57 protein-coding genes and 1 other annotated feature (2 of these 58 only partly in view) are annotated in these 57671 nt (G+C 42.4%); of the genes, 15 read left to right on the top strand and 42 right to left on the bottom strand.

The features are described 5' to 3' along the window. Positions 1-835, top strand: partial view of a cell wall-binding repeat-containing protein gene (locus PFZ69_RS09355; RefSeq protein WP_270180812.1) — the final stretch only. It extends 953 nt beyond the left edge of the window; the window shows 835 of its 1788 coding nt (coding positions 954-1788); the start codon falls outside the window, past its left edge; it ends in the stop codon at positions 833-835. A gap of 42 nt (positions 836-877) precedes the next feature. Here the strand turns inward: PFZ69_RS09355 and PFZ69_RS09350 are convergent, their stop codons facing one another. The 7 genes from PFZ69_RS09350 to PFZ69_RS09320 all read right to left on the bottom strand — a co-directional run bounded on the left by PFZ69_RS09350 (position 878) and on the right by PFZ69_RS09320 (position 7837). Beyond that, complete coding sequence (locus PFZ69_RS09350; RefSeq protein WP_270180811.1) at positions 878-2158, bottom strand: MDR family MFS transporter; 1281 nt, start codon at positions 2156-2158, stop codon at positions 878-880. A 14-nt stretch (positions 2159-2172) separates the two neighbouring features. Beyond that, entirely contained in the window at positions 2173-2760 is a 588-nt protein-coding gene (locus tag PFZ69_RS09345) for a TetR/AcrR family transcriptional regulator (RefSeq protein ID WP_270180810.1), read from the bottom strand. A gap of 86 nt (positions 2761-2846) precedes the next feature. Next, positions 2847-3794, bottom strand: a complete 948-nt coding sequence (locus PFZ69_RS09340; RefSeq protein WP_270180809.1) for a PDR/VanB family oxidoreductase — start codon at positions 3792-3794, stop codon at positions 2847-2849. Between the two features lie 12 nt (positions 3795-3806). Continuing rightward, positions 3807-4250: a hypothetical protein gene (locus tag PFZ69_RS09335; RefSeq protein ID WP_270180808.1), complete on the bottom strand. Its 444-nt coding sequence runs from the start codon at positions 4248-4250 to the stop codon at positions 3807-3809. Then, positions 4247-5191: a heme-dependent oxidative N-demethylase family protein gene (locus PFZ69_RS09330; protein ID WP_270180807.1), complete on the bottom strand. Its 945-nt coding sequence runs from the start codon at positions 5189-5191 to the stop codon at positions 4247-4249. The genes PFZ69_RS09335 and PFZ69_RS09330 overlap by 4 nt, the downstream gene beginning before the upstream one ends. A gap of 94 nt (positions 5192-5285) precedes the next feature. Further along, a complete protein-coding gene (locus tag PFZ69_RS09325; protein ID WP_270180806.1) occupies positions 5286-6263 on the bottom strand; it encodes an NAD(P)-dependent alcohol dehydrogenase in 978 nt (325 codons plus the stop codon). 149 nt (positions 6264-6412) lie between these two features. Further along, positions 6413-7837: an aldehyde dehydrogenase family protein gene (locus PFZ69_RS09320; RefSeq protein ID WP_270180805.1), complete on the bottom strand. Its 1425-nt coding sequence runs from the start codon at positions 7835-7837 to the stop codon at positions 6413-6415. Between the two features lie 201 nt (positions 7838-8038). Between PFZ69_RS09320 and PFZ69_RS09315 the strand changes: the two genes are divergently transcribed. Continuing rightward, the gene (locus tag PFZ69_RS09315; protein WP_270180804.1) at positions 8039-8761 is read left to right on the top strand and encodes a 3-ketoacyl-ACP reductase; all 723 of its coding nucleotides are present in this window, start codon (positions 8039-8041) and stop codon (positions 8759-8761) included. A gap of 44 nt (positions 8762-8805) precedes the next feature. Here PFZ69_RS09315 and PFZ69_RS09310 read toward each other — a convergent pair whose 3' ends face one another. Both PFZ69_RS09310 and PFZ69_RS09305 read right to left on the bottom strand, forming a co-directional pair. Next, positions 8806-10218 carry an LVIVD repeat-containing protein gene (locus PFZ69_RS09310; RefSeq protein ID WP_270180803.1) on the bottom strand — a complete coding sequence of 471 codons (1413 nt, stop codon included), beginning with the start codon at positions 10216-10218 and terminating at the stop codon, positions 8806-8808. 219 nt (positions 10219-10437) lie between these two features. Next, positions 10438-12846 (bottom strand): M14 family zinc carboxypeptidase, encoded by a 2409-nt coding sequence (locus PFZ69_RS09305; protein WP_270180802.1) that lies wholly within the window; start codon positions 12844-12846, stop codon positions 10438-10440. A gap of 390 nt (positions 12847-13236) precedes the next feature. On the opposite strand from PFZ69_RS09305, the gene PFZ69_RS09300 reads away from it, so the two are divergent. Continuing rightward, positions 13237-14265, top strand: a complete 1029-nt coding sequence (locus PFZ69_RS09300; RefSeq protein ID WP_270180801.1) for a phosphatidylglycerol lysyltransferase domain-containing protein — start codon at positions 13237-13239, stop codon at positions 14263-14265. A 37-nt stretch (positions 14266-14302) separates the two neighbouring features. Here the strand turns inward: PFZ69_RS09300 and PFZ69_RS09295 are convergent, their stop codons facing one another. The 11 genes from PFZ69_RS09295 to PFZ69_RS09245 form a co-directional block, all read right to left on the bottom strand. Further along, positions 14303-15556, bottom strand: coding sequence for an MFS transporter (locus PFZ69_RS09295; RefSeq protein ID WP_270180800.1), 1254 nt, complete (start codon positions 15554-15556; stop codon positions 14303-14305). A 12-nt stretch (positions 15557-15568) separates the two neighbouring features. Then, positions 15569-15994, bottom strand: coding sequence for a DUF1801 domain-containing protein (locus PFZ69_RS09290; RefSeq protein WP_270180799.1), 426 nt, complete (start codon positions 15992-15994; stop codon positions 15569-15571). 18 nt (positions 15995-16012) lie between these two features. Next, the gene (locus tag PFZ69_RS09285) at positions 16013-17014 is read right to left on the bottom strand and encodes an NAD-dependent epimerase/dehydratase family protein (RefSeq protein WP_270180798.1); all 1002 of its coding nucleotides are present in this window, start codon (positions 17012-17014) and stop codon (positions 16013-16015) included. Between the two features lie 161 nt (positions 17015-17175). Further along, the gene (locus tag PFZ69_RS09280) at positions 17176-20052 is read right to left on the bottom strand and encodes an ATP-binding protein (protein ID WP_270180797.1); all 2877 of its coding nucleotides are present in this window, start codon (positions 20050-20052) and stop codon (positions 17176-17178) included. Continuing rightward, on the bottom strand, positions 20045-20410 hold the full coding sequence (locus PFZ69_RS09275) for a response regulator (protein ID WP_270180796.1): 366 nt from the start codon (positions 20408-20410) through the stop codon (positions 20045-20047). The genes PFZ69_RS09280 and PFZ69_RS09275 overlap by 8 nt, the downstream gene beginning before the upstream one ends. A gap of 59 nt (positions 20411-20469) precedes the next feature. Continuing rightward, positions 20470-23751 carry a hypothetical protein gene (locus tag PFZ69_RS09270; RefSeq protein WP_270180795.1) on the bottom strand — a complete coding sequence of 1094 codons (3282 nt, stop codon included), beginning with the start codon at positions 23749-23751 and terminating at the stop codon, positions 20470-20472. Then, positions 23752-25167 carry a glycosyltransferase family 2 protein gene (locus PFZ69_RS09265; RefSeq protein WP_270180794.1) on the bottom strand — a complete coding sequence of 472 codons (1416 nt, stop codon included), beginning with the start codon at positions 25165-25167 and terminating at the stop codon, positions 23752-23754. Beyond that, entirely contained in the window at positions 25154-26200 is a 1047-nt protein-coding gene (locus PFZ69_RS09260) for a HEAT repeat domain-containing protein (protein WP_270180793.1), read from the bottom strand. The genes PFZ69_RS09265 and PFZ69_RS09260 overlap by 14 nt, the downstream gene beginning before the upstream one ends. Before the next feature lie 16 nt (positions 26201-26216). After that, positions 26217-27800 carry a diguanylate cyclase gene (locus PFZ69_RS09255; RefSeq protein ID WP_270180792.1) on the bottom strand — a complete coding sequence of 528 codons (1584 nt, stop codon included), beginning with the start codon at positions 27798-27800 and terminating at the stop codon, positions 26217-26219. A 176-nt stretch (positions 27801-27976) separates the two neighbouring features. Next, positions 27977-28810 (bottom strand): aldo/keto reductase, encoded by an 834-nt coding sequence (locus PFZ69_RS09250; RefSeq protein WP_442865138.1) that lies wholly within the window; start codon positions 28808-28810, stop codon positions 27977-27979. Between the two features lie 199 nt (positions 28811-29009). Further along, positions 29010-29432: a flavoprotein gene (locus PFZ69_RS09245; RefSeq protein ID WP_270180791.1), complete on the bottom strand. Its 423-nt coding sequence runs from the start codon at positions 29430-29432 to the stop codon at positions 29010-29012. A 127-nt stretch (positions 29433-29559) separates the two neighbouring features. Here PFZ69_RS09245 and PFZ69_RS09240 point away from each other — a divergent pair, with 127 nt between their 5' ends. Further along, complete coding sequence (locus PFZ69_RS09240) at positions 29560-31134, top strand: peptide chain release factor 3 (protein WP_270180790.1); 1575 nt, start codon at positions 29560-29562, stop codon at positions 31132-31134. 52 nt (positions 31135-31186) lie between these two features. Here the strand turns inward: PFZ69_RS09240 and PFZ69_RS09235 are convergent, their stop codons facing one another. The 8 genes from PFZ69_RS09235 to PFZ69_RS09200 form a co-directional block, all read right to left on the bottom strand. Continuing rightward, on the bottom strand, positions 31187-33169 hold the full coding sequence (locus PFZ69_RS09235) for a penicillin-binding transpeptidase domain-containing protein (protein ID WP_270180789.1): 1983 nt from the start codon (positions 33167-33169) through the stop codon (positions 31187-31189). Between the two features lie 77 nt (positions 33170-33246). Then, on the bottom strand, positions 33247-33942 hold the full coding sequence (gene bioD / locus PFZ69_RS09230) for a dethiobiotin synthase (protein ID WP_270180788.1): 696 nt from the start codon (positions 33940-33942) through the stop codon (positions 33247-33249). Then, positions 33943-35076 (bottom strand): 8-amino-7-oxononanoate synthase, encoded by a 1134-nt coding sequence (gene bioF / locus PFZ69_RS09225; RefSeq protein WP_270182006.1) that lies wholly within the window; start codon positions 35074-35076, stop codon positions 33943-33945. Positions 35077-35098: 22 nt separating this feature from the next. Further along, positions 35099-36463 carry an adenosylmethionine--8-amino-7-oxononanoate transaminase gene (gene bioA / locus PFZ69_RS09220; protein ID WP_270180787.1) on the bottom strand — a complete coding sequence of 455 codons (1365 nt, stop codon included), beginning with the start codon at positions 36461-36463 and terminating at the stop codon, positions 35099-35101. Positions 36464-36466: 3 nt separating this feature from the next. Next, on the bottom strand, positions 36467-37228 hold the full coding sequence (locus tag PFZ69_RS09215) for a 6-carboxyhexanoate--CoA ligase (protein ID WP_270180786.1): 762 nt from the start codon (positions 37226-37228) through the stop codon (positions 36467-36469). Then, positions 37218-37721, bottom strand: coding sequence for a hypothetical protein (locus tag PFZ69_RS09210; RefSeq protein ID WP_270180785.1), 504 nt, complete (start codon positions 37719-37721; stop codon positions 37218-37220). Before PFZ69_RS09210 ends, PFZ69_RS09215 begins: the two co-directional genes overlap by 11 nt. Before the next feature lie 179 nt (positions 37722-37900). Further along, the gene (locus tag PFZ69_RS09205; RefSeq protein ID WP_270180784.1) at positions 37901-38923 is read right to left on the bottom strand and encodes a serine hydrolase domain-containing protein; all 1023 of its coding nucleotides are present in this window, start codon (positions 38921-38923) and stop codon (positions 37901-37903) included. Positions 38924-39007: 84 nt separating this feature from the next. Continuing rightward, positions 39008-39478, bottom strand: coding sequence for a DinB family protein (locus tag PFZ69_RS09200; RefSeq protein WP_270180783.1), 471 nt, complete (start codon positions 39476-39478; stop codon positions 39008-39010). A 181-nt stretch (positions 39479-39659) separates the two neighbouring features. On the opposite strand from PFZ69_RS09200, the gene PFZ69_RS09195 reads away from it, so the two are divergent. Then, entirely contained in the window at positions 39660-40145 is a 486-nt protein-coding gene (locus tag PFZ69_RS09195) for a site-2 protease family protein (protein ID WP_270180782.1), read from the top strand. A 41-nt stretch (positions 40146-40186) separates the two neighbouring features. Here PFZ69_RS09195 and bioB read toward each other — a convergent pair whose 3' ends face one another. Further along, a complete protein-coding gene (gene bioB, locus PFZ69_RS09190) occupies positions 40187-41188 on the bottom strand; it encodes a biotin synthase BioB (RefSeq protein WP_270180781.1) in 1002 nt (333 codons plus the stop codon). A gap of 208 nt (positions 41189-41396) precedes the next feature. On the opposite strand from bioB, the gene PFZ69_RS09185 reads away from it, so the two are divergent. Beyond that, the gene (locus tag PFZ69_RS09185) at positions 41397-42011 is read left to right on the top strand and encodes a class D sortase (RefSeq protein WP_270180780.1); all 615 of its coding nucleotides are present in this window, start codon (positions 41397-41399) and stop codon (positions 42009-42011) included. A gap of 28 nt (positions 42012-42039) precedes the next feature. On the opposite strand, the gene PFZ69_RS09180 is transcribed toward PFZ69_RS09185, so the two are convergent. Together PFZ69_RS09180 and PFZ69_RS09175 are read right to left on the bottom strand one after the other, a co-directional pair. Next, complete coding sequence (locus PFZ69_RS09180) at positions 42040-42369, bottom strand: VOC family protein (protein ID WP_270180779.1); 330 nt, start codon at positions 42367-42369, stop codon at positions 42040-42042. 74 nt (positions 42370-42443) lie between these two features. Next, positions 42444-43436, bottom strand: a complete 993-nt coding sequence (locus PFZ69_RS09175) for a tryptophan--tRNA ligase (protein ID WP_270180778.1) — start codon at positions 43434-43436, stop codon at positions 42444-42446. A gap of 47 nt (positions 43437-43483) precedes the next feature. Further along, positions 43484-43732: a binding site (T-box leader), on the bottom strand. Positions 43733-44171: 439 nt separating this feature from the next. Between PFZ69_RS09175 and PFZ69_RS09170 the strand changes: the two genes are divergently transcribed. After that, positions 44172-45227, top strand: coding sequence for a fatty acid desaturase family protein (locus PFZ69_RS09170; RefSeq protein WP_270180777.1), 1056 nt, complete (start codon positions 44172-44174; stop codon positions 45225-45227). Positions 45228-45361: 134 nt separating this feature from the next. Here the strand turns inward: PFZ69_RS09170 and PFZ69_RS09165 are convergent, their stop codons facing one another. From PFZ69_RS09165 to PFZ69_RS09155, 3 genes are all read right to left on the bottom strand, one after another. After that, positions 45362-45457: a YjcZ family sporulation protein gene (locus PFZ69_RS09165; protein ID WP_142329528.1), complete on the bottom strand. Its 96-nt coding sequence runs from the start codon at positions 45455-45457 to the stop codon at positions 45362-45364. A gap of 101 nt (positions 45458-45558) precedes the next feature. Beyond that, a complete protein-coding gene (locus tag PFZ69_RS09160; protein WP_270180776.1) occupies positions 45559-45849 on the bottom strand; it encodes a peroxidase in 291 nt (96 codons plus the stop codon). Then, a complete protein-coding gene (locus PFZ69_RS09155) occupies positions 45850-46089 on the bottom strand; it encodes a carboxymuconolactone decarboxylase family protein (protein ID WP_270180775.1) in 240 nt (79 codons plus the stop codon). It lies immediately after the preceding gene. Positions 46090-46225: 136 nt separating this feature from the next. Between PFZ69_RS09155 and PFZ69_RS09150 the strand changes: the two genes are divergently transcribed. The 3 genes from PFZ69_RS09150 to arsC are packed head-to-tail and all read left to right on the top strand — an operon-like array spanning position 46226 to position 48329. Continuing rightward, positions 46226-46570 (top strand): ArsR/SmtB family transcription factor, encoded by a 345-nt coding sequence (locus PFZ69_RS09150; protein ID WP_270180774.1) that lies wholly within the window; start codon positions 46226-46228, stop codon positions 46568-46570. A gap of 13 nt (positions 46571-46583) precedes the next feature. Then, a complete protein-coding gene (locus tag PFZ69_RS09145; protein ID WP_270180773.1) occupies positions 46584-47879 on the top strand; it encodes an arsenic transporter in 1296 nt (431 codons plus the stop codon). Between the two features lie 27 nt (positions 47880-47906). Beyond that, on the top strand, positions 47907-48329 hold the full coding sequence (arsC, locus tag PFZ69_RS09140; protein ID WP_270180772.1) for an arsenate reductase (thioredoxin): 423 nt from the start codon (positions 47907-47909) through the stop codon (positions 48327-48329). Positions 48330-48375: 46 nt separating this feature from the next. Here arsC and PFZ69_RS09135 read toward each other — a convergent pair whose 3' ends face one another. The 3 genes from PFZ69_RS09135 to PFZ69_RS09125 are packed head-to-tail and all read right to left on the bottom strand — an operon-like array spanning position 48376 to position 50709. Further along, positions 48376-48843: a thioesterase family protein gene (locus tag PFZ69_RS09135; protein ID WP_270180771.1), complete on the bottom strand. Its 468-nt coding sequence runs from the start codon at positions 48841-48843 to the stop codon at positions 48376-48378. A gap of 11 nt (positions 48844-48854) precedes the next feature. Next, entirely contained in the window at positions 48855-49817 is a 963-nt protein-coding gene (locus PFZ69_RS09130; protein WP_270180770.1) for a 3-hydroxyacyl-CoA dehydrogenase NAD-binding domain-containing protein, read from the bottom strand. Position 49818: 1 nt separating this feature from the next. Beyond that, entirely contained in the window at positions 49819-50709 is an 891-nt protein-coding gene (locus tag PFZ69_RS09125; RefSeq protein WP_270180769.1) for a 3-keto-5-aminohexanoate cleavage protein, read from the bottom strand. Between the two features lie 363 nt (positions 50710-51072). On the opposite strand from PFZ69_RS09125, the gene PFZ69_RS09120 reads away from it, so the two are divergent. Beyond that, complete coding sequence (locus PFZ69_RS09120) at positions 51073-52617, top strand: BCCT family transporter (RefSeq protein ID WP_270180768.1); 1545 nt, start codon at positions 51073-51075, stop codon at positions 52615-52617. A gap of 96 nt (positions 52618-52713) precedes the next feature. After that, the gene (locus PFZ69_RS09115) at positions 52714-53265 is read left to right on the top strand and encodes a TetR/AcrR family transcriptional regulator (RefSeq protein ID WP_270180767.1); all 552 of its coding nucleotides are present in this window, start codon (positions 52714-52716) and stop codon (positions 53263-53265) included. 56 nt (positions 53266-53321) lie between these two features. On the opposite strand, the gene PFZ69_RS09110 is transcribed toward PFZ69_RS09115, so the two are convergent. The 3 genes from PFZ69_RS09110 to PFZ69_RS09100 form a co-directional block, all read right to left on the bottom strand. Next, on the bottom strand, positions 53322-53609 hold the full coding sequence (locus PFZ69_RS09110) for a putative quinol monooxygenase (RefSeq protein WP_270180766.1): 288 nt from the start codon (positions 53607-53609) through the stop codon (positions 53322-53324). A 69-nt stretch (positions 53610-53678) separates the two neighbouring features. After that, positions 53679-53975: a hypothetical protein gene (locus PFZ69_RS09105; RefSeq protein ID WP_270180765.1), complete on the bottom strand. Its 297-nt coding sequence runs from the start codon at positions 53973-53975 to the stop codon at positions 53679-53681. A 71-nt stretch (positions 53976-54046) separates the two neighbouring features. Continuing rightward, positions 54047-54757: a class I SAM-dependent methyltransferase gene (locus tag PFZ69_RS09100; RefSeq protein WP_270180764.1), complete on the bottom strand. Its 711-nt coding sequence runs from the start codon at positions 54755-54757 to the stop codon at positions 54047-54049. A gap of 125 nt (positions 54758-54882) precedes the next feature. Between PFZ69_RS09100 and PFZ69_RS09095 the strand changes: the two genes are divergently transcribed. Next, the gene (locus PFZ69_RS09095) at positions 54883-55185 is read left to right on the top strand and encodes an MTH1187 family thiamine-binding protein (RefSeq protein WP_270180763.1); all 303 of its coding nucleotides are present in this window, start codon (positions 54883-54885) and stop codon (positions 55183-55185) included. Positions 55186-55217: 32 nt separating this feature from the next. On the opposite strand, the gene PFZ69_RS09090 is transcribed toward PFZ69_RS09095, so the two are convergent. Beyond that, entirely contained in the window at positions 55218-56336 is a 1119-nt protein-coding gene (locus PFZ69_RS09090) for a M14 family metallopeptidase (protein ID WP_270180762.1), read from the bottom strand. A gap of 105 nt (positions 56337-56441) precedes the next feature. Further along, positions 56442-56609, bottom strand: coding sequence for a hypothetical protein (locus PFZ69_RS09085; RefSeq protein WP_270180761.1), 168 nt, complete (start codon positions 56607-56609; stop codon positions 56442-56444). A gap of 284 nt (positions 56610-56893) precedes the next feature. On the opposite strand from PFZ69_RS09085, the gene spx reads away from it, so the two are divergent. Together spx and PFZ69_RS09075 are read left to right on the top strand one after the other, a co-directional pair. Next, positions 56894-57286: a transcriptional regulator Spx gene (gene spx, locus PFZ69_RS09080; protein ID WP_270180760.1), complete on the top strand. Its 393-nt coding sequence runs from the start codon at positions 56894-56896 to the stop codon at positions 57284-57286. A 103-nt stretch (positions 57287-57389) separates the two neighbouring features. Continuing rightward, positions 57390-57671, top strand: partial view of a universal stress protein gene (locus PFZ69_RS09075; RefSeq protein ID WP_270180759.1) — the 5' portion only. Its footprint extends 135 nt past the window's final position; 282 of the gene's 417 nt are visible here — the first part of the coding sequence; it begins with the start codon at positions 57390-57392; its stop codon lies beyond the right edge, outside the window.

The following is a 57671-nucleotide window of genomic DNA, read 5'->3' as shown; positions in this document are numbered from 1 at the left end:
GAAAGACGGAGCTGACACGATCATTATCGCTCAAGGGAATGACTTTCCAGATGCGTTAGCTGGTGCTCCGCTTGCTGCTTATCATGATGCTCCTATTTTATTAGTACCTAAAGGTAGAGAAATTCAACCTTCGACATTGGAAACAATTAAGAAGCTCCATCCTACTAATGCTATTCTATTAGGTGGAAGTAAAATTGTATCTGATAAAGTAGAATCTACTTTACGCGACTTACATATAGACGTTGAGCGAGTCGCAGGTGCTGACCGTTTTGAAACTGCTAAGAAAATCGCTGACCTGCTGCCTGAAACAGATAAAGCGATACTTGCCTACGGTTTCAATTTCCCTGACGCGTTAGCAGTAGCACCATATGCAGCAAATGACCTCACACCAATTTTATTAACAGGACGTCCAAGTGCATCTACGCTTCCAAAAGCAACAGAAGATGCGATTCAGAATAAACAAGATCTCCTTCTTGTTGGAGGTAAAGGCGTAATTTCAGAAGAAATTGAGAATAACCTTGGTCAAACTACAAATCGATTAGCTGGTAAAAACCGCTATTCCACAAGTAAAGCAATTATCGATCACTTCCAAGAAGATGAAGTCGAGCGCGGCTATGTTGCAACAGGGAGAAATTTTGCCGATGCGTTAACAGGTTCGATGCTAGCTGCTAAAAGCCAAGCCCCTCTTATCTTAGCTGATCAGAAGTTCGAAACTGATGCTAAGAGTATCATAGAATTGATAAACCTCCGTTATTTAACTTACTTAGGAGGAGCAAAAGTTAATAGCACGCATTACGAATTATTAGACGAATTGAACCCCATTTATCAACAATAAAAATGTTCAAAGAGCGACTTCGATGAAGTCGCTCTTTCTTAGCTACTGTATTGCAGCCTTTTCTTTGCTTTCATAAGCTTTCTCTACCTTCTTCTCCTCGATCCTTTTATCCACCTTCAAAAACAACAGCATCCCTACCCCGCCGAAAAGAACGTACTTCAACCCCATCATCCAAGGAGGCACAAACCCACCGATTATAATATCGACCGCTGCGACAAGCATCGCGATGTAGAATACCATTTGATGAATTGCGAGATAAGAACTCCTCGCATGATCTGGCGCTAAGTCTCCTAACATCGCCTGGCGAACAGGGATGTACATGAGCTCGCCAATTGTGACGACCACCATGACAGCGATCAACACCCACGGCAGTTGAAACATCGTGAAGAGTGCATAGCCGATCGAATAAATCGAGAGGCCGACCATAAGCACCGTCCTGTTGCTCCATCTCTTTACAAGCCACGTGATTAAGCCAGCTGCAAACACAACTAGAAACGTATTCTCTGAGCGTAAGATCCCAAGCATCAAGACGCCGTCTACATCGACATTCCACTCTCTGAAGGAAATAAGAGATTGAGAGGTTATTTCATCTGCAAAATGAATCGCAAGGAAATTCGTCAGCTGTTCTTCTAATGAAAGAACGAGAATGCCAGCGATAAAAAACATCATGAATACACGATCACGGAAGACGATTTTATAATTGTTTAAGATCGAACCTTTATTTGTTGTTTCAGCTTTAGATGAGTCGATGATGTAGGATTCTGTGATGAAGAGTTGTGTGATTAGAGCTGAGAGGAATGAAACAATCGCAATCACAAGGAACAGGTGAAACAAATAGTCATAGAAAAAGATCGCACCGATTATACCAGCGATACCTGAGGACATATTTCCTATCCAATAGAGAAGTGTAAACACATAGCGGCGATTTTCTGAATTCGTGACATCGAGTACCATCGCTTGTGAGACCGGTCCGAGCACTCCTCCGAAAAACATGGAAAAAATGAACACAGCATACGTCAAATAGGGTGCATCAAGCCATGGAGAGTTTAGAAATGCGATGATAAAAAACGCGATACCCGTACCAAGTTCAGAACCGACCATCAGTCGTTTTCGACCGATGCGATCGGAGAAGTATCCCCCGATCATCCCACCTGCTACTCCAATGAAAACGAGGCTTACAAGCATGAAGCCCGTGACGGTCTGACCTACTTTTTGAGCGAAATAAACCGTCAAGAATGGCATGACCATCATAGTCGCGAACGTGGTGAAAAACTGGGTGACGATACGAATTTTGATATTGTAATGAAGATTCTTAAATGACAATTCCGTTCACCTCCTCACTGTTTAGGGCCAAATAGCAAGAGTGCATGTTTGATGTACATATCCCACCGGTTTCTTTCTTCGTAGCTATCGATTCGCGTCAACCGAACACCGTTTAGAAAAGCAAGATACGTATCCGCGACATCATCTGGATGAAGTTCAATGAGCTCGCCTACTTCCTGCCCCTTCAAAATAAGTGGACGTAGTGCATCTCTTAATTCTAATGAAAACCGATCTAATTCGATGAACAGATCATGAAACCGGTCAGGCTGTCCGATCACGTACTGAATCATTCGCGAATATGTCGCCTGCTGAGCGAAGAATTGAAAGTGAGCGGAGATGAGTTCTTTCAATTGTGCCACCGGTTCTTCTGTTGGCTCTGGTGAAGCTAACATCACTCGTTTGATCTCATCTAACGGTTCAAGCACCGCCGCTTTAAAGAGTTCGTCTTTGTTCTCAAAGTATGTAAAAACGGTTCCAAAACTAACCCCAGCTTCTTTTGCGATGTCCTTTATCGTTGCCTTCGAATAGCCGCTCTGAGAAAACATCTGGATCGCAGCTTCTAAAATACGTGCACGCTTTTCTTCCGATTTTGGTAAGGCCATAACATTCCCCTCTTTCATTCCACTACTTTTAACTGATTGATTAATCAATCATTATTATACCGAACAAAAATACACATGTAAACAATTTACATGGAATTCGTTTCCACAACGTTAATCGCGATCTCCCCAACTCCTCTAGAGACGCACGATAGCATCTTATTCTCCTTTTCTTTCTCCGTTAAAAAAGTATCGCTGTGGATGACTTCCCCTCCACATACAGTAACTTCGCATGATCCACATATCCCCATTCTACAGGCATAAGAAACCGGATATCCTTCGTCTAGAAGCCTCTCTAACAAACTTTCATTTTCTTTCACAAGAAGCTCATCTCCTCCATTAACCGTCACGCGAAACGGCTTAGGATTTCTAATCTTAGCTGCAGGTCTAAATCGCTCTTCATGCACAACGCGAGATGGAAAACGGAGCTCTCTAGTTGTATCCACTACCATTTCCATAAAGGTTTCAGGACCACACACATATACATGAGTCCCAATCTTCCTGTTTTCTAACGCCTCTCTTACCTGCTTCTTTTTTTCCTCACGAGAACCACTGTAAAAGAAAACTTGTTCAGTGTACTTCAAAAGTTCCTCATAAAATGGACAACTTTCAACATTTTTCACCGCATAGTGAAGCTCAAACGTTTTCCCCAGTGTGGATAAGTAAGGCATCATTGATAGAAAAGGGGTGATGCCAATTCCTGCAGCGAAAAAGATAACGTGCTGTGCTTCTAGATGAACAGGAAAGTAATTGTCAGGCCCTGAAACTAGAACGCTATCACCTACTTCAAGGTGTTCATGAAGATAATGAGAACCACCGTTAGCACTTACTTTTTTTACAGCGATCTGATAGTCATTTGTCATTTCCAGAGGATTATTGATGAGAGAATACTGACGATCGCCCATCGGGAGATGCAGCGTGAGATGAGCACCAGCACCAAACGGATCCACGGCTGTTTCAGAAGAAAGTGTGAATGCTTTTATCTGAGGTGTTACTTGTTTGATTTGCTCCACTTTTACTTGATACCGATCCTTCATTTTCTTCATCCTTTAATCGTCAGATTCTATGAATACAGGATAAGCGAGATGTGCTCTATGATACGATGAATAATGCTCTGAAGGTTCAAGCTGATTCCGACAGTTTTCACAAACAAACCTCTCATGAGTCACTAGACTCGTAATGTGATGACACTGCGAACAAAAAGCCCTCATCTGTTGTTGTGTTTCTATGTATATATCATTCCTTGCATAGCCTAACGAAACCGCCACTCGCTCCGTTTCTAGCGCTCCTTCCCCGCAAAGGATGAGCGCGCTCCCTATAGGCTGTTCAGATAACAACGCTTCTACTGTCCCATCACCAAGCTGACTGATTACCTTAAGCTGAACAAATCTATCTCTATTTTGTAATTCTCGCTGCTTGCACTTTGCTCTTTCCCTATGAACATGATCTGAAATAATCAACACATGACGATACGTTTTCAGCGCTTTCTTCATCGTTCAATCTTCCTTCTTTTCAAAGCCTTCTCAAGGAACCCCAACAACTCAGGCTTATACAGAGAAATGCCTTTATAGTCAGCGAGTTCCTGTGGAAGTGTCTTTACGTTCGTATAAAACTTCTTCAGCCAATCATCGTTCGCCACTAATTCGTTTAGTGGAAGCAGGTACGTATGAATTGAAAACAAGATATCGTTTGTTACTGGTAATCGAAATAATCGCTGTACCTCGACACGTAAATTCACCAATTCACCTGCATTTTCTTTCGTTACGTGATATCGAAGCTTTCCCCAATCGGAATACGTTTCAAGCGGCGTATCGAGTTTATGTGAAATGGTAATGGACCAATTCTTACGTTCCCATGCTGTGTTTGGACGTATTCTCGTGATGAACCGTTCTACTTTTTCTATGAATTCCGCTATCGCTGGAACTGGCGTATGAATCGTCTTAAACTCCATTCCAAGCACGAACGTTAACGACCAATTCGAAGGAAAGCATAGCTGTCCAGCTTCTAAAAACAATCCATCATGCCTATCACCCATCACGATAAGATCCTCCTGCACGTGGCGACCTACTAGATCCAGGGGCTCGAAGTCTATTGAAGAATGATCTCGATAAACAAACGTTTCTTCCTCTTGAAGCAAGTGATTAGTAAATACGTATGTGTTCCCTCTCCGTTTAAAGGAAAAGTGCTCAGGTTCGTACGTAGCTAATTCTCTGAAAACGAGCAAAAGGGTTTCCCACTGTGACTCTAGCGAAATAGGTAAGGAGCGATAGCAACGCTCGTGGTTTTCTTCAAGAAGCTTTCGTTTCAACCGAACTTCTTCTACATAATTACTCGAAACTGTCACGGTTCGCGCTGGAATGAGAGGAGAGGAATTATTTGTGTATTCATAGTGATCAGACGTAAATGGAAACGGAAATTCTACCTTACTAGACATTCTGAACACCTGCCATTTTTGTAGATAGTGACTAACTTCCATAATGACGCGCTGTTTTCCTCCATTAGCGGTATGCAAAAAAGCCGCAGCATCGCTACGACCGTTCTTCCCACTTCATAACCACATTTCCCTTCTTGTGCCCCTGCTCTACATATTCATGTGCTTCAGCAATTTGATGGATTGGGTAACATCGATCGATGACCACTTTTAGTTTCCCTTTTTCAATTAATTTCTTCAAAAAACGTAAATCATCCACGTTTTCGTCCGTTATCCCGCCGATCACTTTCTTACTGCCTATTTTTGAAGTCCAGATCATCTGAAAGATTTCTCGATAGTGAAACACAGCTAATACATATAAACCATTCTGTTTAAGAGCGTCTTTAACCCGTGAGAAAGTCGTTTTTCCTACGGTATCAAAGATGATATCATACCTCTCTCCACGCTCAACAAAGTCTTCTTTCGTATAATCGATTACTGCATCTGCACCAAGAGACTTCACCAACTCAACGTTCGTAGAGCTGCAGACCGCTGTCACGTCTGCACCAAAATACTTTGCAAGCTGAACAGCATACGTTCCTAAACTACCAGATGCACCGTAGATTAAAACATTTTGTCCGCTAGTAATCTTCCCTTTCCTTAGAAAATCTAGCGCCGAACATCCTCCAAACGGAATAGACGCAGCTTCTTCAAAGGTCATGCTGGGTGGTTTGTGTGTGAGCGGACCTTCCTCAAATAGACGAATGTATTCAGCATACGTTCCCTGTCCACAGAATCCGAAGACATGGTCACCGATCTTAAACCGCTTCACTTCATTTCCCACCTCGACGATTTCTCCCGCAAAGTCCATCCCTAATATTGGTTTCCTTGGTTTATGAAATCCGATGGCCATTTTTGAAATTGGCCAGAATGGTAACGACTCCCTCGTTCCACGACGGATTCGTGCATCGCCTGAAGAAACAGTTGTGGCGTGAACCTTGATCAACACCTCATTATCCGCTATAACCGGTTTCTCAACCTCTTTCAACTGAAGAACGTCTGGTGCCCCGTATCTTTCACAAACCACTGCTTTCATCGATCTCCCCCCCTTAGCGCGCTCCGCAAATCAGTTTATTCTTCAAGGTAAATACCTATGTATGTTCTCTCCTTTTAGAACGCTCTCTTTATCGTCATAAAAAAAGATCAGCTGCATGAAGCAGCTGACCTCTTATTACCGTTTTCACTTTAAGCAGGGTACCCAAGAATCGCTTTTTTCTCTAGATATTCTTCTATACCATAATCGCCCCATTCGCGGCCGATTCCTGACTGCTTGTATCCGCCGAATGGTGCTGCAGGGTCGAGTTCTGCATTATTAACCTTGATTCGACCAGCGCGGATACTTGTTGCCACCTTACGAAGGGTGTCTTTGTCATTACCGAATACATAGCCTGCTAGTCCATATACCGTCTCATTCGCAATTTCAATTGCTTCGTCGATCGTTTCATATGTTAAGACGCACATTACTGGACCAAAGATTTCTTCTTGCGCAATGACCATATCATTTTTTACGTCTGTAAAAATGGTTGGTTTCGCGTAAAAGCCTTTATCGAGACCTTCTGGCTTTCCTGTACCTCCAGCGAGCAATGTAGCCCCTTCATCAATGCCTTTTTGGATATAGGATTGAACCGTGTTCCATTGTTTCTCTGAAACGAGCGGCCCTACATAGTTATCACCTTGTGGATCACCAACTGGGAACTTCGGCAGCACACGTTTCAACGCTTCTTCAAACTCTTCTTTCATAGAAGCAGGAATGAGCGTTCTTGTTGCCGCGGAACAAACCTGTCCGGTATTCGTTGCGATGTGACTGACGGCAGCTTTTGCTGCTTTTTCAACATCTGCATCGTCTAGAACGATAAGTGGAGATTTACCTCCGAGTTCAAGTGCAACATTCTTAATGGTTTCTGATGCGTTTTTCATAACTTTCTCACCTACAGCAGCTGAACCTGTAAAGGAAACAAAGTCGATATCTGGATGAGAGCTGATGCCATCACCAATCGTTTCACCCGTACCATTTACTAGATTGAAGACGCCTTTCGGGACGCCGACTTTGTCAAAGATTTCAGTTAAGATAATCGCCGCAAAAGGCGTTAGTTCAGCAGGCTTCAGTACGACCGGGCTTCCTGCAGCGAACGCACTCGCGATCTTCGTAGAGGTCTGATTCGTCGGGAAGTTCCACGGTGTGATCAGACCGCTGACGCCCACAGGTTCTTTAACCACAGTATGATCGCCTCGATCTTCGGAGAACGTAAAGTCTTTCAAGACTCTCGCAGCTTCTGAAAAGTGATTGTAGCCCATGTTGTAATGAACGTTCTCTGAAATCTTACGAGGTGAGCCAAGTTCCTCCGTAATCACGTCGATGATTTCTTCTTTTCGATTCGCATATTCTTCTGCGATTTTTTCTAACATCTCAACACGTTCTTCTCTACTTGTTTGAGAGAATGTTGGAAATGCTGCTCGTGCGGCAGCTACCGCTTTATCAAGGTCTTCCTTTGTTCCTAAGCTGATCTTTCCGATCACTTCTTCCGTTGCAGGGTTGATCACCTCGTGTGTTTCCGAACCGGTTGATTCGACCCATTCACCGTTAATGTAATGTTTTAAATGGTTACGCATGATGTAAAAACTCCTTTGGTCAATTTTAATTCTTTTCATTTCCATATTTTCTCTTTTCCGTGTACATAGTGACTGTTTCCGCTCACAGCTGACTTCAAACATCATGATGTTTTTCAATCTAATGAAACCCTTTTCTTTGCTTCTCTCCGTTTCTAACTTTACACTTAAAGGTAGGCAAACCTTGAGAGGATGGTGTATGAAATGGGACAACAGATCAAAAGAAAAACGGCAATCGTAACTGGTGCAGGAAGCGGTATTGGACGTTCAACTGCACTTGAACTCGCAAAAGAGGGCGTAAACCTTGGATTGATCGCTCGTACAGAAAGTAAGCTTAACGAAGTAGCAAAAGAAGCTGCATCTTACGGGGTAAAAGCAGTGGTCGCACCTGCTGATATCGCGAATCTTGAGGAAGTCGAATATGCGGTAAAGAAATTACACGATGAATTAGGCTTCACTGACATCCTGATCAACAATGCTGGGATTGGGGTCTACGGATCTTTCTTAGAACTTGAACCAGAAGAATGGAAGCGTGCGATCGAAGTGAACGTGTACGGTACATATCACGTTACTCGAGCAGTCCTGCCGCAGATGATTGAAAAGGACGCTGGAGACATCATCAACATCTCATCGAGTAGTGGATTGAAAGGGACGGCAGGTTCGAGTGCTTATAATGCATCCAAATTTGCGATCCAGGGCATGACGGAAGCACTTATGCAGGAAGTGAGACGAAACAACATTCGTGTCTTCACCTTAAACCCAAGCCTTGTCGCAACGGAGCTCGCCTTTGGAGGCGATTCTGATAAAAATGATAAAGAAAAGTATATGCAGCCTGAAGACCTTGCTGAGTATATGGTAGGTCAATTGAAACTGCACCCTCGTATGTTTATTAAACAGTCGCTGCAATGGGCAACAAATCCATTTTAAGAAAAAGGGAACTTCCTTAGTTGGAAGTTCCCTTACTTGTTGGTTTAGGATTGTGGTACCGATTGATTCTTTTGTTCATTCCCTTTTGTTTGAAGCACCTTTAATCCACTTCCGATATCAGATGCTAGAATGTAGTTTCTATCCACGAAGACACCCCACACATCGGATCGCTCCGGCGTATATCGTGCAACTTCTTTCGGTTCAGAAGGATTCGTGATATCTACTGCTATAACCCCTCCTGCATAATGGGAAAGATAAAGGGTATTTCCACGTACTTTCGGATCGTGAACCGTCTTTGAGAACGTGACATTGTTTTCTTCTTCGATATCATATGTTAATTCTGTTTTAAATTCGCTCAACAGCTTCGGGTTCGTTTTATCTTTAATATCGAAAATACGTGTATATCCATAAGCTTCTTCATATCCATCTTTTACAGGATCGTATACTTCACGCGTTTCGATTAAAATCGTACCGCCTTTCGCGAGTGTAGCAGAGTGAGCAGATCCTTGCTGATCAGAGGCAAAGTCAGTCCTGCCAAGGTATTCTGGCTCAGATGGGTTAGAGATATCAAAGAGAACCGTACCAAGATCCCACATCGATACATACGCATATTTCCCAGTCTCATCAACCATCGTACTGTGATTAAAGAGCGGCCTTGTTTTTCCATCTGGTGAATTCCAGTGGTAGCCATTGAAGTCATCTGCTACTTCCGGAAGCGTTCTTGGATCAAACTGCCAGAGTGTTTCAGGATTTGTAGGATCTGTTACGTCAACGATCTGAAAGTCCTTTTCTTCCCCGTGACTGAAGTAATCAGCATAAGGGTTAGCTGCCACAACGACCGCACGGTTCCCCTGCGTCGTTAAGTACAACTCGTGCGTACCTCTCGTCTTTTTCGTCACTTCCCAAAATCCTAACTTCTTAGGCTCGTCAGGTGCTGTGACATCATACAGTAAGAAGCCACCTTTAGAGTCTGGGTTGTTTTTATCTAGCTGCTGAACTGAAACAACCGCTAAATCCCCCTTAAAATCTGGAGTGTGAATCGACTTTACAATCACTTTCTCTTGCCATGTTCCTGGAATATCATCATTCGCAAACACAGCTACTTCTTCAGGGTTTGCAGGGTCTTTCATATCGAAAACGCGAACTCCCCCGTTCCCGCCATTTCGTACATGCGTACCTACATAAGCGTACCCTTTGTGCGCGTAGACATCAGCAAACGAATTTTGCTTGCCATCTTCACGTACAATATCCATCTCGGGTGCTGCAACTTCTTTTAAAAACTTCAGGTTCTTACTACCTTCCATCACTGGTGCCGCCACATCCTGGTAATTCGCTCGCTCACCTTTCTCAATATTTACATCGCCGATTTCATCATGGGCAAAGACGTGTCCGGGAAGAATCATTGAAAAAGCCAGCGCTCCAGATAGTGCCGAGTTTACTATGTACTTCTTGTTCAACCTAACGACCTCCATTTTTTTCTAAATTATTTGATAATTTAAATAATAGCACGTTTGCTTTACATATAAAGGATTTAATTGGAAAATAATTACTTAGAACTACCATTATCTTTTATGTATAGGACTATTGACGGTCATTCAGTTGCTTCGCACGTCTAATCTGTAAAATTTTTCTTTACAAGAAGAAAAGCTGACCTTCGCTAGGTCAGCTTTTCACCTTTATTTACTATAGATTGCATTTGAAAGAAGACGATAGAGATCATCAGTATGATCACGGAACCCTGCTTCAATTCCAATCAACGTGACATCTTCATCTTTTTCTTTTACGAGTACAGGTTTACCCTGTGCAGGATCTCGTTCTTCCCAGTGCCCCGCAACAAAGAATTCGCTGTTGTTTACGAATGAAGCATGAACATCTGCGACTTCAACATCTGTGTACCAGACGGGTTGATAAACAAAACCGTAGTCCGTTGATTCATAGCCTGCTGTTAATGGTGTGGCGTTATAATCAACACGAACGATTCCATTGCTGTTGTAGCCGCCGGTATGAACCGTTACATCCGTTAATCCTAGCTTCTTCGTAGATTGTGATGCTCCTGCACCAACTGCAATATACTTTCCACCTCGATCAACAAAATCGTTGAGATTCGCTTTTAAAGATTCCAGCTGACGTTCGTTTTCGAGTCCGAACGCTGCGTTTGCTTTTGAAAGATCATAAGATAACATCCTAGATGTACCACTATAAATAAAAACATCCGTCTGCTCACTCAAGCCTTGTTCAGCTAACTGTTTTGGTGTGATCTCCTCGACGTTATACCCTAATCGCTCGAGTGCTGCTAGCGTTCCTGCATGAGATTGGGATTTACTTATCCCGCCATCTTTTAAGATTGTCACATTCTGAGACGTCAGCACGTCACCTGAGATTGCCTCATTACTCACAACTTGAATGCCGGATTCCTTCACAAGCTTTTTCAGCTCTGGCGTTGATTCAGATTGGATATAGTATTCGCCCTCACCCCCTCTTCTTATATCGTACCCGGCTTCGATCAGCGTGTTTGCTAGATGAACAGCTTTGACCGATGAGTTAGGAATCACGTAGGGTCCGTCGCCAACGAGTACGCCAGCAGAGTTCACCTTGTTGACGTCTTTTACCTTCACATCAAAATCACTTTCAGCACGAACTTCAACTGCTTCAAAGCCCCATAGTTCAGGTAAATTCCATGCGGAAATATCATACATAGCAGGGGTGATGTCGGTAATATCTTCCCCATCCCAAAGCATCGTGTTCGCAAGTCCAGCTTTTGCTTGACTCATATCCACAACGTACGTACCTGCTGGATAGGTCTCTCCATCGTATTCAAAGTCTTTCTTCGCCTCGGATACGGTGATGTCGTTAAACTCTAAATGCTTTACTGCTTTTTCCGTAGCTGTCGGATCTTTCTCGTCTACAGGCAGGATATACGCTTTAGGGAAGAATCCTTCCTTATGATAAGGATGATCGAATTGAATGCCCCTCTTGAACACTTCAATCTGATCTTTGATCATATCTTTTTTATTGTCGTTTGAGAATTCAAGTGCGCCCATCACTGCATCATAATGCCATTTAACTCCGTCCCAATCGTTCGTTGGAGCTTCAAGCGTGAAGCCATATGCACCATGGTACATCGCATACATCGGCGTGAAGATCGGTGGATAATCATCCCATCCGGCTTCGTCATCTCGCTGAGGAATATATGTACCTGTCATCGATTGATAATCAACATTCGATTGTTCAACGTTCGTGTTTTTGTACGCCTCGCGATTATCTACAATCTTTCCTTCCATCGCTTCTGCTTGATCAAGCGCCCACTTTGAATAAAGATCATATTCATAGTTTGGATTGTGCGGCGGTGTACATGGCTCGATCAATCCGGGATGATCTGGACCTCCAAATGATTTGATATAACCATGAAGATCAAGGAACACCATTGGGTTCCATTCTTTGATCAAGTCGACGGTATGCCTCGTTTCAGGCTGAGACTGTGTGATAAAGTCACGATTTAAATCAAAGCCATTTCCGTTAAAACGCGTCGCATCGATGCGTCCGTCAGGATTTTGGACAACGTTGAAGATAAGGATATGATTTTCTAGTAGCTCTTTCGTTTTTTCATCGTTTGCTGTAGCGAATCGTTCGATCAATTGAAGAGAAGCATCCGTCCCTACAAATTCTGTACCGTGTATGGAACCGTTGATCATCACGGGAACTTTGAAGTCAGGGTGTTTCTCAATGAACTTCTCCGCTTTTTCAGGGTTGTTGAACATTTTCTTTCTTAACGCTTTCTGATAGCCATATTTCCCTTTCGTAGTTGGATCAGAGATGGTTACGACGAATAGTTCATGACCATCGGAAGATTCAGAAGATGTCTCGATCGTCATTCGATTACTTTTCTTTTGAATGTCTTGAAGCTTATCACCGATCTTCGAATACTTCACAAAATCGTAGTTTTCACTATTGAAAAGACTACCATCTTTCTCCTCATAGTTTTCAGCAGTATGAACCTTGTCGCTTCCATGGGTATTAGCTGAACCAACCATTGGTGCAGCTAACAAACCGAGTGCCGTTATTCCTGTTATAAGTTGATGTTTCATCTCTTACCTCCGCATTCTATGAACTAGTACACCTCCTAATTTTAGTATTTTTATTCCTGTTTTTGTATATAACATTCATCCTTATTATGGGAGGTACCTTTTGACCTATCATCCTCTTTCTATCACTCACTTTGACGTTGTAAAACGCTTTGTTTACTGCACCTTTTTAAACGATTAGGTCTTTTGATTCAGCTCAAATTCATACACTACTCTTGTACTATGATCGATTGAAAAACACGATGATTTTATGCCTTACAGCAAAATTGTCTATGAAACTTTTTTATTTCAAGACCCCAAAATTTCCATAACCGTTCAAAAATTACTGCAACGTTCATTCTCAACATATGTTATCTTTATAGAGATGCAAAACACGCAGGAGGAAGAGCGTACATGTTTGATAATGAATTCGATGTTGATATGGATAAGGTTGTCTCGTTTCTAAGAGAATATGGCGGCCATCACTTATCACACCTGATTTTATTACAGGATAAACAGATTTTCTGGGCTCAGGAAAGTAAAGTGTTAATCGCATACAGACGAACCGGAAGCAAATTGATGGTATTAGGTGACCCGATCGGTGAGGAGTCTTTGCTAAAAGATGCCATCGACGAATTTTGCGACTACAGCAGAGAGCTTGGATTAACGCCGATCTTCTATCAGGCATCTCCATGCTACATGCACCATTACCATGAGCATGGGTACCGGTTTACGAAAATCGGTGAGGAAGCGATCGTAAACCTCGAGAACCTTACGTTTGCTGGGAAGCAGTGGGCGAAGCTTCGAACAAGGTGTAATAAATTTGAGCGGAACGGATTCACGTTCTCCGTCATGCACCCTCCTTATTCCAGTCGACTTCTCCGAGAAGTAGCAGAGGTTTCGAAGTCATGGCTTGGGTCTCAGAAGGAGAAAGGCTTTTCTGTCGTCTCGTTCAGCGAAGATTACGTTTCATCTTTCCCAATCGCTTTACTGAAAAATCCTGAGGGTCAGATCATCGCGTTTGCCACCATCGCGACTTCTAGTTACAGCTGTATCGATTTGATGAGGAAGGGTGCAAACAGTCCACACGGAACGATGGATGTGTTGTTTATTCATATATTCAAATGGTTAAAAGAACAAAACGTTGAGAAGTGCAGCCTCGGAATGGCCCCGCTCTCGAATGTTGGAAATCACAAAGATTCGCCAATGTGTGAGCGCCTGATGCGCCTTGCCTTTTGTCACGGAAACAGCCGCTATAATTTTAAAGGACTACAAGAATTTAAAGCCAAGTTCGCGGACTCATGGGAACCGAAATATATTTGCCACAAAAAATCATTCTTTCCAACGTTAATTGTTCAACTGATCGCGTTGATCAATCATCCACCAGTAGCGAAAACAAAAGCTTTTTCCCGCATAAGGGAATTACTGCAAAATACAGGTTAAAGAAAAGGAGACGGGAATGCCCGTCTCCTTTTTATGCTTATGCCCTTACTAGATTCGTATCTTTCTTAATCAGGATGACAAACAGACTCGCAAGCAAACAAAACATTCCAGCGTAAAGAAACGCCCACGTATAAGAAAAGAACACCTTATAGATGAGCCCGCCTCCGTAAGCTGCAACGGCAGCGCCTGCTTGATGAGAGGCGAAGATCCAGCCGTAGATCATGCCGCTTTTCTCCAAACCAAAGATTTGCCGCGATATGTTGATCGTCGGTGGCACTGTTGCAATCCAGTCCAATCCATAGAAAACTGAGAAGATTACGAGTAACGTGACTGAGCCCTCAGTCAGTGCGTATGGCAACAGTAACAGCGAGACGCCTCTTAGCGAATAATACCAGAATAATAGCCACCTGTTATCGAACCGATCAGACAACCATCCTGATAGCGTTGTTCCGATCAAATCAAATACTCCCATAAAAGAAAGAAGTGCTGCAGACGTCACTACAGTAATTCCAAAACTTATGCAGTAAGAGATAAAATGTGTGCCGATCAAGCCACTCGTTGAGAGGCCACAAATAAAGAAGCTTCCGGCAAGCAGCCAAAAAGCCTTAACTTTTACAGCTTCAAGAAGAGCACCGAACGCCATCTTAATCGGATTCTTATTCCCGAACGCTTCACTCTCTTCGCGCTCCTCCTCAAGTCCATATGGAAGAACACCCACATCCCGAGGTGAACTTTTCATAAATAACAAAACGACGACAAACATCACGACACTGAGAAGGAAGATGAGTCCTACCGCCCATCGCCACGAATAGTGATCGATGATGATCGCAAGAAGTGGCAAAAGGATTAACTGGCCCGTTGCCGTGCTTGCAGTTAAGATTCCAATCGCTAGTCCTCTTCTTTTCTCAAACCATCGGTTCGCCACATACGGACTCAGAACTGTAAGAAATAGACCCGATCCAAGACCGATGATTACGCCCCAAATCAAGATGAGCTGCCATGATTCCTGCATCACGTATGTTAACCCTAAACCAGAGAGCAGCGTCATCATGGCGAACACCATCATTTTCTTAAGTCCGACGACCTCGATAAGAGCTGCCATGAATGGGCCCGAAAAACCATATAGAAACAAGCTGATTCCAAATGCCAACGATATGACCGAGCGATCCCAGCCGAACTCATTTTCAAACGGAATGATAAAGACCCCTGAAGATGAACGGATGATACCTGCTACGATGATTGTGAAAAAGGTAATGACTAAGATGATCCAGCTATAATGGATTCGTTTCACAGTTGCACCGCTCTACTGCTCTGGGTACGTTTCACGTAGAAATGTGATCGACTCATGAATCAATTCTTTCAGTACATCAACATCGATATCGTCTACTTTATTGATGTACACACATGCTTTCCCAGTTGTATGCTTTCCGAAGCGTTCAAGTATTTCTTCTCGTTTCGGCTCCCCTGTTGCAAAATATAAACTGATCTTCGCTTTACGAGGCGAGAATCCAACAAGCATCATATCTCCTTCATGACCGCTTTTGTATTTATAATGATAGGAGCCAAATCCTATGATGCTTTCTCCCCACATCTTTGCGTCGTATCCTGTTTCTTCAGTAAAAATGTCGAGCAATCGATACGCATCTTCACGTTTCTTTTTGCTTTCAACATTTTCAATAAACTCGATAACGCTTTTGTCGTTTTCTTTCGTCTTTAACTCATAAGCCATCTCAAACTCTCCTTTAGACTATGAATACATTCGATCCGTTTTATTCAAAAGTTTCTTTTCTTTCTCAGGGTCGAGGCCCGCTTTCCAATCGAGCGATGGGTCTCTCGTTTTCAACCACGCTAACGTGTCTTTAACGGTCTCTTCGATCGGACGGTACGTTAGCCCCTTCGCAATCGCTCTATCAACGCTGATGTCAGCAGCTGCGTTATTCGATTCCGGTAACCATAGTGGCAGGTCGCTCCATGGTGTAACTCCTTGGCTGATCAAAAACTCTTCATCTAACCAGTGAAGGAGCGCTTTACTTCCACTTATGCGCATACAGGTATCGAGCAGCTCTCCCATCGTCAGATGACGTTCTGGACCCGTGACATTATAAACGCCTGTCACCTTCTTTTCCGTCATTTTTACGATGCAATCTGCTAGGTCTCTTACATCGATGAATTGAATCGGACGCTGTGGTCTTCCTGGCGCGAGCACATCGCCACCCTCTTCTAATCGTTTCACCCAATAGCTGAAGCGATCTGAATAATCGTGCGGTCCAACAACTAAACCAGGCCGTATATGCAGCACTCTCCCCGGCATATGCTTTTCCGCTTCTTTCTCGGCAAGTGCCTTCAACGCTCCATAATGTTCCCCAGGAACAGCACCTTCAGCCGTTACTCTCTCTGCTTCTTCTTCAGAAATAACTTGAACAGGCGACTCCTCCGTACAAGGCTTTTCGCCAAACTCTTTATACACTGAAATCGTCGATATAAATGTATAATGATCGACAACTTCTGCTAATCGTGCAGTGGAATTGGAAACGGTTCTCGGAAAATAACCGCTCGTATCGATGACTGCATCGAACGATCTTCCGTTAAGAGCCGAAAGATCACCGTCTCGATCTCCAATCAATGTTTCGACTTCAGGAAAAGCGTGATTTCCTCGGTTGAAATGAGTAACTTCATGTCCATTCTTTAATGCCCGTTCAGTAATATACCTTCCGATGAACCGCGTACCGCCTAGGATAAGAAGTTTCATTCGTACGCCTCCCCTTTTAATTAAAGTCAGACATGATATGATTTCTTCTTCGAGCTTGAAATTCCTTTATTCTTGTCGGAATAAGAATAATTGTGCCACTTCAAAAAAAGGATGTGCTCATCGGCACACCCTTATTTCCTGAAGAAAGTTCGTTTAGATTTCTACTTCCATCTTTCTCCCTGCTCCTTACCAAGTTCAATCGCACCCTCTGGGATAAGGATTTCACCCGTCTCTTCTGAGGATAACGCTTTGATGACTGACCTTGATAAGTCTTGCGGCGGATACGGTTTGATGAGATAATCCTTCACACCGAGATCCAGTCCTTTTTGCTTGTCTTCTGTTACCGTTGAAACGACAATCGGAACATCCTTCGTCCGCTCCGTTTCTTTTACTACCTTCAAAACATCCCAACCGCTCAGTTCTCCATCTAACAAAATGTCGAGAACGATGCCACGCGGCGTCATTTTTTCGATCATGTGGATGGCAGATTCACCGCTTCTGCAATGATAAACATCGAACCCACTCGCTTTTAGTTCTTCCATCAATAAAAGCGCCAGACTATCATCGTCTTCTACAATGAGAACTCCACCATCTTTAGGCGTGTCCATCTCTTTACCTAGAATAGGCAAAGAAATAGTAAATGTACTCCCTTGTCCTAAGCTCGATGTCACAGTCAGATCTCCTCCGTGCGCTGTGGCAATTTCTTTTGAAATCGCTAGGCCTAGGCCTGTTCCACCAATCTGACGTCGATCACTGTTATCCACCCGATAAAACTTCTCAAACAAGTGAGACATCGCTTCATCTGGAATGCCTAGCCCTTCATCTTCTATGTGCAGGTGGATCATGCCGTTCTTTTCTTCAAAACGAAGTGTGATCTCACCACCTTCAGGAGAATATTTCACAGCATTGCTAATCAAATTATTAAGCAATTGCGTGACTTTATCCGTATCTCCTAATATCTCATGATGGTCACTCGTATCCTCAATATTAAAACGATGCGTTTTGTACGTTTCTATATAACTCTCCAGCACGTCAGAAACGATTGGTTTTAAGTTGATCGCCGTCTTCTCATACATTTGTTTCCCTGATTCCATGCGCTGAATATCGAGAAAATCGTTGATCAAAACCGTTAGACGACTCGCTTCTTTATGAATCGTCTTCAAATACCTCTTCTGCTTTTCAGGCTTTAGATCTTTTGAAATCATGAGCTCTGTAAACCCTAGCACGCTTGAGAGTGGCGTACGGAGTTCATGGCTCACTGTACTAACAAACTCGTTCTTCATCTCATCCACTTCATATTCTCTTGTAATATCTCGATGAACAAAGATTGAACCGATAAATTTATCCGCATTATGCAGGTGCTCATAATACATCCGAATAAATCGGGGAACTTCATGGTTTGTTTGATAGACGAGTTCACTTTCTTGCGGTTTGATTCCTTTTATCACACGGTTGATATATGTTCTTACCACGTCCCGATAGTCTTCATCCACTTTTCCTAAAAACGTGCTGCTCCACACATCGAAGTCTTTTTTTCGGTTTTCATCTGAGATACACGCGTCCAACATTGAACACATTTGGTTATTCACTGAAATTGTGTCACCTTTTCGGTCGACTAACTGAATGCCTTCTCTAACCGTATTCAAAACTTCCATCGTAACTTTACGTTCATTTTCCGTAGTTTCATATAAACGCAGCTTATCGAGAGACAGTGAGATCTGCCTGCATAAGTCGTCTACTTCGTTCACTTCTTTTTCTGTAAATACGGTTCCGATTCGTGTGAGACACATAAGTGCAACAGGCGTACCCTCAGAAATAATCGGTAAGTATAGATCATATGAAAGAGAACGCTCGAGAGCATGGTAACCAGCTTCTCCCTCAGTCGCTTGTCTGCTAACGATGTGATAGTTCTTCTGTGTGATGGCTTTTAATGCTGGCCCGTCATCGATATGATTTATCCAGCGTTGTACCATCTCGTTTTTTAAGCCAACCGCTGCATAGTCCTTATTTTGATTGAGGAGAACGATCAATCCTCTATCAGCATTGAGAATTTCGATCAAGTTCGAAATGATGCTTTGCAGAAGATCTGTTTTACTCAAAGTTGACGCTAATGCGCGGTTCAACTGATTGCGATGCTGAAGAACTTTTGTTTGATAATTCATCGTCTTGACGCTCTGCTCAAGCTCTTCCTTGTTAACTTTTAATTCCTCACGCTGCTTGAGAAGCGCTTCGTTTGTACTGATCAGTTTACTTTCATTGCTTTGGATGCTCATCACCATCGAGTTGAAAGCTCTCGCTAGTTCACCTAATTCATCAAACCTTTTTTCATGAGGCACCTCAACACGCTCGCCGGCTGAAACTTGACTCGAGGCGATCGCCAGTTCATGTAGAGGACGACCAACTTTTCGAGCCATCACACCGACAAGCACGGTAGCGATCAAGAGTAGGAAAACAACGAACGCTATGAAAAGGTCTTGTATCGTCGAAAGACGGTTGATGAGCTCTTCATCGGTCTCTTTAATATCCGTTCTGATTGAGTTGACGAGTTCTCTGATTGAATCTTTGGCTGTATATACAAGGTCACTCCCACCCATGTCTCGAGAAAGTCGTTGAAGTCCTTCTGTATTATCAGCCGACACTAAATCTAGCGCTTCTTCAAACAACCGATTATAGCGAACGAGATAATTTTCAAGATCCTTTATTTTTTGCCGTTCTTCGTCTGTGCTTAACTTTGGTTCTAGGTTCGAGATGTTTTCTTCAATCTTAGCTTTTTCTTGTTCATAAGATGCGAGGAAAGGGGAATCAAGTCTAAACCCTAAGTACCCTCTAGCTTCAAAAAACATCTGGTTCAAACTATCTTCAAGCTCAATCGCAGCTTCATATTTACTTCTGAGATCGTTTATCTTCGTCTCATACGTTCTCTCGATTTGATGTGTGAATAACCCAAGCGCTATCGTCACAAGTACGATAACGACTAGAAACCCTCCCATAATTCTTACAAACTGATGAGAAAGACTATTCTTCCAGCGTTTATTCATCTAAGATTGCCTCGACTGTTTCTAATAGATTGATAGGGCTAAAAGGTTTTGAAAGAAAATAATTTGCTCCTGCTTCTTTCGCAAGGTCTTCATCTTTCTTTTGTGCCTTAGCTGTTAACATCATGATCTTTACGTCATGATTCCCTTTGGCTCTGATCGTTTCGATAACTTCTAAGCCTGTCATCTCGGGCATCATGTAATCGAGCAGCACAAGGTCATAAGGATTTGAATTGATGAGATCGAGCGCTTCAGCGCCATCCTCTGCTTCATCGATTTCATAGTCATTGTCTTCAAGTGTATCTACGATCAACATGCGCAAAATTTCTTCATCGTCTGCTACTAGTATTCTCGCATTCATATTCACTACACATCCTTTTTCTATACTCACTAACCTAAAAAGAAAGAAGTAGAACCTCTCTACTTCTTATATCGGCCAAAAGCTTCTTGAATAATATAGTAGGATTGTTTTAATCGTTCATGATAAGTTGGTTCATCCCACTCGTCCCATTCAAATTGAGCAAATTCTGAAACGGTAAGGGTTTCGTCATCAAGCTTCGGTTCTGTTTGTGAGATTGTTTGTATCTTTAAACCTTCATTTTCAACTTCACCTTCGTACGTAACGACCCCGATTTCAAACCCTTCTGAAACCCTCGATGACTTCAGTCCTTTCTCAAAGATGTCGCCAAAAATTTCTTTCTTACTAGGATCCTTCACGTTGAACAAAGCCCATGGCAGTCGAATTTCAATACGATTGTCTTTCATGATGAAATCTGACACTGAGTTATACTTCTTGTCCTCTGGATCACCATTACCGTATGTGAGTAAACCTGCTTCATAGTCTTCAAAAGGATAGACTTTATCCTCTGTTGGAATGTAGAGTTCTTTATTCAAAGCAAGACGCAGAGGGTGGAACACTTCGTTGTTCGGATCACTTGCATACTCGTTCTTATCGATTAATCCGAGCGACTCGCCGTATTGATAATAGAACGTATCATAGTAGCTGTGGACAAGCAGACGTGAATTTGTCTTTCCGTTTAAATTCAATATATAATCGATCCCCTCGCTTGCTGCAAGAGATTCTGACAAGGCTGTGCTTCCTTGTTGACCGATCGTATTGAAAAGAAGTGCTGTATGTTCTTCTTCTAGCAATTCTGGCGTCATATTCTCATAATCTAGTCTAAAATAGATATACTTCTCATCACTTGTCATATACAATTTCTCAAAGTTGCCGTTATCTGATGTTACGAGCGGCTTGATACCTGCGTCTTCCCAGTCAGTCACGTCTCCATCAACTTTTACTTTTAGAGTTTCACCTGGATCAAAGCTAAGCAAACCAAACTGCTGCTCGTTTGTTTGATCATTTGACCAGAATGGACGTCGGTCCGGATTATCGTAATCCATCGTGTTCCACGTTCGTTTAAACCATTCATCCTGCCAGGAGAAAATGAGCCCTCCTGCATAATCTTCTTCAACGATCGATTCGAACAACTTCGCATCGATCTCTCCTTGCTCTGATTCAGAATGTCCGCCTTGGTCCATCCCGTACACATTCCGATGTGTGATTCCCCTAGAAGCTGGCACACCGAACTCCGCTACGAGGACAGGCATTGAATGTTCACCACGCAAGTCGTTCAAATACCCTGCATAATTGTTTTTCTCGCCATTGTGATCCTTGTAGTTCACATACTTCTCTTCATAGTTCAGGAAGTCAGGATAATAAGGATAAATATGATAAGAAGCAAATTGACCGGCTTGATACGTCTCCTTCAGCTCGATTGCATTTGGATTCACCGAGACAAGGTCTTCTTTTTCAAGCGGCTCAGCAGGATGCTCGATAAGATCCGTCGTTACCCAGTTTGTAAAACTAACCGGACGCTGCCACTGGTAATTCTCCATTTCATACCGCATCGTCTTATCCATCATGTTCGCAAGCCAGATTTCAAACGGACTAGCATTCGAAGTTGAAACATAGTCTCCATCATATTGCGCTAGTGATGCGTTTTTCTCGTTCGTAGAAACGACAACTTCAGGATCCCACTCGACTCCAAGAATCCAACCGATCACATAAGGCGAGACATCTGCAGAATAAATTCCACCAGCATGCCCCTTCCGATTCTCGATGCGAGCATTTCCATGAATAATATCTATCGTGTCTTCGATCGCTCGGTCTAGAAGTTCGAGATTCTCCTCAGCGAATGCATTCTGAGACTCAAGCATCGGTTCTTCTTCAACCCAAACGCCGTGGAAGAGGTAGAGCGGCTCTTCAGTTTCTTTGTTATGCTCGAGAAGCGCTTCATAAAACCCAGGAGGATGGATCGTATAGACCCTTACCGCATTCGCATTCATGTCAGAGATCTGTCTGAACCATCGCTTGTATTCCCGCTTTGTAATCGCCGTTTCTCCCGGGAAATAGCCAGGTTTTGCGATTCCCATATTCACGCCTTTGATCAACATGTCTTCCCATTTTCCATCTCGATAGAGTTGGATGTGATCGTCGCTTACTTGACCAGCTACGCGGACCCCATCAGAGGTATACACCTCGCTCTTATGCTGCACTTCTTCCTTATCACTTGTTTTCTCTTCGACTTCTTCGAGTACAGACTTCATCATCGGAACATACATTTTCCAGTAAAACGCATCGATTGAAGAGTTGTCTCCAAAAGTGAGTAAGCGATTGATCGACGGGATCCCTTTGTACTGATAAAAATCAAATGTAGATGAGCGATCAGCATAATCTCCAGCAAAATAATATGTATCTTGATGGTTGATCACTGCAGGAAACGTTACGGGAACGCCGCTTTGCGATAACGTTTTTTCCACTTCTTCCGTAACATCGAGAGAATAAGTAGCTAATATCTCCTCATCGTTTTCAGGCGTGACGATATCAAACCAGTAATGATAAGAACTTGATTCCTGAACAAGATGATCACTCACATGATCCTTTCCGTTTTCTGTGAATGAGAATGTGACGGTATCCTCCCCGATCTCTTCACCCTCGATGACGATCAACTGATCATCCTCATCTACGAGAAGTAAACCATCACCCTCAAACTTCCACTTCTCTCCCGTTTGTTTCTCATAGTTTTTCACTGCCCAAGCAGGAACCTCTCCTCCGACTTCGAGCTCTTCAAAGTATCGTCCGATCCATCCTGACCATTCCAGGTTAAGAACAGAGTAGAGCCGCTCTCTCGCAGCCTGTTCAGTCGGACTTCCGAATGCGTTGAATTCAGCGATGAAAGTCGATCCTTTTTGCACTGCCTCAGCGATCTTATTCACTTCATCCACTTGCATTCCCCCATATAGGGAGGCTGATCGGTCGCCGTTCGTTGTTCCACCATAGTATTCATCTTCATAAACGCCGTATGAGTCGGCGAGATAGATCAATTCATAATCCTTTAACGTATCGGGGAAAGAGGAAATGGCATATTCGCGCTCCTCGCCCGGATGGAAGCCAGTGTAGTCTTTTGAAGCATCGTATGCTCCATCTTCTTTCACCCATTTCTCATAATTGAGCAGCCATGTTAGTCCGCGGTGTTCGCGATACGATTGATCTGGTACTGTTTTATCAATAATGTAAACGTCTTGTTGATGTTCTCCTTGAGAGTGCCAAATGATGACCGGAATGCTGATGATCACAAGTAACGTTAGGATTCCTGCTACAACACCTGCGTATGACGTTAATTTCTTGTGAGTAAACACTTACTTCGAAACTCCTTTTCTACTCATTTCTCCCCAGCCTTGGTTTCCTTTAAATAGTTGAAAGATTCCTTCTACACGCCACAATACTGTCATCGGTCTGAACCAGAATGCTTCTGATAGAGAATAGAAAAAGAGTCTCACGAGGTCGGTTACCTTAGGGTAGCGGCGAAGACTCCATTCCTCTAGCAGTACCGCACTCATCGATAGAAGCGATCCATAGATGACGGCTAACAAAAACAGCATGAATGCGAACGGTGTGTAGAAACCACTAATGAATGGTGCGAGAATCATCAGAATATATCCGATGAGCTCGATGACTGGTCCAATAAATTCAACGATAAAGAAATATGGCATCGAGATGGTGCCGACTAACCCGTACCGAGGGTTAAATAACATTTTTTTGTTGTACCAAAGACTTTCGAAGAGTCCTCTGTGCCACCTGCTTCTCTGTCTTCTGAGAATTTTCATGCTTTCAGGGGCTTCAGTCCAGCAAACAGGATCAGGTACATAGACGATGCGTTTGCCTGAACCTTCTTCTTTTGCTAAGCGGTGTAATCTCACAACAAGATCCATATCTTCTCCAACCGTGTTCGTTCGATAACCGTTTACCTTCACGACACTTTCACGATGAAAAACACCGAATGCGCCAGAGATGATCAGCAGGAGATTATGACGTGATAAGCCGATTCTTCCCATGAGGAACGCTCGCAAATATTCGATTACTTGCATGACCACGAGTGGACTTCTGGATAGTGCGACCTTCATCACTTCACCTCGCTCGATCTCACATCCATTCGCGATTCGGACACTTCCTCCAACAGCGATAACCTGCTGCTTAGAATCGATGATCGGTTTCATCACCTTTGCAAACGCATCTCTCTCAATGATCGAATCACCATCGAGTGAGCAGAAATAAGGATAGTGGGCAACATTCATTCCAGCGTTAAGAGCATCTGCTTTCCCACCGTTCATTTTGTCTACTAGAAATAAATTCTCATATAACGTAGATTGATAAACGTGCTTGATGTCTTTTGAGTCCACTAATTTACGAACCGTTTTTTCAACCTTTACCATACTAAAAGCTTCTACTACCGCCTGCAGTGTCCCATCCTTTGATCCATCGTTTATGACGACAACTTCAAACTCCGGGTAGTTGATGCTGAGTAACGACCGTACACTTGGCACGATGCCCGTTTCTTCGTTATATGCTGGCACCAAAATCGACACGGGCGGCGAGAATGATGAGTCGATGATCTCTTCGTATTGCTCGAACTGATCGATGTTGTGTTCTTTTCTCAACTGAATCGCAGAGATAATGAACAGTATGAAATAAAACAAGATGATCCCCACAAGATAGACTGCTACAAAGCTTGTGAAAATAATTAATAACGTTGTGAAGATGTTAGCGAGGGTCACGTAGATGCTCCTTCCTCAAAAGCCACTCGAGGGCAATGTCTCTAGCGAAACGATCTTCATGTTCACTAGAGATCTCTCTTAATAACGCCTTACCATTTGATTGATAGGAAAGGGATTCGGCTGCTGCTGTTCTTACCCACCAGAACTGATCCGAGAGAAGGGGCAGCAGCAGATGTACGAAGCGGTCATCACGCTGCATCTTAGCAACCTTTGCCGCCATCATTCTCTCTTGCCAGCTCTCAGACGTGAACGATGGGATAATGAGATCGATCTTCGTCATGTATCCCATCTTAGAGATGGCTTTTAACGCTCGTATTCTGAATTCTGTATTGGAAGAGCTTAAGAACGGTTCGATGTAAGGTAAGTAATCATGTTCTTTTCTTTCTCCCATTGCTTCGATCAACGTCTGTTGAATCCATAGCGGAAACTCATCGATCGACATGATCAACGCTTCAAACAAAGGTCTTTCAAGTCGTGAATAAATATCTAGATAATAAAACCCTGAGTACTCTTTCGTTTCTTTTAAAAGGATGGAATAGACTCGATCATCCTGTATGTTTGCTAAAACTCGCAGTACTTGAATGGCTTCCATTTCAGTTACATGTTTGGTTTCATAAATCGCTATGCACTCATCACTCAACGCAGCCATGCGAAACTTTTCTATGCGATAAAGCGTGTTCATCCGCACACTCCAACTGTTACTTTTCAGTTGAGTTTTATAATGTATTAAAAAATACTTTTCAGCGATCATCTCGATCTCCGCCATCATGGAGGTATTTCCTTTCATCAAGGAGTAGTACCTTGTCAGCACGTCCTCTAACGCTTCCATCATCGCTTTCGATTCTGGCGGTGCAAGCTCCCGCGTTCCTTTAAGCGCCTCCATGATGCTTTCTAAATAATACTTCTTCCAATACGCTTTCTTCTCATCAAAGCGATTGCTGAGGTATTTTCTTATAAGAAGAAAACAAAACAGCAGTGTTAAAACCACAAGCAGAACAACAAAAAGCTGAAATACTACAAATACAGCGTTCATATCATCGACCGTCCTATTAAACGACCTTCTCAATAAGTCTACGGATACGAGCTTCTAGCTCAAGCATATTGAAAGGCTTCGTAATATAATCATCAGCGCCAAGTTCTAGCGCTCTAACGATGTCTCTCTCTGTTTTTCTACCGGTCAACATCATTACGGTGTAGCGGCTTTGTTCCCTCTCATGACGAAGACGATGCAATACCTCTATACCATCCATCCGAGGCATGATGCCATCGAGTAATACAAGACAAGGCGCGCTCGTTCGATGCCATGAATCTTCAAAGAACGCCTCTCCTTCTCGATAGGCTTTCACTTCGATGTGATAATTTCCATCCATCTGAAGGTCCATAAGGTGTGATGAAAGCATCGTTCTTAGTATTTCATCGTCATCGACAATGGCGATTTGTATCGTTTTGATATTCTTTTCATTGGAAGGAACATTGTCATAGAACACAACTTGGTTTCGACCATTTGACTTAGCTCGATATAGCGCCTCATCAGCTAGATTCAATAGTTCTCGGTTGGTTGAACTTGTATCGAGTTCCACGATGCCAGCTGAAAATGTAACTGAAAACTGTTCAGTTTGCGGGCCGAACACTTCTTTTTGAAAATCTGTGAGAAGTTCATTTATGAAGTCGATCGCATCAGAAGTACTTCTTCCTGGAAGCACAACCACAAACTCTTCCCCGCCATACCGAATCAGCGTATCCCTTCTTTTCTTACGATTCATAATAAAGTGGGAGAGCTTCCTTAACACTTGATCTCCTATCAAATGACCATATTGATCATTTATCGATTTAAAATGGTCGATGTCTAGAATGGTGATGCTGACATTTTCGTTCGTTCTAATCATTTCCGAACGCAGATGATTCAGATGGTTTTCTAGGAACTTTCGATTATAAGCTCCCGTCAACTCATCTGTTAATACGGAGGTCATGACCATTCTGCGCTTCTTCACTTTATCGTTCATTCTAATGAAGTACTCGTCCATCGATATGTCCGATTCAAAATAGTCGCTCGCACCTAGCTTGTAGCTATTCAACCGATTCACTGCAGAACTGTTCTCATCCGTAATGACTAATGGGATAAACTGCACTTCTGCTTTTTCTCTAATTTCATCAGCGATCTCTTTATCCTGATCCATCAGTGAATGCTCTAAAATGATACAGTCAGGATTCATATCATAGATCACTGTACGTGCTTTCGAAAGCTGCAAAGAAGCAAAGACGATATACCCTTGTTTCTCTATGTAACTTTTCATTTCGATCAACGTCATTGGTTTCGGATGGATGAGGATGACCACTTCTTCTTCATCAGACGTTGCCCCGGCAGCATTGCCCTCATCTATTCCCTCAACGATACCCTCAAGCACTTTTACCGTATACTCGTTGGAGAACGTTTTCTCACTCTCTTCATCAAACTGTGAGATGACTGCCTCTGCCTGTTCTCCCACATGCTGGTATCCGACTGTACCAGCTGTTCCCTTTATCGTGTGCAGAAGCTGATAGATTTCTTTCTCAGGAACGCTCTCATTCTTCTTTTTTATCGCGTTGATTTGATCTCTAATTTTACTAGCAAATTTCTTTTTATACTTCTCCAATATGATGCCTCCTATGAATCTAGGGCGAATTTAAACTATCCTCAAATAGTTTAATAATATAAGACTTATGCAAACACTACAATGTCAAAATTAGCAATTTTTCCTATGGAGGAAAATTAATCCATTGGATGCAGAACTAAAAAACCGATAGGAGTATTTTCCTATCGGTTCTTACATTAAAAATCAAAGTTGTCCGGGTCTGGTCCAACTCGTTTGTCTTCATTCAGCGCGTTGATACGATCCATCTCTCCATTTGAAAGTTCGAAGTCGAATAAATCAGCATTTTCCTTAATACGATGTTCTTTCGTAGACTTCGGAATGATGATGACATCGTTCTGCAAGTGCCATCTTAGGATGACTTGAGCAGTTGATTTGTTGTGCTTTTCAGCGATGTCTTTCAGCTCTTCATTCTCTAATAGTTCACCTTGCATAAGAGGTGACCATGCTTCCACCTTAATCTCATGCTTCTCACAGAAATCGCGAATTTCTTTTTGGTTTAGCTTTGGATGTAGCTCGATTTGGTTAACTACCGGTTTAACGGTCGTTTCCTTAAACAGTGTTTCAAGGTGGTGAATGTGGAAGTTACTCACACCGATCGCTTTGATCTTCCCTTCATGATAAAGGTGCTCCATCGCTTTCCATGTGTCGACGAACTTCCCTTCCACTGGCCAGTGGATAAGGTATAGATCTAAGTATTCGAGATCCATTCTTTCAAGCGACGCTTCAAAAGCCTGGATCGTTTCATTATAACCTTGATCCGAATTCCATACTTTAGAAGTGATGAAGAGTTCTTCTCTAGGTACACCAGCTTCGTTGACCGCTTTGCCTACCCACTCTTCGTTTCCGTAGATCGCAGCAGTATCTATGCTTTTGTATCCATTTTTAATCGCAGCAGTAACGGCACCGATAAGCTGTTCCTCTTCTTTTACTTGAAATACACCTAGACCAACTTGCGGCATCTCAACGCCGTTATTTAGCTTAACTGTTTTTGATAAGGTCATCTTACTCAACTCATTTCACTCCTCTATATCTAAATTGGATCATTTCACTACTATTTTTTCTAATTCCCACCGTAAAGTCAATTAAACGAACTCGGATCGATTGAAATAAGTAAAAAGGTGTTGTTCTCTTCTCTGACCTATCGATAACTAGTCTAAAAGACCCTTCCCTATAAAGAAACCGCTCGATGTTATCCGAGCGGTCCCTTTTTTACCAATTAAATCGTTCGATTTTGGTGATGTTTTCTTGAGGAACACCTGCTTCAATGTAACTTCTTACAAGCTTCCATTCTCCTTGTACACCTTTTCGGAACGTATTGAAGAACAAGTTGCCCGTTTCACTACGCTTTCCACCAGCAGAGATGGAAGCCCAAATAACTGCAAGCATTTCATTTCTTCTTAGCGGTGTGACCGATACCTTTTTCAAGTCCCACTGTGTACCATCCTTTTTAAATGCAGTAAAAGCCTGTTCCCAACCTTTTACAGATTCGGTATAACCAAAATCATAAATTTCTGATTGGCTCGTGATTTCTCTAGCCTGATAGCTATCACTAATCTTGTACTTCACACCATCGATGGATGATTGCCTCCAGCTTTCTAGAAACTCGTCTAAAAACTCATCAAAATTTTTCATTCGATTCCCTCCCCCTCCACTCTATTTCAACAAGCATCGACAGAATCCTTTCATCTCTACAATAGGAAGAGAGATGGGATTATGTTATATTACATAAGAAGTGATATTTGAAAGGATAAATCGCCTTATGAGCAACCAATTACAAGAAGAAATAAATAAAAGAAGAACGTTTGCGATCATTTCCCACCCCGATGCTGGTAAAACGACGTTAACAGAGAAACTTTTGTTTCTTGGTGGACAAATTCGTTCAACTGGTACAGTTAAATCACGAAAGTCCTCAAAGTTTGCGACATCTGACTGGATGGAAATCGAAAAGCAACGCGGAATTTCCGTTACGTCTTCAGTGATGAACTTCAACTATAAAGGACATACGATCAATATTCTCGATACGCCTGGTCACGAAGATTTCAGTGAAGATACGTACCGAACGCTTCTCGCTGTTGATAGTGTCGTTATGATCATCGATGCCGCTAAAGGGGTCGAGTCCCAAACGAAAAAGCTATTCAAAGTTGTTAGTGAGCACGGTATCCCGATCTTCACGTTCGTGAATAAGATGGATCGTCAAGGACGTGAACCGCTCGAACTACTTGAAGAGATCGAAGAAGTTCTTGGAATCGAATCTTATCCGATGAACTGGCCGATTGGAATGGGTCAAGACTTTCACGGCGTCTACGACAGACACAAAAAAGCAGTGGAATTCTATGATACAGACGGTGATAACAAGGAGAAAGAAGCTGTCTACATTTCAGATCTCGATGACCCTGTCTTAAAGGATAAAGCTGGCGAAGATCTTGTGAATCAGCTTCAAGAAGACGTGATGTTACTTGATGAAGCAGGTTCAACGTACAGTGAGGAAGCATTGCAGGCAGGAAAACAAACGCCTGTCTTCTTCGGAAGTGCGATTTCAAGCTTCGGAGTGCCAACATTCTTAAACCACTTTCTAGACCTTGCTCCACCTCCAGCACCAAGACAAAGCTCTGAAGGAGAAGTGAAGCCTGAAGATGAAACCTTCTCTGGCTTTATCTTCAAAATCCAGGCAAACATGAACCCTGCCCACCGCGATCGCGTTGCATTCCTTCGTATCGTATCAGGCACGTTCGAAAGAGGAATGGAAGCTTGGCTTGAAAGAACGAATAAGAGTATGAAGCTTTCTCAAGGACAGCTTTTCTTCGCATCGTCTCGAGGCAATGTCGATAAAGCCTATCCAGGAGATATCGTCGGGCTCTATGATTCCGGAACGTATCAGATCGGTGATACGCTCGTCGGTTCTAAAAACGTTTATTCGTTCGGTGCACTACCAACCTTCCCACCTGAGCATTTTGCCAAAGTGCGAGCTCAAAAAGCGTTGAAACAAAAGCACTTCTACAAAGGCGTACAGCAGCTTTCAGAGGAAGGTGCGATTCAGGTTTACAAAACCGCGCACTGGGATGAAATCGTCATCGGCGTTGTCGGAAGACTTCAGTTTGAAATCTTCGAACACCGCATGAAGGGTGAATACAACACTGACATTCAATTCGACACGATGCCTCATCAGCACGCGCGATGGATTGAAGCAGATAAGCCAGAAAACCTTGTCGACAACTCGAGAAACCTTCTCGTTTACGATCAGCAGCAGCGTCCAGTCCTCTTATTCACAAACGACTTTGCGCTTCGCTGGTTCCAGGAGAAAAATCCTGATGTACCGTTGAAGGAATCTAAGTAAAAGAAAGCCACATCTCGATCCTTTTTTGGATCAAGATGTGGCTTTTTCGTTTTTACGGCTGCATTTGAGCGAATACACTCTTAACTTTACCGATGACGTCGTGACTCGAAGCGTTCTCGACCATCATGGCGATGAGTAAGTCTTTCCGGTCCGTATTGTAAGCTACGAACAAACCGTTTTCCTGTCCGGTTTCTTCACCTGCACCTTTTAATTCAGCCGTTCCAGTTTTCCCTGCGATCGAGATTCCTTCTACCTTAGGCTCATATGCAGTTCCCTCAGGGTTTGAAACGACTTCTGAAAGAGCACCATCAACGACTGAAGCAATTTCAGAAGAAACAACTTCCACTGCTTCACCACCCTGATCCATGATTAACGTAGGCTTCACCATCTTCCCATCGTTCGCAAACGTCGTATACGTTATGGCAAGATGATATGGCGAAATCAATAGTTCTCCCTGTCCATAGCCTGAGTCAGCTAACAGGATGTCATTTTCTAAACCGTTGTTTGACACAGAAGAATCTGCAGTTGGAAACGGAAAGTCGGTTTCCTTTCCGATCAGAAATGATTCAAGACCTTGCTGAAACTTTTCCGCTCCTAGGTCAAGCGCTTTTCTCGCAAAGTAAATATTATCAGAATGCATGAGCGCTTCTTCAAGCGTCACTTGAGGATCTGCTGGTTTTACGCGCGTAACCTTATAACTACCCCAGCTAGAGTCTGCTCCCCATTTCAACCCATCAATTTCTTCAACCTCATTCGGATCGAGTCCGTCTTTTAAAGCAATCGCAGCAGTAAGCGGTTTGATCGTAGATCCTGGCGAATACGTTTTATTAAACTTTGCTGAAAACGGCTGATCTTTATTAGCAGCTAGCGCATCATACTCACCTTCATCGAATCCAAGGGTGAAATCGTTCGGGTCATACGCAGGAGAACTCGCCAACGCTAGTGTTTCTCCCGTTGTCGGATGAAGTGCTACCGCTGTACCAGCTTTCCCAGAGAGTTCGTTGTACAGCTTCTCCTGGACGGTTGAATCGATCGTTACTTGTATGTTCTCACCATCCACTTTCGGTGTACTCGCAATTACTTTCTCAGTCCCCTTTATTAAAATCGTCCAACCGGTTTTACCGTGAAGCTTGTCTTCATAAATTTCTTCAAGTCCTGCGACACCGATCTTTTCATAGCTTGAGTAGCCTTTTTCGGCATATTCTTCTAAGTCTTCTTTTAATAGATTACGGATATACCCAGTTAAGTGTGCGGCGCTTTCACCAAGTGGATAAATACGTTTTGTCGTATTGTTCACTTGCACGCCAGTAATCGTTATTGCTTCAGCAATCAAATCCGCTTCTTTTTCCATGACACTTTTAATCGGAACGAATTGAGCAGGGTTCGATTGGACCCACCCTTGACTTAGTTCCTTCTCAATAGCTTCAACGCTTACCTTCAAGACTTCACTTAACTGCGACAGAATCGCTTCTTTATCAGATTCAATTTTTTCAGGAACGACTCCGATCTGTTTGACCGTTCCATTCACGGCAAGCTCTAAACCGTTTCGATCCGTTATTTCTCCACGAGTTGGGACTGCTGAAGAAATGGCGACTTCTTCACCCTCTTCTAACTCCTTAAAAATAAATGAAGGATTCCAGTTCACTTTGTATGTCTCTGTCTCCTCATCTTCTGTTAGGACGAGCGTTGCCTCGTTTTCGAAAGCAACTTCTCCTGCTAGCGTCTGCATCGAAACTGAAAAAGGAAACGTCACTTCTCCTTCTTCATTCGCCTCTGGTTCTTCCTCAGGCTTCTTAAATGTTACCTTCAAATCCTCAACTTTAACATCGGAATAAATCGATTCATAGCGCTCGACAAAATCTTCTTTTGTAATCGACTCCTGTGCAGCCGGCGACAGCTGCGTGTACAAACTACTAAACTCTTGTTCATTCCACTTCTTTACATATGTATCGAACGCATCGATGGCTGAAGGTGGTGTTGAACAGCTAGCAAGTATGATGAGTACCCCCATCAATAAGAACATTTTCAGTTTCAAGATCAGCTCTCCTTCATTCCTTTATTTTCCTATAGTATAAAAGAACGGATCGCTAGTTGAAAGGGATACTTCACGGATCACCCTAGATTATCTAGTAACCTTGCAAAATCAATGTGCTCTTCAAAAACAGTCGCAAGGGTGTGTTCATCGATATAATGTATTCTTGGAATGACGCCAAGTACCGGAACGTTACAGAATTGTTCGATCAATCCTGGATTCGTTTCTTCAGCAACACTTCTCTCTTCTTCCAACCCATTTACGATAACGCCTAAAACATTTAAGCCACACATTCTAGCATATTCGACCGTCAAATAGGTATGGTTCAAAGTGCCTAAGTTTGGGCGTGCAACAATGATTATAGGAAAGCCAATCTCTTCTGCAACATCACTGACACGATAATCATGACCTAAAGGAACCGTAATTCCTCCAGCGCCTTCTACGATAAAAAAGTCGTGATGTCCTTTCACATCGTTCCAATGATCTATCAATTCAGAGAAGGGCACCTCACAGCCTTGCCGCTTTGCTGCAAGGTAAGGCGCTAACGGTTCATCAAACTGAAAGGGCGTGATAGCCTCAATCTCGCTATCATCACCAGAAAACGTTTTTAACAGCATCGTATCACTCGCTGGATCTTCCCTTTTCACGCCACTTAACATCGGTTTAAATACTCCTACGTCGTGCGCTCTCCTCTTTAATACAGCTGCGATACCCGATGAGACAACCGTCTTTCCTACATCCGTATCCGTACCAGTCACAAAGATTCCTTTACTCAATCAAATCACCTCAAATGCCTTTCCAACTTTCAAAAATGCACGAAGAATACCATCGATTTGTTTCTTTTGATGCGTCGCCATCAACGTTAAACGTATACGGCTTGACCCTTCTGGAACAGATGGAGGTCTGATTGCCGGCGCGAAAACCCCTTCCTTTTCAAGCGCACTTGAAAACTGTACGGCTTTTGTAGCGTCTCCGATTACAACGGGGATAATCGGCGTTCCCTCTCCCAAAACGGAATAGCCTAAATCCCTCAGTCCTTCTCGACATTGTTTGATCGAGAGATGAAGTTGGTCGCGAAGTGCGGAATCATGCTGGATCAATTCTAATGCGCGAATGCTTGCAGCGACGATACCTGGTGAGAGTGCAGTTTGGAAAATGAACGACCGAGCACGGTTACGTAAAAACGTGATCACATCCTTAGAGCCGACAACGAACCCGCCTTCCGTACCGATCGCTTTACTAAATGTTCCAATCGTTACATCAACTGAAACGCCATAATATGATGCTGTACCTCTGCCGTTTTCTCCGATCACACCTGTTGCATGGGCGTCATCAACGATGACATACGCATTAAACTCTTCAGCGAGCAATACAATATCACGTAGAGGCGCGATGTTTCCATCCATACTGAATACCCCGTCCGTCACGATAAACCGGCGCCTTTTATTTTGACTGCGTACTAAATGCTCTTTAAGGTCTGCCATATCTACATGGTTATATACTCTTGTTGCTGCTTTACTCAGCCGACAGCCATCGATAATACTCGCATGGTTCAATTCGTCGCTAAGAATAACATCCCCTTCACCAGCAATCGAAGAGAGAACCCCGATATTCGCTAAATAGCCGCTCGAAAAAAGCAAGGCATCTTCACACTTTTTAAAGCGTGCAATCCTTTTTTCGAGAAGCTCGTGCAGCGTTGTATTTCCCGTTGTTAAACGCGAACCCGTGCTGCCAACTCCAAACGATCTCATTCCCTCGATCGCAACACCTATCAAGCTTTCATCCGAACTTAATCCAAGATAATTGTTCGAGGCTGCCATCACTTTCGCTTCTCCGTCGATTTGAACAAGAGGTTGATAAGAAGATTCCACCGATCGTAAGCCACGGGACAACCCTTTTTCTTCAATCATATGTAACTCTTTTTGTATCCAATCATTCTTTAAACTGTGCAAGACGGTCAGCCTCCTTCTTCGTAACTTCGCTAATCGCTTTTTCCATGATGCGGACCATCTCTTCCAATTCAGTCTCTGTACTCACAAGAGGCGGCATGAAGACGACAACATCTCCAGTAGGTCTTGTTAATAAACCAAGCTCTCTCATTTTCAGGGAAGCTTTATAGCCGACACGACTCTCAAACGGAAACGACCTCTTCGTTTTCTTATCTAAAACGAGTTCAATCCCACACATGAACCCTAGCTGTCTAACGTCCCCTACATGATCGAGGCGATTTAATTCCGCCAACCGTTTCTTCAGTTGTGCAGACCGTTGCGAAACACCTTCTACGATCTTTTCACTCTCAAATAAACGGAGGTTTTCAATCGCAACCGCACACCCCAGCTGATTACCAGTGTAAGAGTGACCGTGGAAAAACGTTTTTAGCTTTTCGTAATCGTCATAGAACGCATCGTAAATTTCTTCCGTTGCGTAGGTGATTGCAATCGGGAGATAGCCACCAGTAATACCTTTTCCTGCAGCCATCAAGTCTGGCTCGACGCCTTCATGTTCACACGCAAACATGGTACCCGTTCGACCAAACCCTGTCGCAACCTCATCTACGATCATGAGAACATCGTATTTGGTACATAGTTCACGCACACCCGATAGAAATCCTTCTGGCATGACGATCATACCGCCAGCTCCTTGAACCATCGATTCGATGGTTAGCCCCGCAATCTCAGCATGATGTTCTTTCAATACGTTTTCTAGCCCTTTGAGGCATTCATCTCGACACGTTTCCGGATCTCTTGTTTCATGGCGATAGACGTTGGGAACGGGCATTTTGAAACCTTTAAACATCAGCGGTCCATACACTTGATGAAATAGATCGATCGAGCCCACACTAACAGCTCCAATCGTATCACCATGGTAGCCGTTTTTAACTGAAATGAATTTCTGTTTATCCTTTCTCCCTCTATTCTGCCAATATTGATAAGCCATCTTAACTGCTATTTCCACAGCTTCAGCGCCGCTATCTGAATAAAAGACTCTTGTTAAAGGACCAGGAGCAAGATTTACAAGTTTCTCAGCTAGTTCAGTTGCAGGGACGTTCGTCATTCCTAATAACGTAGAATGGGCGATCTTATCGAGTTGCGCTCGGATTGCATCATCTAGCTCCTTCTTTCGGTGTCCATGAACGTTTAACCATACGGAAGAAAAGGCATCATAATACTCTTTTCCATGGATATCTTTCACCTTAATTCCTTCTCCACTTTCAATAATCAAAGGGTCTTCATCATAATCCTTCATCTGTGTAAATGGTAGCCAGAGATGCTTCTTACTTTTCTCGATTAAATTCATAGATTAAACTCCTTTTAATAGAATTGGCTCTTTTTCTAAATAGTCGATATACGATGACACATGACACTGTGGATTCACAAAGAATAATCTTCCACCGTTTTCATCGCCTCGTTCCTTCATTTGAGAGATGCGATGGTAGCCTACCTTCTTTGAAGCTACATAGCCTGTTATGTAATCGGGATCATCACTAAAGCAAAACTCTGCAACCGAATCTGGATGTGAAGCGACTTTAGTAGCGAGAGGTAACGCCTCCCTCAACCTCTGATTCTTTTCCATCTGAAAATGTTCAAGCCAACAGGTATAATCTGCTTCATTCCAATCCAGCCGGGATACCCGGATGCCCTTATCGTGACGACCATCTATTCGGTCGCCTGTAGAAGAGTCGATTATGATTGCTCCTCTTACTCCATAGCATGTCTCTAAGACAGACATGGCTTTAACGATTACCTGCTCCGTTAATCCTGTTTGCTTTAACAAATCTTCTGCAACAAGTCTTCCTTGTGATGCGTTTGATACTTGCGTATAAGAAACAGGTAGGGGCGTTAGACCGTGAACAGGTTCACTTACCTTTTCAATCGTAAGCCTTAGAAAATCGGGTTCTCCTCTTTGATGAGAAAAAGCTCGTCGTACTAGCGATGCAGCGCGATCGATCAACTCATTTTTAGTTGAGAGTTGTTCTCCTCCAGAAACGTGTTTACCACCGTCTTCATGTGCTCCACCTTCCGAAGCTCGCATTCGTATACTGTATAATTCTTTATCTCGCATACTGTTTATTCCCCTCGACCTTAATTCGTTTTAATAGCGATGTAACTGGTAAAACGGTGATGGCAGCGAAGAGTATGCCCGGTAATGCAGCTGCCAAAAGTGGCCATACGCTTACTTGTAATGTTTCAGCAAGTACAAATCTGGCTGCGATCGATCCAAGTGGACCAGCTAAGACCACGACTGGAATCGAAGGACCGAACAATGCCACAGCTCCTCCCGCTACGATCCTAAAAACCATAGATATTTCCACGTTCAGTATCGTATGGAAGCCAAGCATCAGTAGAATCGAGCTTGCTAGAATACCAGCTATGATGTACTTTCGAAAACCATACACGACCGCGATTCCAACAGCTAGTGGTGCGGATAGTTGAAAATCCGATCCAGGAATCGGTGACGGGACCTTAATCATCCCTGTCACGATGATTAAGCTCGCTAATACACTTATCGTTGTCATTTCTCTTATTCGTTCTCGATTCAATCTATTTTTGTTCACCTCCACCTAAAATGTTAACCTATTTATAATTTAAGTTAACTTATTTAAGACATTTTATCATTCTCGTAAAACGATTCATAGTCTAACGAGAAACTTATCGACGACCGTTTTTTTAAAATTGGCATTTCAAATGCAGAAAACAAAAAAAGCCAGCAGCCTGTATAGGCGCTGACTTCGTTTTATTCGTTCATTCCCCATTCCTCTTCAAGTGTTTTCAAAAGTTTATAAGGACCTTTTTCCTTATTTGACGGAATGGCAACCATGAAATCTGTTGAAGGATAATAAGCAGATTCAAAGCTCACTCCAGGATCATAGCCCATCACGTAATACTTCATAACCTCATCCTCATTCATCTCTATCCAAATTCCGTATCCGTAGTAGGTATTATCCTTCACATGCACATGGCTTGTTAGCAAACGATGAACGATCGCTTTACTGACCAACTTTCCATTAATAAGGCCTTCCCAAAACTTAATCATGTCCGGAGCCGTCACATACGCCCCGCCATCCGGTCCCCCAACCTTAGGAATGGAATAGACATTCGTCTTCCACGATCCATCTTCAAAGTCGATATAGCCTTTAGCCGTATTTTTAGGAAGCGCATCTAGTGGAAAATAACCAGAATCATGCATGCCGCATGGACTGAAGATGTTTGCCGCTACATAGTCAGTGAACGATTCCCCCGTAATCTCCTCCACGATTAAGCCAAGTACAATAAAACCTGCGTTGTTATAGGCAAATCTTTCCCCAGGAGCAAACTTCATCTTCCCATCCTGGAACAATGGTAAAAAATCTTTCGGTTCAGTTACTGTGTAGGCCGGTGTGTCGAGCCATAATGCTTCATAATCATCCATCGTTTCTTCATCAAAATAGTCCTGTATTCCAGAAGTATGTGTTAAAAGCTGATGAACTGTTACTTCGTTATCGAAGTGTGGAAATGGAACCTTGAAACATTCCCCTATTGTAGATTGAAACGATACTAGTCCTCTCTCAATAAGCTGGCAGATCGCGATCGCTGTGAACACTTTACATCCAGAAGCAATTCCAAAGCTCGTATGAATGTTGTTCTTGATTTCTTCCGCTCGGTTCGCAAAACCAGCAGCCGACTTGATCACAACGTCATCTTCATTCCGCGCATAAACAACACCAGAAAACCCCACTTCCTTTATACGCTCCTCAATTTGTTCGATTACTTGCTCCATGTTCTCTCTCCCCTTTCTCTTCGAAAGCATTTCCTCATTTAAATCGTTAAAGAACACAAAAAAGCTGACATAAGTCAGCTCCTCTTACTGTGCACCTTTGATTGCACGGTGAAGCCCTTTGATACAACCACCATGCTCACTCTCATGAAAGAGTGCGAAAAGAACGAGCTCACCGACTGTATGCAGCTCTACTGGTCCAGCCTTAAATGTTTCTTCAATCTTCTCATCAAGACGATTTTCAAACGTCTCTTTGAAGCGACCCATCTGTTCAGATAATCGTTCTTTGAGTTCTGCTACTTTTGGAGGGTCAACTGTCCAATCTTTCGGACTCGTACCTCTTGTAAACAATTCAGTATAGCCTTCAGGGAGGTTAACCTCTTCCCCGGCCATATGGAATACGATGTACTCAAACGAGACAAGCACGTGACCTAACTGCCATCGCAGTGAATTTGGGAATCCTTCTGGAATGATATCTGCATTATCTTCCGTGATCTTCTCAGCACCCATCAATAAAAAAGTACGGGTCATATCCATCTGCTTTATTATATTTTCCATCCTAAACACACCTTTCATTATGTAGATCTGTCAAACCTATTCTTTCATAACGTACTAGTTCAATACAGTTGGACTGGAACCTTTATTTAACAGTCACTTTTTTAAAAAATAGTGTTAACACCTTACTAAAAAGGGGTAACACCTCTAACATTGCACAAAATTCTCTTTGCATCCAGGAGGAATGGTTTTGTTTACGTTAAGCGATATCCCAATGTTTCTAATAAATTTTTTCTTGATTCTCCCGATCGTAACGCTTGTTCATGAAGCAGGTCACGTTCTTACGGCGAGACTGTTCGGTGGGAAAATTAAGTTTTGTATAGGTACAGGTGAAACGCTGTTCCATCTCGGGGCTCTCGAAGTGAAGAAGAAGTATTTCATGGAAGGATGGTGTCAGTATGAAAAACTAACCTACAATAAAACGTGGGCACATGTTGCCATCTATGCCGCAGGTAGTTTATTCAATCTAGGTGTTATCTTGATTCTTAATCTACTTATGAATTTAGATGTCCTACCTGTGACACTTTTCTTTTATCAGTATTCCTATTTCTCTGTTTACTTTATTTTCTTTTCGCTTATGCCATACCGGAACGATGCTGGAAAGCCTAGTGATGGCCTCGCGATATTCGATGTGATTCGCTACGGAAAAGCGGAAGATCCGATCGACTAACTAGCAAAAAGCTGCCATCATGGCAGCTTTTTTTTTATAGCTTATAAAGCGCACTCTTCAATCTCAAAACCTAAATCTTCTATCATTCTATGATCAGCTGAAGACTCAGCACCGTCAGTCGTTAAGTAATCTCCGACAAAGATGGAGTTTGCAGCGTATAATCCCATCACTTGTAGAGAGCGAAGGTTCACTTCACGCCCACCTGAGATACGGATTTCTTTTGTTGGATTCATTAACCTAAATAGCGCGAGCACTTTTAAGCAGTATCTTGGATCAAGCTCATCCATCTTTTCCATCTTCGTACCGGGCACAGAGTAAAGAAAGTTAACCGGAATCGAGTCGGCATCGATTCGACGAAGTTCTGCTGCCATATCATACACATCTTCGTGTGATTCTCCCATTCCAACGATTACGCCTGAACAAGGTGAAATACCAGACTCCTTTACATTTTCAACCGTCTTCACACGGTGATCATATGAGTGCGTTGTTGTGACGTTGTCATGGTGACCTTTACTCGTATTGATATTATGATTGTAGCGATCAACGCCGGCTTCTTTCAGACGGTTCGTCTGCTCAGAAGAAAGAATTCCGAGACAAGCACAGATTTTAAGAGGCATCTCGGCTTTAATTTCTTCAACAGCATCGATTACTTTATCAAGTTCTCTGTTTGTTGCACCGCGTCCACTCATCACGATACAGTATGTACCAGCTTTACGATTCATCGCTTCCCGTGCCCCACTCACAAGGGTATCCTTGTCTAGAAGTGCATATTTATTTACGTTCGTATCCGCATAGGCGGATTGAGCACAGTACCCACAGTTTTCAGGACATAACCCGCTCTTCGCGTTGATGATCATGTTCAGCTTTACTTTTTTCCCGAAATAATGCTTTCTCACGCGGTATGCCGCATTCAATAAAGGTAATAACGATTCATCGGAGGATGAAAGTACTGAAATAGCTTGTTCTTTTGTCAGCGGTTTCCCTTCAAGTGCAAGATCCGCAAATTTTTCCCAATTCGCTGTTGTTTCTTCGACTTTAAGCATCCAATTGCCTCCCATTTAAATGTTAACTTATTGTTTATTTAAGTTAACATTAACCTACCACCAAGTGGAAACGTCTGTCAATCTGATCTTTTTTTGAAAATATTTGAAATAATGGTTTACATCTTACCTCCTGAGGAAGACAATTAGTAGAGACTGTTTCTATAGGAGGAGTTCGAATGACAAACCTTTTAATGAGCGTTAAGCATCTATGAAAAAGGTTGGAATTCTGCTGTTATTTGTAGGTCTTTTGATCGTTTTATGGAGTGGCTATTCCTTTTGGGATCAAAGCAAAGCTGTTACCCATGAGCCAGAAGTCGTCCAAAAAAACCATCCAGGTTGGGAATCGACCGTGGAGAAAAAGACGATTGCTGTTGAGGAAGAAGAATCAAAATCCACATATGAGTATGGTGAAAAAGCAGCTATGCTATCGATTCCAAGGATAGGCAGCACATACAGCGTTTACTATGGAACGGATGAGGATTCATTGAAGAAAGGTGTCGGTCTACACGAAAGTAAGTGGACTGTCACGCCTGATGAAAATGGCCACGTGGTTCTCTCTGGGCATCGAGACACCGTTTTTCACAACCTTGATCAAGTAGAAGAAGGCGACCACTTGTATGTAGAATTCAATGGAACTGTATACGATTATCAAGTAAGAAAGATTTGGATCACAGATGAAGATGACCGTTCCGTTATCGTAAACAAGGACGAGCCTACTTTAACGTTAACAACTTGCTATCCGTTTGATTATATTGGGTTCGCACCAGAACGATATATCATTCAATCAGAGCTCGTTTCAAAAGAAACACCACTCCGTAAGTAAAAAGAGCTGCCATTTCGGCAGCTCTTTCTTAACCTTTCTCCCAAATATTAAACGTCATTCCATAAGGATCTTGGATATAGCAATCTTTCCCTTTTCCTTCCCAGCGAATGATTTTACAACCATTCTTCAATAAATCATTCCTTGCTTCTTCTAATGATTCCACTTCTAACTCTAAGACTGGCCCGAGATTTTCCTCTCCATCGATCAAAAAGATGTGATTGTGATCGCTTTTGAATTCTACCTCATTGACTGTACTGTGCTCCTGGTGCTTAAAACCAAATACTTTCTCATAAAACCTTTTCGCTTCAGCGACATTTTTTACTTGTAAGCCAATATTTTTAGACAGCTCATATTTCATTCACTACACCTCACTTCATTCATCTTTCCCATTCTTCCCATTTCTCTTTCATTTCGAGCGTTCCTTCAATCGATTCATGCTTTTATTCCGATCTTCTGCTTCACTTCATTCAAGAGAGGTTTCGCTTTAGCTCTAGCTTTTCCTGCCCCTTCAGCAAGTATCCGATCAAGCTCTTCTCGATTTTCCATGTAATACTTATATTTTCTTCGAGGCTCTTCAAGCACATGGTTCATCGCTTCGAACAATTCTTTTTTCGCCTCTCCCCATCCAATTCCATTTTCAAATCGATCTCTCATTTTACTAACCTCATCTTGACTTGCAAATTCACGATAAAGTGCAAATACGGTCGAATCGTCTGGATCCTTCGCTTCATGAGGTTTTGTCGAATCCGTCTTGATTTTGTTGATCAACTTCTTAAGTTTCTCAGGCTCTTCAAAAATCGGAATCGTGTTATGGTAGCTTTTACTCATCTTCCGACCATCGAGACCCGGTATGACAGCAGATTCTTCCTTCACAACATAATCTGGAAGTTTGAACGTTTCACCGAATTGTCGATTGAACGTATCTGCAAGGTCACGAGCGATTTCAACATGCTGGATTTGATCTTTCCCAACTGGAACAAGATCAGACTGGAAGAGTAAAATATCAGAAGCCATTAAAATCGGATATGTGAACAGTCCCATGTTGACTCCATCATCGATTTCGCGTCCTGTTTCTCTATTTTGATCGACGATCGCCTTGTATGCATGCGCACGATTCATCAACCCTTTTGAGCTAAAACATGCAAGAATCCATGAAAGTTCAAATATTTCAGGAACATCAGACTGGCGATAAAAAATGGATGTGGATGGATCAAGTCCTAAAGCAAGCCATGTCGCAGCAATCCCGTACGAGAGATCTTTCATCTGTTCAGCATCTTGTATTTTCGTAAGTCCATGATAATCTGCTACGAAATAAACAGGATCCTCTTCTGCTGCAAGCTCTAACGCTGGTTTGATCGCACCGATATAGTTCCCAAGGTGAATCCTTCCTGTTGGTTTAATACCCGTCAACACCGTTTTCTTCATCACTCATCCTCCATTCTAATCAACACAAAAAGGGCTTCTCATCCTATGAAAAGGACGAGAAACCCGTGGTGCCACCTTTATTCGTTTGCTTCACACAAACGCGCTTAACTCCTACAGAAAAGAAAGCTTTTCTATAAGGTGTCTCTTTTATCGGTAAGACCTTCCGCCGCAACCTACTCCTTCGTTCAGTCCCGGAAGCTCAGAAGCCCATTCCCCTTCAGCACACACTGATTCACACCACCCATCAGCTCTCTGACGTGTTACTAAAGACTACTCTTCTTCATCATCGCTCGTGTATTTTTTTATTATTCTAAACATTACAAGTAGTCAAGTCAAGAAAGTATTTCCACAATTCTGCTTTACGCTTCTTAAAATTATCTTATTCTTTCCAGAAGCGTTATACTAGAAAGGTAAGAAATAACTTCCACTCATCCTCTACCATTTTACACAAAACAGGATCCCATTTTTAAAGTATTTAAAGAATTTCTACATGTTGATTACATGTATGACTAAAAATAATTTTGTTTAAAATGTTTTTACAATCGTGTTTGTTGTTATGCTTTTTAGTCTGGCATAATAGCGTTATTATTTTTCAAATGACTATTTTTAGTACCTGGTCATAACTTTTGGTCATAAATTCCATTGACTTGCCTTTATCGTGCTGTTAAAGTTAACTGCGAATCATAGATAAGAAAATTGAAAATTCTGCCCAAATGACTATTGGAAGGTGATTTAGTGAAAGATCTACACTCATTCAGTTGGTATGCGGCACGTGTGAAGAAACACATGCCAAAGGATGCCTTTAAACCCGTACCTAGCCGATTATTCGGCGGTCTCATATACTTGTTGATTACAGTTGCCAGCTTCCTGATCATAGGACTGTTTAACTTGCATCCACTCATCAACTTAGTTTTCTCAGTTGTAATCGGTGCAAGCTTTGCTGGACTTGGGTTTCTCGGTCACGAAATTTTGCACGGAACAGTTGTACGTAAGCCTTGGCTTCGAGACACCCTTGGTGCAATCGCCTTCTTTCCGTTAAGTACTGGACCAAAATTATGGCGTAAATGGCATAATATGAACCACCATGTGCACACACAACATGATGAGAATGACCCTGATGCATGGCCAACGCTCGAGAAGATCTCGAAGATGAAGATCTTCCGTTGGATCTATAGACTGCCATTATTCATCAGAGCATTCTTTAGCTTTGCATCACTTACTGTTCAGTTCACTGCACATTCGATGAAAATGTTCTTTGTATACATTAAAGAATTCAAATCAGGAAAGCAGACAGAAGTCTGGCTACAAGTTGTTCTTCCATGGGTAACATGGATCGGACTCTTATTCATCATGGGATTCGAAAAATGGATCTTTGCATTCTTTATTCCATTGTTGATCGCAAACTTTATCGTTATGGCTTACATTTCAACAAACCATCGTTTGAATCCATTGACCCCTGTGAACGACCCACTTGCTAACAGCTTGACGGTTACCGTTCCAAAATGGGTAGATAAGATTCACTTTAACTTCTCTTACCACACAGAACATCACTTGTTCCCTGGTATGAGCCCAAAATATTATCCGCTCGTTAAACAGCACATTAAAGACATGTGGCCTGATCGCTATCATGAAATGCCGATGACGAGAGCGCTCATCGCACTTTGGAAAACGCCTCGTGTTTATTTTGAGCACAATGAGCTTGTTGATCCAAACAGTGGAAATGGCTTCGGATCACTGGGAAACAAACTGAACCCACGATCGATCTTACCACGCAAACTCTTTAAGAAATAAGTAGAAAGCAGCCCAAGAAGGGCTGCTTTTTCTCGTTATCAGAGGAGGCCAAATTAGCCTTCCCTGCATCCTTGTTCTCATTACATGCAATTTAGCAGGATTAACCCGCTACATGCAGCTTTAGAAATCGAGTATTAGTACCCGCCTCCAACAAAAGCTGCACCTACGATGATAAGGAGAATAAACAGCACAACAATTAGAGCGAACCCGCTGCCGTAACCATATCCCATGGAGTTGGCCTCCCTTCCATCATGGATTACTATATCCTATGCTATAGTTACCATGTTGGATAGGCATTCGTTTAGTAAGGCAGGGATTGTTTGTTTTATCCCTATCGCCGCTCTAAGGAAACCCCTAGCCCCTCTGCCATTCGGTTCACAAAGTTGAAGTAAGAAGCAATCTGACAAATATCGAGGATTTCTCGATCGATACACCCTATTTCTTTTAATTCCGCCACATCCTCGTCCGTCACACTGCTCGGCTTTTTCGTAAGCTTAACAGCGTAATCCAGTATTGCTAGCTCCTTCATTTCTAAATCCAGCTCTCGATAATTCTTCTTTATCCCTTCTACTAGTTCACGATCTTTCGTAATGAAATGGAGCGCCGCCCCATGATGTTCCATTCAGTAAAAACACTCATTCTCTACTGAGACGACCGTTGCGATCATTTCTCTTACCCTTCGTGATAATGGCGACTCAGCAAACATAATGACTTTGTAGTACTTCAAATGTGCTTCAAGAGAACGAGGATTTAAAGAATGCACGCGCAATATATTGGCCATTTCATTGTTGAATGCCTCATAAAGGTCCTTTAGTTTCCCTTCTGCCTCTTCATATGGTACCACTTTTATTCTTGCCTCCATGTTAGATCTCTCCTTTCACGTCATACCCTTTCTTTTCTATCAGGAAGAGCACTTCACCTTCAAAATCGTGATCTGAAGGATTAAATCATTGCATATATAAGTACATGCTTATATACTAATGACTGGAGGTGATGCAATGAATAGAACGGCGATCGAAATGGAATTAGCTGCTAGCGTTCTTAAACTGTTAGGAGATAAAACAAGACTGACAATCATCAGTTTGTTAAAAGACGGAGAGTGCTGCGTATGTGAATTTGTGGACTTACTAAACATGAGCCAGCCTTCCATCAGCCAGCATCTTCGTAAGCTTCGCGATGCTGGGTTAGTGAAAGAGCGAAGAAATAGCCAGTGGATCTTTTACTCACTCAACCGAGACCATGAAGCTTTTTCTATCATCGAAAGTATCATTCAGCTCGTTCCGGATCAACGAGACAAGCTTCACCAACTAGAACTAAGCGGACGACGCATACGCTGTGATTAATGGAGGAATCGATTTGACTTCTGTTTTACTCGCAATCATGATTTTTATACTTACATTGATTCTCGTCATCTGGCAGCCGAAAAACCTCGGAATCGGGTGGTCGGCATGCGGTGGCGCCATTCTAGCCCTTCTTGTAGGTGTCGTTGATTTTCAAGATGTGATAACCGTAACCGAAATCGTATGGAACGCCACATTCGCGTTTATTGCGATCATCTTGATCTCACTCATCCTAGATGAAATCGGGTTCTTTGAATGGGCTGCTCTTCATATGGCAAGAGTAGCAAAAGGGAACGGACTCCGAATGTTTATTTACGTAACGCTACTCGGAGCTGTTGTAGCTGCACTTTTCGCAAATGATGGCGCAGCACTTATCCTGACACCAATCGTACTTGCGATGGTGCGAAATCTTAAATTTCAAGAAAGAATGATCTTCCCTTTTATTATGGCGAGTGGTTTTATTGCAGATACGACATCACTGCCACTTGTTGTTAGTAACCTCGTGAATATCGTTTCAGCGGACTTTTTCGATATCGGATTCGTTGAATATGCTTCAAGAATGGTCGTTCCGAACTTCTTTGCGCTTGGCGCAAGTATCCTTGTGCTTTACCTTTTCTTTAGAAAAGATATTCCAGGGAACTATGATTTGAAGATGCTTAGAGCACCGAAAGAAGCAATCCGTGATGAGAAGATGTTCAAACTATCCTGGCTCGTACTTGCTGTCTTGCTCGTAGGGTATTTTGCAAGTGAATTTATCGGCGTTCCCGTTTCGATCATCGCAGGAATCGTTGCGATCTTCTTCCTACTGATGGCTAGAAGAAGTTCAGCGGTCGAAACGCGTAAAGTTGTAAATGGAGCACCATGGGCGATCGTATTCTTCTCGATCGGTATGTACGTTGTTGTTTACGGACTCCGGAATGTTGGCTTAACGGACATACTCGCAAACCTCATTCAGGGTGCAGCTGACCAAGGATTACTAGCAGCAACCGTTTCGATGGGCTTCATCGCTGCCATCTTATCTTCCATTATGAACAACATGCCTACGGTTATGATCGATGCGCTTGCAATTGAAGCAACATCTACAACAGGCACGCTAAAAGAAGCACTGATTTACGCGAACATCATCGGTTCTGATTTAGGTCCTAAGATCACACCGATCGGTTCTCTCGCTACACTATTATGGCTTCACGTACTGTCCCTAAAAGGTGTGAAGATTTCTTGGGGATACTACTTTAAAATAGGAATTATATTAACTATTCCTACACTATTAATTACACTCTTTGGCCTCTATCTGTGGCTATTGATCATTTAACTTATAACAAAGAGGAGACGATTGATCATGTCTAACAAAAAAACGATTTATTTCCTATGTACGGGTAACTCTTGCAGAAGTCAAATGGCTGAAGGGTTTGCAAAAAAACACCTTAGCGATCGCTACGACGTTTACTCTGCTGGAATCGAAGCGCATGGATTGAATCCTAATGCGGTGAAAGCAATGAAAGAAGTCGACATCGACATCACGAACCAAACATCTGACACGATCGATTCAGAGCTTCTGAACAATGCTGACATGGTCGTAACACTTTGCGGAGATGCGAACGACAAATGTCCGATGACGCCTCCACATGTTACACGTGAGCACTGGGGCTTTGACGACCCTGCAAAAGCTGAAGGAACTGAAGAAGAAAAATGGGCATTCTTCCAACGTGTCCGTGATGAAATCGATGCACGGATTGAACGCTTTGCAAAAGAAGAGCAGTAAACAGAAAAAGGCATTCCCAATCGATTGGGGATGCCTTTTTGTTTGCTTATTTTCTTTTAATACCGATTGTTCGGCCGGCCTGCTTCGGTGTTTCGTATTCTTTATCGACGACATACATTTGCTCTAATTCGACAACCACAGCTTCTGGAAATGCTCCAGGTCTTCCCTCTGTCGTATCCATTCCCATTAGCATCTGTTCGCTTGTTGCCACGACATCACCTTGATCGTTTTCCATCTTGAAGAAAATATGAATACGTTTTTGATCAAGATCAAGGATTTGGCTCCTTACAATTAACTTTTCACCTTCATGAGCTTCCTTCAAGTAACAAAGGTGCGTTTCCAAAGTGAAGATCGTGTAGTTGTATTGTTCGCGTCCTTCCTCGTTCAGGCCGATATGGTTCATAAATTCGTCCACAGCAATGCTGAAAACTTTCGCATATTCAGCATCATTCATATGACCGTTGTAATCGACCCATTCTTTGAGAACATCCTGTTCAAGTTTGAAAGTAGACATGTTGCCCCCTCCTATTCGTTAGACTTCTTAACTTGCTGCGCTTCTGGCCAATAGTCCTTCACAAGATCAAGAAGTTTAACAAGAAATTCGTTTCGGTTCTTATCAAGCTCCGATAAGCTGCAGTCACGAGACTGATCTTCACAACCCTCAACAACCCGATCGTGAAGCTCATCAGTTAACTCCGGTGCTTCAAGCTTTGTCCACGGCTTCTTAAGTGCAGGTCCGAACTGTTTCAACATGTGACGCATACCGCCTTCTCCCCCTGCAAGATGGAACGTAAGGAAAGGACCGTACTGCGCATAACGAAGTCCTGCACCATAAATAAACGCGTTGTCCACTTCTTCTGTCGTTGCGATTCCTTCATTTACAATATGAAGCGATTCACGCCAAATTGCCTCGAGTAGACGGTCTGCAATGTGACCTTCAATTTCATGACGAACAAGTAACGCCTTCATATTCATGCCTTCAAAGAACGCCATCGCACGATCAGTGTACGCTTTTGTAGTCGCTTGTCCAGGGACAACTTCTACTAATGGCAAGATATAAACAGGGTGAAAAGGATGCGCTACAACAAAACGCTCAGGGTGTGAAAGTCCGCGCTGTAAATAGGATGGCTTGATTCCTGAAGTACTTGATCCGATGATCGCATCCTCTTTCGCATGAGAATCAATATTCTTTAGTACAGACTCCTTCAAATCTTCAACTTCAGGAACGTTTTCCTGGATAAAATCAGCATCTGAAACTGCTGTTGCAAGATCTTTCTCAAACGACAGTCGATCTTTTGATGCGCCTTCCACTAGCCCAAGTTCCTCTACGTAAGGCCATGCATGATCCACCGCTTTACGCATTCTCTCCTCAGCGCCGTCTGCTGGATCAGTTGCGACAACATCGTATCCATTAGCAAGAAAACGTGTAATCCATCCATTACCAATTACGCCTGTCCCTACGACTGCTACTTTTTTGATATCTGCCATTTTATTTCCCTCCGTGCGGGTTTCTAAGTTGTAGATACTCTCTTGCTTCTTGAGGAGTCATTGGTTCTAGACCATGACCATGAAGCATCGTAACGGCTTTATCAACCAGTTGTTCGTTCGTTGCAGGAACGCCTTTACTCAAGTAGATGTTATCTTCAAGTCCTACTCGAACGTTTCCTCCAAGCAAAGCGGATTGAGCTGCGATCGGCATCTGCATTCTACCGATTCCAAACGCTGACCAGTGCGCATTCTCTGGAAGACGATTTCTCATATAGAGCATCGTTTCAGCATCTGCTTCTGCTCCCCATGGAATACCGAGACAAAACTGAAACATTGGGTCACCATCGATTAATCCTTCATCGATCAATTGTTTTGCAAAGCGAACGTGACCTGTATCAAAACACTCAAGTTCAGGCTTCACACCACTTTCTTGTATAAGCTTTGCTTGTTCACGCAACCAATCAGTTGGACTCATATAGATCATGTTACCGAAATTCGTACTTCCGCAATCCAGCGTGCACATTTCAGGTAGTAACTGACCTACAGGTTCATGGCGCTCTTTCGGTGTTTGCATATCTGTACCTTCTCCACCCGCAGATGGTGTGGATAAGCTAGGGATGAAATCTCCCCCGCCTCCAGATGTAATGTTGATAATGACATCCGTCTCCGATTCACGAATGCGTTCCACGATTTCACGGTAATGGTCTACGTTGTGACTGATCCCACCTGTTTCAGGATCGCGAGCATGAACGTGGGCGATTGTTGCCCCTGCTTTTGCTGATTCGATTGCAGACTCTGCAATTTCTTTAGGTGTGACAGGAACATTTGGGTTTTTCTTTATTGTATCTCCTGCACCCGTTACTGCTGCTGTTAACAATACTTTCCCTTTCATCAAAATGTCCTCCTTTATCTGTTATCGATTATTATCTTTGTCTTTCCAAGCCAGTTGAAACTATACCATCTGGACTGTTTATTTTCAAGCCGTTATTTCTACAGAATCGAATCATTATAAAAATAAAAGGAACATCCCGTACTTCCACTACTCTGACCGTTACAATCACCTATAGATATTGTAAAACCTCATTTTTGCTCAAAACATGTCAAATCTACTACTCTTTCCAACTTAAATACACTATACTCTTCTTTTCTTTTGTATGCTTACCTTTCAACACTTTGAAACATTACCGTCCGGATAGTACATTTTACAATTGTGTTCACAAATCGGAGAAATAAATAAGAAAGAAGGAGAGTTTTCATGTCAACAAACATCATGGACTGGAAGACGTTTTTGGGGGCATTAGCCTTACTCATCTTTGTATCATTACCCTTACTCATCTTTCCTCAGCAAGGGAAAAACATTGTTTTAACACTGAATGATGTTGTCACAGGACACATGGGGGTAGTATTCCTTACCATTGGATTATTATTATTGCTTTTTCTTTTATATATAGGCATTAGTAAATATGGAAACATTAAATTAGGAAGTACTGAAACGAAGCCTGAATTCTCAACAGGATCTTGGGCTGCCATGTTATTTACAAGTGGAATAGGCACCGGAATTCTATATTGGGGCGTTATCGAATGGGCTTATTATTATCAAAGCCCACCTTTTGGAATCGAAGCTGGAACGGAGGAAGCAGTGAGATGGGCGGCAACGTACGGCTTCTTCCACTGGGGACCAATCGCGTGGAGCATGTTTGCAATCCCTGCATTACCGATCGGCTATTTGTTTTATGTAAAAAAAGTAAATGTATTTAAAGTTAGTGAAGCATGCCGTCCACTTCTTGGAAAGCACACGGATGGTTTTCTTGGGAGACTGGTCGATATCCTATTTATGTTTGGACTTATTGGCGGTGGTGGAACAGGACTTGCTTTATCAGCACCAATCATCTCTACTGGGTTAAATCATCTCATTGGTGTCCCCGATACATTTGTTACAAAATCCATCATTTTGGTATTCTGTACGATGATTTTTGGTTTAAGTGCATACTCAGGTCTTAAAAAAGGGATTCGCCTTTTAAGTGATATCAACCTGTGGCTAGCATTTATTCTATTAGCCTTCATTTTCACGGTTGGACCAACCACGTTTATGACTGAATCTACCGTTACAGGGCTTGGTCGAATGTTAGACAACTTCTTCCTCATGAGTACATGGACCGAACCTTTCAATGACCTTGGCGTATTCACAAAAACAGCTTTTCCAGAATCATGGACTGTCTTTTATTGGGCATGGTGGATTGTCTATGCACCATTCGTAGGTCTTTTCATCGCAAGAATTTCCAAAGGACGTACGATCCGTCAGGTCGTTTTTGGTACGATTCTATACGGAAGTCTTGGAACAGTCCTATTCTTCGGGATCTTAGGGAACTATTCAATGTACCTTGAGCTAAGTGGACAATATGCTGTCATTGAAACACTAAACCAACAGGGGGCGCCTGCGGCAATTATTGGCACACTTACAAACTTGCCTTTTGCGAGTCTTGCCATCATTGTGTTCGTCCTTCTCGCGACCATTTTCTTAGCGACTACGTATGACTCTGGATCTTATGTCATCGCTTCAGTGACTCAAAAACGCGTTGAGGGAGAACCGGTTCGTTGGAACAGATTGTTCTGGGCACTTTCACTATCGATTTTGCCGATGATCTTTATGTATCTAGGTGGATTAAAAACGCTCCAAACGATCAGTATTATAGGAGGATTTCCGCTATTGATCATCCTTCCTATGCTTGGCTGGTCTTTTATTAAGCTAGTCAAAGAAGATACGGAAAATCGTATACAAAAGGAAAAACAAGCAAGCTGATAACGCGAGTCACGATGATAGCTATATATTGAACTAGAATTCTGCTAGTGATACGATATGGTAAGATTTGAAAATATAGTTGAGAGGAATAGATCGATGCCTAGAGAATCAAAACGGCACAAAATATTAGAAGCTGCTGCTCTAATTGTTCATAAGCGTGGAATCGACGCTCTAACGTTGGATGCTGTTGCAGAAGAGGCAAAGGTAAGTAAGGGTGGACTTCTCTATCACTTTCGGAGCAAGGAAGCTCTAGTGGAAGGGCTTGTCCTCCATATGAACAACCTCTATCGATCTAATGTTGAGAATGCCGTACAAGAAGATATAAACCAAAATGGCAAATGGACAAGAGCTTTTGTCAAAGCGACGTACGATCAAAGTCTTAAAAATACGGAAACAAGTGCTGGTATGCTTGCTGCTCAAGGGATTAATCCTGACCTTCTAAAACCTTTGCAACAAACATATGCGAATTGGCAAGAAAACATCGAGGCAGACGGATTAGATCCTGTGAAAGCAACTATTTTAAGACTTGCTGTCGATGGATTGTGGTTCTCTGAAATCTTCAGCCTTGCACCGTTAGATGAGAAACTACGGAAGCAAGTCGTAGATGCACTCTTAGAACAAACCTATCCAAAAAAAGAAGACAAATAAAAAAAGCACTCGCTTCTATGTTGAGCGAGTGCTTTTTTAAGCTCAAACTACCACATTCAAAGTATTTTCTTCATCTTAAACACTTCTCTCAAACTAACAAAATCAGGGATACTTTCCCTATACTTCTGATAATGAGACGAGTTTATATGTGCTTCTACCGCTTCTTCATTTTCCCACACTTCAATCAGAATGTAATTTGAATCCTGCATAGACTGGTGAACATCATACTGAATACAACCCGATTCTTTCCTTGATGCTTCCGTTACAGTCTTGAGTACATTGTACACTTCATCCTCATGGCCTTCGATTGGCTTTAAGATAGCTGTGATGACGATTTGCTCCACTATTATTCACCTCGTTATTGTTAACGTTCATAGTGTGAACAAATCGGTAGCGTTTTAAACGGTTCACCCTTATCGAGCAGGCTTAAGAATCGTTCGCTGTAACGGCACTCCCCCAATGCTGACGTTTCGTTCAATAAAAACGTATTCTTTTCCATCGATTTTAAATGTTCGGTAGTCCGTATACTCCACCTTACGTCCTTCGGCTTTTAGCTTATTCGTAATTGCTTTTACATACTCATTGAAGTCCGTATATCGCTCATCAAAATCAATTTGAATATGGTCTTTTCGGTAACCCATGAGAAAATTAAATCCCATCAACACTAAAATGAAGACAGGAATCATTAGTACGATCATCCAGAGCTCCATACAACGTCCCTCCTCTTCACTTACTTTATTTACGTATTACGAAGGGGTGACGTTTCACCTTCCGTTCAGAATCAACGGTCTTTACAAGCTTTGACGATAAGAAAATGAGGGTTCGTCATGAGATATTCATATGATTTTGGTTCTTTTTCTTGCATGATTTTTGCTGGCTTCGGTTCGATGAGCTTCTTAAGAGTGAAGTATCTTGTCACGACGTTTACAATATCCTGCATCGCTCTACGATAAAATGTTACGTCGATCGTAACTTCTGGCTTTTTCCATGTATCGGTAAGAATCGTCGTCTCAAAATAATCGTTCACGTTAAATCTGGTAAAGTCCATAAAGGGATGATGGACGGAAAAAATGAGTTCTCCTCCTGGTTTTAACACTCTTTTAAATTCAGCAAAAACAGTGTCCCAGTCTTTTAAGTAATGAAGGGTTAACGAACTCACAATAAGATCGAACGACTCGTCTTTAAATGGAAGGCTTTTCGTAAGATCATGTTGAATAAAATCAGCGTTTTCTCCCACTCTACGTTTGGCCGCTTGAATCATTTTTTCACTAATATCGATCCCCGTAACGGTAGCTCCACGTCCAACAAACTGTTCTGAATACCACCCTGCTGAACATCCTGCATCAAGTACGTTCATTCCGGTAAGATTTTCTCTGATCTCGCTCATTACTCCTGGTCGTTCGTAATACGCATTGTATGAAGACCCCTCATCTGTACTCTTTTCATATGTACGAGCTAATTTGTTATATGTCTCTTCAATCGATTGATTCATGCACGTAATCCCCTTTTTATCATCGTTCGTTAGTACTTTAGAATGGAATATGTTCAGCGATGTTTCGTTTTCCCTCAATTCGTCAATGTCATATATATAACCTCAGGATAAGGAGGAGATGGAACATGGCATTATTAGAAATAAGCGTAACACCAGTCGGCACGGGTCAAACAAGTATGAGTCAGTTTGTAACTGATGCAGTAAGGTTAGCTGAAAAGGAAGGCTTTACTTACCATCTTAGCCCAACATCCACAGTTTTTGAAGGGAATGTTGATGAGCTATTTGAGCTAGCAAGAGACATCCACACGCAGGCTCTAAAAAGTGGCTCCGATAGAGTCATCACCAACATTAAGATCGAGGATCGCGAGGATAAACCCCTTAACATCGATAGTCAAATTAACGAAGTGAAAACTGAATTAGGATCATAATAAGAGAGAGCTGGGTGAGCCAGCTCTCTTTCTCATTTCATGATTTCTTCTCGTGTTAAGACCGAGTCGATTCCCCCCTTAGCTTCTTGCAGAACAGACTCTAGCCATTCTTGCTCTTTCGGATAGAACATTGCGCGAAATTCATCCTGGATCCACTTTCGATCTTCAGGGTTTTCTGCACCTTCCCAATAAAGGTGGTTTTCAAGGACAATCGTCATGAATTCGCGTAACTCTGCCTTTTTTCCAGTACCAAACGTGCCAAATTCAAACAGTGCTGAAAAAAGATAGGTGTCAGGATAATCCTCATTCTTCAACTTATGAAAGTGGTAGGTCGAATCTCCTTTTACTTTTGTAGGCGCAAACTTCTCAATGTTTTTCATGTTGTATGCCTTTTCCAAGTCCCCTTGTTCTCGAGAGTCTTGTTCTGAGATAACCATCGTGAGTTCGTTCGTAGGGCCTAGGGCAGTATGCCAGTCCATATGAATCACGCGAGGATAAGTAGACAATAAGTCATGCTGAACTTTTTTTAAAAAGACAGCAGGTTCTTCCTCTTTCTTCCCACCATAGTAAACGCCTCTATGGAACTGGAATTGCCCCATCCCTTTTGCTTCTTTAATCCCGCTATATCCTTCTTTAGCAAGACCTTTTGCTAACTGAGCATACAGTTTTTTCTTTTCATGTTCTAGATCATGGATCTTGCCATTCGGAAGAAAAAGATCGCTTTCTTTCTCAAACTTTTTATTAACATCTTCAGGGACCGAGTCATAGACATAATGACGATTCAGATCGACATTGTTCTCGGTTACTCTTCGAAAATGTTTCATTCCCCAAGGATTTAACGCATGAACGAAACAGATTCCAGTCGTTCTTGGATCGATTCGATCGAGGTACTCCTCTACAAACATGTGTGTTACAGCTGCGCCTGCATACCCCTCGATGCCATGTTCACCTGTGGTAAAGAATAAAACCTTATCATTAGATGCATTTGCATCAGACTTGATCATATCGATCGTGTTATCTACCTCTTTACCGATTTGTTCAGTAACCAATTCGGCTTGAGGCCACTTTTGCTTGATTTTATCAAGGTGTCCACGAAAGGTTCTTCGTGACTCCTCATAACTTTCAGGAAAATAGGTGTCGATTTTCTCCATTATAATCTCTCCCAATTCACTAACTTTTTTCTTATAACACCATTCCACCTTGGCATATTTTAAAACTATCGACTATAAAAAAAGAATGGTAGCTTTAGCAAGCTATCATCCTTTTGAATTGCTATATTGAATCTTTCCAGACTCTTTATACTGAGCAAGTTCGAGTTTAAGCTGTTTCTGTGTGCGTTTCTTATCTACATTTAAGAAAATAGCTGATACAGTAATAAAGCCTACTGTTAATAATAAAATTTGCAATGTTAATTCGATTGTCATGATCTATTTCTCTCCTTCAATCGTTATCTAAGTATACCGCCGTTGTGCTGGTAATCATTTCTTTACCCGCTTTTCACACTCCCTAAACACCAGCGAATTTTATCGACTAGTTTTCATCGATCTACGAAAGGAAACAGAAAAGGAGAAGCGAATAGTGATAGTGATGAACGAATTTTAAGGAAGCAGCACCTTAAAGGGTGTAAGGTAGCTTACAGTAATCGAAGGAATGAATGATGTACGCTGTACACAGATCAATGTATAAATCCATTATGGAGGTTAATCACATGATCACACTTTATACATCGCCAAGCTGCACCTCGTGCAGAAAAGCGAAAGCGTGGCTAGAAGAGCACGATCTTCCTTATGAACAGCGCAATATTTTCTCTAAGCCGCTTAACGAGGAAGAAATCAAGGCGATCATCAGAATGACAGAAAAGGGAACAGAAGAAATTATATCCAAACGTTCAAAAGCATATGTCGCTCTAGAACAAGAACTCGATGAGCTCTCTCTACAAGAACTATATAGTTTGATAAAAGAAAACCCCGGCATATTAAAACGACCGATTTTACTCGATAAAAAACGCCTACAAGTAGGCTTTCACGAAGACGAAATAAGAAGTTTCCTCCCTAGGAAAATACGAGCATTTCAACTAGAGCAAATTCTTCAGCAAGCTTAAAAGCAGGCACACTCCGCCTGCTTTTTTTGTACGATTAACCTTATTTTTAAATGGGTATAGATATTAGATGGAACAATACAATTGACTTGGGGGCAGTATGGCTATGTACAAGAAGATTATGCTGGCATCCGATGGATCTGAAGACTCTGTTACAGCAGCAGAGGAAGCGATCAAGTTAGCAAAGCTAACGGATGCACAGGTCGACGTCATCTATGTGGTTGACGGAGACACATCCAAACATGATGTTCTACGAAACTGGGATTCTCTCGGTATAAAAGAAGATCGTAAAGATAAACTTCGTGCCGTCGAACAAAAAGCCGTAGAAGCGAAGTTAACATATGAAATCAACATGCTTAGAGGAGATCCTTCTGTGACACTCGTTAAG

This window comes from Alkalihalobacillus sp. CinArs1 (assembly GCF_947387515.1).
In the GTDB taxonomy this organism is placed as follows: domain Bacteria; phylum Bacillota; class Bacilli; order Bacillales; family Guptibacillaceae; genus Guptibacillus.
This window is presented reverse-complemented; position numbering and strand designations above follow the sequence as displayed.

What these genes read in the sequence shown, in the direction of transcription:
- PFZ69_RS09345 (WP_270180810.1), bottom strand. Translation starts at nt 2,760, where the DNA reads ATGGCCTTACCAAAATCGGAAGAAAAGCGTGCACGTATTTTAGAAGCT.
- PFZ69_RS09340 (WP_270180809.1), bottom strand. Translation starts at nt 3,794, where the DNA reads ATGAAGGATCGGTATCAAGTAAAAGTGGAGCAAATCAAACAAGTAACA.
- PFZ69_RS09335 (WP_270180808.1), bottom strand. Translation starts at nt 4,250, where the DNA reads ATGAAGAAAGCGCTGAAAACGTATCGTCATGTGTTGATTATTTCAGAT.
- PFZ69_RS09330 (WP_270180807.1), bottom strand. Translation starts at nt 5,191, where the DNA reads ATGTCTAGTAAGGTAGAATTTCCGTTTCCATTTACGTCTGATCACTAT.
- PFZ69_RS09325 (WP_270180806.1), bottom strand. Translation starts at nt 6,263, where the DNA reads ATGAAAGCAGTGGTTTGTGAAAGATACGGGGCACCAGACGTTCTTCAG.
- PFZ69_RS09320 (WP_270180805.1), bottom strand. Translation starts at nt 7,837, where the DNA reads ATGCGTAACCATTTAAAACATTACATTAACGGTGAATGGGTCGAATCA.
- PFZ69_RS09315 (WP_270180804.1), top strand. Translation starts at nt 8,039, where the DNA reads ATGGGACAACAGATCAAAAGAAAAACGGCAATCGTAACTGGTGCAGGA.
- PFZ69_RS09305 (WP_270180802.1), bottom strand. Translation starts at nt 12,846, where the DNA reads ATGAAACATCAACTTATAACAGGAATAACGGCACTCGGTTTGTTAGCT.
- PFZ69_RS09300 (WP_270180801.1), top strand. Translation starts at nt 13,237, where the DNA reads ATGTTTGATAATGAATTCGATGTTGATATGGATAAGGTTGTCTCGTTT.
- PFZ69_RS09290 (WP_270180799.1), bottom strand. Translation starts at nt 15,994, where the DNA reads ATGGCTTATGAGTTAAAGACGAAAGAAAACGACAAAAGCGTTATCGAG.
- PFZ69_RS09285 (WP_270180798.1), bottom strand. Translation starts at nt 17,014, where the DNA reads ATGAAACTTCTTATCCTAGGCGGTACGCGGTTCATCGGAAGGTATATT.
- PFZ69_RS09280 (WP_270180797.1), bottom strand. Translation starts at nt 20,052, where the DNA reads ATGAATAAACGCTGGAAGAATAGTCTTTCTCATCAGTTTGTAAGAATT.
- PFZ69_RS09275 (WP_270180796.1), bottom strand. Translation starts at nt 20,410, where the DNA reads ATGAATGCGAGAATACTAGTAGCAGACGATGAAGAAATTTTGCGCATG.
- PFZ69_RS09260 (WP_270180793.1), bottom strand. Translation starts at nt 26,200, where the DNA reads ATGAACGCTGTATTTGTAGTATTTCAGCTTTTTGTTGTTCTGCTTGTG.
- PFZ69_RS09245 (WP_270180791.1), bottom strand. Translation starts at nt 29,432, where the DNA reads ATGAAAAATTTTGATGAGTTTTTAGACGAGTTTCTAGAAAGCTGGAGG.
- PFZ69_RS09240 (WP_270180790.1), top strand. Translation starts at nt 29,560, where the DNA reads ATGAGCAACCAATTACAAGAAGAAATAAATAAAAGAAGAACGTTTGCG.
- bioF (WP_270182006.1), bottom strand. Translation starts at nt 35,076, where the DNA reads ATGATTGAAGAAAAAGGGTTGTCCCGTGGCTTACGATCGGTGGAATCT.
- bioA (WP_270180787.1), bottom strand. Translation starts at nt 36,463, where the DNA reads ATGAATTTAATCGAGAAAAGTAAGAAGCATCTCTGGCTACCATTTACA.
- PFZ69_RS09215 (WP_270180786.1), bottom strand. Translation starts at nt 37,228, where the DNA reads ATGCGAGATAAAGAATTATACAGTATACGAATGCGAGCTTCGGAAGGT.
- PFZ69_RS09205 (WP_270180784.1), bottom strand. Translation starts at nt 38,923, where the DNA reads ATGGAGCAAGTAATCGAACAAATTGAGGAGCGTATAAAGGAAGTGGGG.
- PFZ69_RS09200 (WP_270180783.1), bottom strand. Translation starts at nt 39,478, where the DNA reads ATGGAAAATATAATAAAGCAGATGGATATGACCCGTACTTTTTTATTG.
- PFZ69_RS09195 (WP_270180782.1), top strand. Translation starts at nt 39,660, where the DNA reads ATGGTTTTGTTTACGTTAAGCGATATCCCAATGTTTCTAATAAATTTT.
- bioB (WP_270180781.1), bottom strand. Translation starts at nt 41,188, where the DNA reads ATGCTTAAAGTCGAAGAAACAACAGCGAATTGGGAAAAATTTGCGGAT.
- PFZ69_RS09185 (WP_270180780.1), top strand. Translation starts at nt 41,397, where the DNA reads ATGAAAAAGGTTGGAATTCTGCTGTTATTTGTAGGTCTTTTGATCGTT.
- PFZ69_RS09180 (WP_270180779.1), bottom strand. Translation starts at nt 42,369, where the DNA reads ATGAAATATGAGCTGTCTAAAAATATTGGCTTACAAGTAAAAAATGTC.
- PFZ69_RS09175 (WP_270180778.1), bottom strand. Translation starts at nt 43,436, where the DNA reads ATGAAGAAAACGGTGTTGACGGGTATTAAACCAACAGGAAGGATTCAC.
- PFZ69_RS09165 (WP_142329528.1), bottom strand. Translation starts at nt 45,457, where the DNA reads ATGGGATATGGTTACGGCAGCGGGTTCGCTCTAATTGTTGTGCTGTTT.
- PFZ69_RS09160 (WP_270180776.1), bottom strand. Translation starts at nt 45,849, where the DNA reads ATGGAACATCATGGGGCGGCGCTCCATTTCATTACGAAAGATCGTGAA.
- PFZ69_RS09155 (WP_270180775.1), bottom strand. Translation starts at nt 46,089, where the DNA reads ATGGAGGCAAGAATAAAAGTGGTACCATATGAAGAGGCAGAAGGGAAA.
- PFZ69_RS09150 (WP_270180774.1), top strand. Translation starts at nt 46,226, where the DNA reads ATGAATAGAACGGCGATCGAAATGGAATTAGCTGCTAGCGTTCTTAAA.
- arsC (WP_270180772.1), top strand. Translation starts at nt 47,907, where the DNA reads ATGTCTAACAAAAAAACGATTTATTTCCTATGTACGGGTAACTCTTGC.
- PFZ69_RS09135 (WP_270180771.1), bottom strand. Translation starts at nt 48,843, where the DNA reads ATGTCTACTTTCAAACTTGAACAGGATGTTCTCAAAGAATGGGTCGAT.
- PFZ69_RS09130 (WP_270180770.1), bottom strand. Translation starts at nt 49,817, where the DNA reads ATGGCAGATATCAAAAAAGTAGCAGTCGTAGGGACAGGCGTAATTGGT.
- PFZ69_RS09125 (WP_270180769.1), bottom strand. Translation starts at nt 50,709, where the DNA reads ATGAAAGGGAAAGTATTGTTAACAGCAGCAGTAACGGGTGCAGGAGAT.
- PFZ69_RS09120 (WP_270180768.1), top strand. Translation starts at nt 51,073, where the DNA reads ATGTCAACAAACATCATGGACTGGAAGACGTTTTTGGGGGCATTAGCC.
- PFZ69_RS09115 (WP_270180767.1), top strand. Translation starts at nt 52,714, where the DNA reads ATGCCTAGAGAATCAAAACGGCACAAAATATTAGAAGCTGCTGCTCTA.
- PFZ69_RS09105 (WP_270180765.1), bottom strand. Translation starts at nt 53,975, where the DNA reads ATGGAGCTCTGGATGATCGTACTAATGATTCCTGTCTTCATTTTAGTG.
- PFZ69_RS09100 (WP_270180764.1), bottom strand. Translation starts at nt 54,757, where the DNA reads ATGAATCAATCGATTGAAGAGACATATAACAAATTAGCTCGTACATAT.
- PFZ69_RS09095 (WP_270180763.1), top strand. Translation starts at nt 54,883, where the DNA reads ATGGCATTATTAGAAATAAGCGTAACACCAGTCGGCACGGGTCAAACA.
- PFZ69_RS09090 (WP_270180762.1), bottom strand. Translation starts at nt 56,336, where the DNA reads ATGGAGAAAATCGACACCTATTTTCCTGAAAGTTATGAGGAGTCACGA.
- PFZ69_RS09085 (WP_270180761.1), bottom strand. Translation starts at nt 56,609, where the DNA reads ATGACAATCGAATTAACATTGCAAATTTTATTATTAACAGTAGGCTTT.
- spx (WP_270180760.1), top strand. Translation starts at nt 56,894, where the DNA reads ATGATCACACTTTATACATCGCCAAGCTGCACCTCGTGCAGAAAAGCG.